Annotated in this window: 51 protein-coding genes, 2 tRNA genes and 1 pseudogene (1 of these 54 cut by a window edge); 23 read left to right on the forward strand and 31 right to left on the reverse strand. The window is 59.9% G+C overall.

What is annotated here, in order from left to right; all coding sequences use genetic code 11:
* Positions 1-955, forward strand: the final stretch of a protein-coding gene (locus tag ACO6TG_RS10675) for a peptidase domain-containing ABC transporter (RefSeq protein ID WP_422378159.1). The gene continues 1,232 nt to the left of window position 1, outside the view; only the last 955 of its 2,187 coding nucleotides appear in the window; the start codon falls outside the window, past its left edge; the stop codon is at positions 953-955.
* A gap of 51 nt (positions 956-1,006) precedes the next feature.
* Positions 1,007-2,347 (forward strand): HlyD family type I secretion periplasmic adaptor subunit, encoded by a 1,341-nt coding sequence (locus tag ACO6TG_RS10680; protein ID WP_422378160.1) that lies wholly within the window; start codon positions 1,007-1,009, stop codon positions 2,345-2,347.
* A gap of 77 nt (positions 2,348-2,424) precedes the next feature.
* Here the strand turns inward: ACO6TG_RS10680 and ACO6TG_RS10685 are convergent, their stop codons facing one another.
* The 4 genes from ACO6TG_RS10685 to ACO6TG_RS10700 all read right to left on the reverse strand — a co-directional run bounded on the left by ACO6TG_RS10685 (position 2,425) and on the right by ACO6TG_RS10700 (position 6,749).
* Complete coding sequence (locus ACO6TG_RS10685; protein ID WP_422378161.1) at positions 2,425-3,456, reverse strand: quaternary amine ABC transporter ATP-binding protein; 1,032 nt, start codon at positions 3,454-3,456, stop codon at positions 2,425-2,427.
* Positions 3,449-4,336: an ABC transporter permease gene (locus tag ACO6TG_RS10690; RefSeq protein ID WP_422378162.1), complete on the reverse strand. Its 888-nt coding sequence runs from the start codon at positions 4,334-4,336 to the stop codon at positions 3,449-3,451. The genes ACO6TG_RS10685 and ACO6TG_RS10690 overlap by 8 nt, the downstream gene beginning before the upstream one ends.
* A 76-nt stretch (positions 4,337-4,412) precedes the next feature.
* Positions 4,413-5,405, reverse strand: a complete 993-nt coding sequence (locus ACO6TG_RS10695) for an ABC transporter substrate-binding protein (protein ID WP_422378163.1) — start codon at positions 5,403-5,405, stop codon at positions 4,413-4,415.
* A 489-nt stretch (positions 5,406-5,894) separates the two neighbouring features.
* Positions 5,895-6,749, reverse strand: a complete 855-nt coding sequence (locus tag ACO6TG_RS10700; protein ID WP_422378164.1) for a LysR family transcriptional regulator — start codon at positions 6,747-6,749, stop codon at positions 5,895-5,897.
* Positions 6,750-6,839: 90 nt separating this feature from the next.
* On the opposite strand from ACO6TG_RS10700, the gene ACO6TG_RS10705 reads away from it, so the two are divergent.
* The 5 genes from ACO6TG_RS10705 to ACO6TG_RS10725 all read left to right on the forward strand — a co-directional run bounded on the left by ACO6TG_RS10705 (position 6,840) and on the right by ACO6TG_RS10725 (position 10,392).
* Positions 6,840-7,253: a VOC family protein gene (locus ACO6TG_RS10705; RefSeq protein ID WP_422378165.1), complete on the forward strand. Its 414-nt coding sequence runs from the start codon at positions 6,840-6,842 to the stop codon at positions 7,251-7,253.
* A complete protein-coding gene (locus ACO6TG_RS10710; protein WP_422378166.1) occupies positions 7,250-8,197 on the forward strand; it encodes a 2-hydroxyacid dehydrogenase in 948 nt (315 codons plus the stop codon). The genes ACO6TG_RS10705 and ACO6TG_RS10710 overlap by 4 nt, the downstream gene beginning before the upstream one ends.
* An 84-nt stretch (positions 8,198-8,281) precedes the next feature.
* Positions 8,282-9,100, forward strand: coding sequence for a sugar phosphate isomerase/epimerase family protein (locus ACO6TG_RS10715; protein WP_422378167.1), 819 nt, complete (start codon positions 8,282-8,284; stop codon positions 9,098-9,100).
* 98 nt (positions 9,101-9,198) lie between these two features.
* Positions 9,199-9,945, forward strand: a complete 747-nt coding sequence (locus tag ACO6TG_RS10720) for a cytochrome c biogenesis CcdA family protein (protein WP_422378168.1) — start codon at positions 9,199-9,201, stop codon at positions 9,943-9,945.
* Positions 9,946-9,981: 36 nt separating this feature from the next.
* Complete coding sequence (locus tag ACO6TG_RS10725) at positions 9,982-10,392, forward strand: thioredoxin family protein (protein WP_422378169.1); 411 nt, start codon at positions 9,982-9,984, stop codon at positions 10,390-10,392.
* Between the two features lie 61 nt (positions 10,393-10,453).
* Here the strand turns inward: ACO6TG_RS10725 and gndA are convergent, their stop codons facing one another.
* A complete protein-coding gene (gndA, locus tag ACO6TG_RS10730) occupies positions 10,454-11,878 on the reverse strand; it encodes an NADP-dependent phosphogluconate dehydrogenase (protein ID WP_422378170.1) in 1,425 nt (474 codons plus the stop codon).
* Between the two features lie 104 nt (positions 11,879-11,982).
* Positions 11,983-12,822 (reverse strand): LysR family transcriptional regulator, encoded by an 840-nt coding sequence (locus tag ACO6TG_RS10735; protein WP_422378171.1) that lies wholly within the window; start codon positions 12,820-12,822, stop codon positions 11,983-11,985.
* 102 nt (positions 12,823-12,924) lie between these two features.
* On the opposite strand from ACO6TG_RS10735, the gene ACO6TG_RS10740 reads away from it, so the two are divergent.
* The 3 genes from ACO6TG_RS10740 (at position 12,925) to ACO6TG_RS10750 (ending at position 16,814) form a co-directional block, all read left to right on the forward strand.
* Positions 12,925-13,845: an MBL fold metallo-hydrolase gene (locus tag ACO6TG_RS10740; RefSeq protein WP_422378172.1), complete on the forward strand. Its 921-nt coding sequence runs from the start codon at positions 12,925-12,927 to the stop codon at positions 13,843-13,845.
* Positions 13,846-14,037: 192 nt separating this feature from the next.
* On the forward strand, positions 14,038-15,018 hold the full coding sequence (locus ACO6TG_RS10745) for an ABC transporter substrate-binding protein (protein ID WP_422378173.1): 981 nt from the start codon (positions 14,038-14,040) through the stop codon (positions 15,016-15,018).
* 95 nt (positions 15,019-15,113) lie between these two features.
* Entirely contained in the window at positions 15,114-16,814 is a 1,701-nt protein-coding gene (locus tag ACO6TG_RS10750) for an ABC transporter permease (protein ID WP_422378174.1), read from the forward strand.
* 161 nt (positions 16,815-16,975) lie between these two features.
* Here ACO6TG_RS10750 and ACO6TG_RS10755 read toward each other — a convergent pair whose 3' ends face one another.
* Together ACO6TG_RS10755 and ACO6TG_RS10760 are read right to left on the reverse strand one after the other, a co-directional pair.
* On the reverse strand, positions 16,976-18,022 hold the full coding sequence (locus ACO6TG_RS10755; protein ID WP_422378175.1) for an ABC transporter ATP-binding protein: 1,047 nt from the start codon (positions 18,020-18,022) through the stop codon (positions 16,976-16,978).
* 63 nt (positions 18,023-18,085) lie between these two features.
* Positions 18,086-18,997 (reverse strand): phosphotransferase, encoded by a 912-nt coding sequence (locus ACO6TG_RS10760; protein WP_422378176.1) that lies wholly within the window; start codon positions 18,995-18,997, stop codon positions 18,086-18,088.
* Positions 18,998-19,248: 251 nt separating this feature from the next.
* On the opposite strand from ACO6TG_RS10760, the gene ACO6TG_RS10765 reads away from it, so the two are divergent.
* The 3 genes from ACO6TG_RS10765 to ACO6TG_RS10775 all read left to right on the forward strand — a co-directional run bounded on the left by ACO6TG_RS10765 (position 19,249) and on the right by ACO6TG_RS10775 (position 24,744).
* On the forward strand, positions 19,249-20,823 hold the full coding sequence (locus ACO6TG_RS10765) for a trimethylamine methyltransferase family protein (protein WP_422378177.1): 1,575 nt from the start codon (positions 19,249-19,251) through the stop codon (positions 20,821-20,823).
* Between the two features lie 61 nt (positions 20,824-20,884).
* Positions 20,885-23,320, forward strand: a complete 2,436-nt coding sequence (locus ACO6TG_RS10770) for a GcvT family protein (RefSeq protein ID WP_422378178.1) — start codon at positions 20,885-20,887, stop codon at positions 23,318-23,320.
* Between the two features lie 47 nt (positions 23,321-23,367).
* Complete coding sequence (locus ACO6TG_RS10775; protein WP_422378179.1) at positions 23,368-24,744, forward strand: M24 family metallopeptidase; 1,377 nt, start codon at positions 23,368-23,370, stop codon at positions 24,742-24,744.
* 841 nt (positions 24,745-25,585) lie between these two features.
* Here ACO6TG_RS10775 and ACO6TG_RS10780 read toward each other — a convergent pair.
* The 3 genes from ACO6TG_RS10780 to ACO6TG_RS10790 all read right to left on the reverse strand — a co-directional run bounded on the left by ACO6TG_RS10780 (position 25,586) and on the right by ACO6TG_RS10790 (position 27,596).
* Positions 25,586-25,888, reverse strand: coding sequence for a hypothetical protein (locus ACO6TG_RS10780; protein WP_422378180.1), 303 nt, complete (start codon positions 25,886-25,888; stop codon positions 25,586-25,588).
* Positions 25,889-26,070: 182 nt separating this feature from the next.
* Positions 26,071-26,547 carry an SRPBCC family protein gene (locus ACO6TG_RS10785; protein WP_422378181.1) on the reverse strand — a complete coding sequence of 159 codons (477 nt, stop codon included), beginning with the start codon at positions 26,545-26,547 and terminating at the stop codon, positions 26,071-26,073.
* 23 nt (positions 26,548-26,570) lie between these two features.
* Entirely contained in the window at positions 26,571-27,596 is a 1,026-nt protein-coding gene (locus tag ACO6TG_RS10790) for a haloalkane dehalogenase (protein WP_422378182.1), read from the reverse strand.
* A gap of 153 nt (positions 27,597-27,749) precedes the next feature.
* Between ACO6TG_RS10790 and ACO6TG_RS10795 the strand changes: the two genes are divergently transcribed.
* Positions 27,750-28,631, forward strand: a complete 882-nt coding sequence (locus ACO6TG_RS10795; protein ID WP_422378183.1) for a LysR family transcriptional regulator — start codon at positions 27,750-27,752, stop codon at positions 28,629-28,631.
* Positions 28,632-28,634: 3 nt separating this feature from the next.
* On the opposite strand, the gene ACO6TG_RS10800 is transcribed toward ACO6TG_RS10795, so the two are convergent.
* Complete coding sequence (locus tag ACO6TG_RS10800; RefSeq protein WP_422378184.1) at positions 28,635-29,537, reverse strand: LysR family transcriptional regulator; 903 nt, start codon at positions 29,535-29,537, stop codon at positions 28,635-28,637.
* 164 nt (positions 29,538-29,701) lie between these two features.
* Between ACO6TG_RS10800 and ACO6TG_RS10805 the strand changes: the two genes are divergently transcribed.
* A complete protein-coding gene (locus tag ACO6TG_RS10805; RefSeq protein WP_256386388.1) occupies positions 29,702-29,836 on the forward strand; it encodes a hypothetical protein in 135 nt (44 codons plus the stop codon).
* A gap of 17 nt (positions 29,837-29,853) precedes the next feature.
* On the opposite strand, the gene ACO6TG_RS10810 is transcribed toward ACO6TG_RS10805, so the two are convergent.
* Together ACO6TG_RS10810 and ACO6TG_RS10815 are read right to left on the reverse strand one after the other, a co-directional pair.
* Positions 29,854-30,681, reverse strand: a complete 828-nt coding sequence (locus tag ACO6TG_RS10810; RefSeq protein ID WP_422378185.1) for a phosphate/phosphite/phosphonate ABC transporter substrate-binding protein — start codon at positions 30,679-30,681, stop codon at positions 29,854-29,856.
* The gene (locus ACO6TG_RS10815) at positions 30,678-31,613 is read right to left on the reverse strand and encodes a fatty acid desaturase (protein ID WP_422378186.1); all 936 of its coding nucleotides are present in this window, start codon (positions 31,611-31,613) and stop codon (positions 30,678-30,680) included. The genes ACO6TG_RS10810 and ACO6TG_RS10815 overlap by 4 nt, the downstream gene beginning before the upstream one ends.
* 280 nt (positions 31,614-31,893) lie before the next feature.
* On the opposite strand from ACO6TG_RS10815, the gene ACO6TG_RS10820 reads away from it, so the two are divergent.
* Positions 31,894-33,216, forward strand: coding sequence for an NAD(P)/FAD-dependent oxidoreductase (locus ACO6TG_RS10820; protein ID WP_422378187.1), 1,323 nt, complete (start codon positions 31,894-31,896; stop codon positions 33,214-33,216).
* 87 nt (positions 33,217-33,303) lie between these two features.
* A complete protein-coding gene (locus tag ACO6TG_RS10825) occupies positions 33,304-34,425 on the forward strand; it encodes an ATP-dependent DNA helicase (protein ID WP_422378188.1) in 1,122 nt (373 codons plus the stop codon).
* Here ACO6TG_RS10825 and ACO6TG_RS10830 read toward each other — a convergent pair.
* Positions 34,409-35,059 carry a TetR/AcrR family transcriptional regulator gene (locus tag ACO6TG_RS10830; protein ID WP_422378189.1) on the reverse strand — a complete coding sequence of 217 codons (651 nt, stop codon included), beginning with the start codon at positions 35,057-35,059 and terminating at the stop codon, positions 34,409-34,411. The genes ACO6TG_RS10825 and ACO6TG_RS10830 overlap by 17 nt on opposite strands.
* Before the next feature lie 403 nt (positions 35,060-35,462).
* Here ACO6TG_RS10830 and ACO6TG_RS10835 point away from each other — a divergent pair.
* Positions 35,463-37,903 (forward strand): annotated as a pseudogene (locus tag ACO6TG_RS10835) (Tex family protein).
* A 188-nt stretch (positions 37,904-38,091) separates the two neighbouring features.
* On the opposite strand, the gene ACO6TG_RS10840 reads toward ACO6TG_RS10835, so the two are convergent.
* Entirely contained in the window at positions 38,092-38,637 is a 546-nt protein-coding gene (locus ACO6TG_RS10840; protein WP_422378190.1) for a CGNR zinc finger domain-containing protein, read from the reverse strand.
* Between the two features lie 84 nt (positions 38,638-38,721).
* Between ACO6TG_RS10840 and ACO6TG_RS10845 the strand changes: the two genes are divergently transcribed.
* Positions 38,722-39,930, forward strand: coding sequence for an MFS transporter (locus ACO6TG_RS10845; protein WP_422378191.1), 1,209 nt, complete (start codon positions 38,722-38,724; stop codon positions 39,928-39,930).
* Between the two features lie 49 nt (positions 39,931-39,979).
* On the opposite strand, the gene ACO6TG_RS10850 is transcribed toward ACO6TG_RS10845, so the two are convergent.
* Complete coding sequence (locus ACO6TG_RS10850) at positions 39,980-40,759, reverse strand: hypothetical protein (protein ID WP_422378192.1); 780 nt, start codon at positions 40,757-40,759, stop codon at positions 39,980-39,982.
* Between the two features lie 152 nt (positions 40,760-40,911).
* On the opposite strand from ACO6TG_RS10850, the gene ACO6TG_RS10855 reads away from it, so the two are divergent.
* Both ACO6TG_RS10855 and ACO6TG_RS10860 read left to right on the forward strand, forming a co-directional pair.
* Complete coding sequence (locus ACO6TG_RS10855; protein ID WP_422378193.1) at positions 40,912-41,598, forward strand: DUF2270 domain-containing protein; 687 nt, start codon at positions 40,912-40,914, stop codon at positions 41,596-41,598.
* A gap of 219 nt (positions 41,599-41,817) precedes the next feature.
* Complete coding sequence (locus ACO6TG_RS10860; protein ID WP_422378194.1) at positions 41,818-42,243, forward strand: GNAT family N-acetyltransferase; 426 nt, start codon at positions 41,818-41,820, stop codon at positions 42,241-42,243.
* 46 nt (positions 42,244-42,289) lie between these two features.
* On the opposite strand, the gene ACO6TG_RS10865 is transcribed toward ACO6TG_RS10860, so the two are convergent.
* A complete protein-coding gene (locus tag ACO6TG_RS10865; protein WP_422378195.1) occupies positions 42,290-43,531 on the reverse strand; it encodes an NAD(P)/FAD-dependent oxidoreductase in 1,242 nt (413 codons plus the stop codon).
* 185 nt (positions 43,532-43,716) lie between these two features.
* On the opposite strand from ACO6TG_RS10865, the gene ACO6TG_RS10870 reads away from it, so the two are divergent.
* Together ACO6TG_RS10870 and ACO6TG_RS10875 are read left to right on the forward strand one after the other, a co-directional pair.
* A complete protein-coding gene (locus ACO6TG_RS10870; protein ID WP_422378196.1) occupies positions 43,717-44,364 on the forward strand; it encodes a GntR family transcriptional regulator in 648 nt (215 codons plus the stop codon).
* A gap of 15 nt (positions 44,365-44,379) precedes the next feature.
* A complete protein-coding gene (locus ACO6TG_RS10875) occupies positions 44,380-44,832 on the forward strand; it encodes a GNAT family N-acetyltransferase (RefSeq protein ID WP_422378197.1) in 453 nt (150 codons plus the stop codon).
* Between the two features lie 30 nt (positions 44,833-44,862).
* On the opposite strand, the gene ACO6TG_RS10880 is transcribed toward ACO6TG_RS10875, so the two are convergent.
* From ACO6TG_RS10880 to ACO6TG_RS10940, 13 genes are all read right to left on the reverse strand, one after another.
* Complete coding sequence (locus tag ACO6TG_RS10880; protein ID WP_422378198.1) at positions 44,863-45,531, reverse strand: aquaporin; 669 nt, start codon at positions 45,529-45,531, stop codon at positions 44,863-44,865.
* Between the two features lie 4 nt (positions 45,532-45,535).
* Positions 45,536-46,033 (reverse strand): arsenate reductase ArsC, encoded by a 498-nt coding sequence (locus tag ACO6TG_RS10885; RefSeq protein ID WP_422378199.1) that lies wholly within the window; start codon positions 46,031-46,033, stop codon positions 45,536-45,538.
* Positions 46,034-46,064: 31 nt separating this feature from the next.
* Positions 46,065-46,418, reverse strand: coding sequence for an ArsR/SmtB family transcription factor (locus ACO6TG_RS10890; RefSeq protein ID WP_422378200.1), 354 nt, complete (start codon positions 46,416-46,418; stop codon positions 46,065-46,067).
* Positions 46,419-46,473: 55 nt separating this feature from the next.
* Positions 46,474-47,814 (reverse strand): MFS transporter, encoded by a 1,341-nt coding sequence (locus tag ACO6TG_RS10895; protein ID WP_422378201.1) that lies wholly within the window; start codon positions 47,812-47,814, stop codon positions 46,474-46,476.
* 73 nt (positions 47,815-47,887) lie between these two features.
* Positions 47,888-48,718: a dipeptide ABC transporter ATP-binding protein gene (locus tag ACO6TG_RS10900; protein WP_094072413.1), complete on the reverse strand. Its 831-nt coding sequence runs from the start codon at positions 48,716-48,718 to the stop codon at positions 47,888-47,890.
* Positions 48,719-49,555 (reverse strand): ABC transporter ATP-binding protein, encoded by an 837-nt coding sequence (locus tag ACO6TG_RS10905; RefSeq protein ID WP_422378202.1) that lies wholly within the window; start codon positions 49,553-49,555, stop codon positions 48,719-48,721.
* A gap of 3 nt (positions 49,556-49,558) precedes the next feature.
* The gene (locus tag ACO6TG_RS10910; RefSeq protein WP_422378203.1) at positions 49,559-50,488 is read right to left on the reverse strand and encodes an ABC transporter permease subunit; all 930 of its coding nucleotides are present in this window, start codon (positions 50,486-50,488) and stop codon (positions 49,559-49,561) included.
* Between the two features lie 16 nt (positions 50,489-50,504).
* Positions 50,505-51,512, reverse strand: coding sequence for an ABC transporter permease subunit (locus ACO6TG_RS10915; protein WP_422378204.1), 1,008 nt, complete (start codon positions 51,510-51,512; stop codon positions 50,505-50,507).
* A 118-nt stretch (positions 51,513-51,630) separates the two neighbouring features.
* Complete coding sequence (locus ACO6TG_RS10920; RefSeq protein ID WP_422378205.1) at positions 51,631-53,235, reverse strand: ABC transporter substrate-binding protein; 1,605 nt, start codon at positions 53,233-53,235, stop codon at positions 51,631-51,633.
* A 297-nt stretch (positions 53,236-53,532) separates the two neighbouring features.
* Entirely contained in the window at positions 53,533-55,026 is a 1,494-nt protein-coding gene (gene glpK / locus ACO6TG_RS10925) for a glycerol kinase GlpK (RefSeq protein ID WP_422378206.1), read from the reverse strand.
* 75 nt (positions 55,027-55,101) lie between these two features.
* Positions 55,102-56,622, reverse strand: a complete 1,521-nt coding sequence (gene glpD / locus ACO6TG_RS10930; RefSeq protein WP_422378207.1) for a glycerol-3-phosphate dehydrogenase — start codon at positions 56,620-56,622, stop codon at positions 55,102-55,104.
* Between the two features lie 233 nt (positions 56,623-56,855).
* A tRNA-Gln gene (locus tag ACO6TG_RS10935) sits at positions 56,856-56,930 on the reverse strand.
* A gap of 70 nt (positions 56,931-57,000) precedes the next feature.
* Positions 57,001-57,090: transfer RNA gene (locus tag ACO6TG_RS10940), tRNA-Ser, on the reverse strand.
* Between the last annotated feature and the right edge of the window lie 229 nt (positions 57,091-57,319).

The raw sequence follows: 57,319 nt of genomic DNA on the forward strand, positions 1-57,319 counted from the left end.
GATGTGCGGCATCGGCGTTCTGGGCTTCGGCGCGATCCTCGTCATGAACCAGGACCTCACCCAGGGCGCCCTGATCGCGGTCATGGCCCTGTCGTGGCGCGCTCTCAGCCCGATGCATCAGGCCTTTTTGAGCCTGTCGCAGCTGGGCCAGGCCCAGCAGACCATCGAACGCATCAATGGCCTTCTGAAAATCGACATGGAACGCCAGCCGGGCAAACTTCCGAGCCTGCACCGCCAGTTCCAGGGCACCGTCCGGTTCTCCAACGTTGTCCTGCGCTATCCGGCGCGCCAGGAACCGGCCTTGCGCAATTTTTCTTTGCAACTGGACAAGGGGTCGGTCACGGCCATCACCGGCCCGAGCGGCTGCGGTAAGACCTCGCTGGTGCGCGCCGCACTTGGTCTCTACCGGCCTCAGATGGGGGCGGTTCTGGTCGACGATCTGGACATTCGCCAGCTGGATCCCGGCGAATGGCGCAATGCCATCGGTTACGCCCCGGAGCATTACGACTTCTTCTACGGGACCATCGCTCAGAACTTCCGCATGGCAAACCCTCAGGCAGACAATGATCAGGTGCGTTCGGCCTTTGAGGAATTCGGACTCAACGCCTATGCCGAGCTGTTGCCCCAGGGGGTTGAAACCCGCCTGACCGGACAGCTGATTGCAATGCTTCCGGACAATGTCAAACAGCGTCTGCTTCTGGCCCGCGCCTTTATGCGACCTGCACCGATCTACATTCTGGACGATCCGGCCGGCAACCTCGATTTCGAAGGCGACAAGCTTCTGATGAAGAAGATCGAACAGGTGCGCGGCAAGTCGACGGTCATGCTCACGACCTACAGGCCGAGCCACATGCGCATGGCTGACAACCTCGTCTACATGCAGAACGGCATGGTGGCGATGGCCGGTCCGCCCAAGGACATTCTGGACGACGTTCTGAAACAGCAATCCCGATAACAGTCCGTACGGAACCCGGACACAGCAAAGACAACCGCCGAGGACACTCCAATGGCAGCAAAAGACGATCCCGACACACTCCGCAAAGCCGTATACGGCCGCGTCGGCCTCCCGTTGGAGCTGGAAGACGGCGTTCCGCCGGCTTTCTACTCGCGGCTTCTCATGGGGCTCGCGATCGCGACGGTCTTGCTTCTGGTGTGGGCGGCCATCGGCCAGATCCGCGAAGTCGCCAGCACGATCGGTGAGATCACCCCGGCCGGGCAGATCCTGACCGTCGAGCATCTGGAAGGCGGCATCGTCAACGAAATCATTGTCGAGGAAGGCCAGCTGGTAAATGCCGGCGATCCGATTGCAAGACTTGAGAAACAGGACACCACTACCGAACTCGCCCAGATCCAGAGCCGCCTAAGCTACCTTGAGCTGGAAGAACGCCGTCTTCTGGCTCAGGAATACAGCGACGCCAACACCGTGGGTCTGCGCCTGGACCCAGCGGTCGACGGGCTGAGCACGCAGCAGCGCGCCGCGCTGACCGCAAACAGAAAAGCCGTCGCGGATGAACAAGACGCTTACACGGCCCGCGTGGCGCAGCGGCGCGCCGAAGTGGTCAGCCTCGAAGCCCAGATCGAGCTTCAGAAGTCCCAGGTTGCCCTGGAAAAGGAGAAATTCGAGATCCAGGAAGGTCTCCTGAAAGACGGCTACACTTCTCGCCGCCGCTATCTTGAGGCCAAGGGTGAGTATCAGCGCTCGCAGGTAGCGCTTGAGCAGCTGATCGGCAATCTGGCGCAAGCGCGCGAAACGCTTACCGAAGCCCAGGCCAGCCTGGCACAGGCGGGTGCTGAAGTGAACCGCGAAGTTGCCGATGAGCGCGCAAGGATCGCCCAGGAACGCGCAGAACTGACCCAGGAAGTTGCGAAGCTGAAAGACCGCCAGGAGCGTCTTTTCGTCAAGGCCCCGGTCGACGGTTTCGTCAAGTCTCTCGGTCAGACCGGACGCGGCGCCGTCGTCAATCCGGGCGACATGATTGCGGAAATCGTGCCGCTGTCTGAAAACCTGGTTGCCGATGTGAAGGTCAATCCGAAAGACATCGGCCATATCAATGTCGGCGACAAGGCCGATATCACCGTCACCAGCTATGATCCCAATATCTATGGCACCTTGTCGGCGGAAGTGGAAACGATCTCCGCCTCCAGCTTCCAGGACGAATATGGCGAGTATTACTTCAAGGCGACCCTCGCCTTCCCCGGACAGATCATCGGCAAGGGCTCGAACGAACGTCCGATCCGTCCCGGCATGCAGGTGAACGCCCAAATCGTCACCGGTTCGAAATCCATTCTGGTCTACCTGCTGAACCCGGTCACCAGAGCGGCGCGGACGGTCTTCTCCGAGCGCTAGGGACCGGATCAGTTTCAAAACACAGAAAGCCCCGGAGATCTCTCCGGGGCTTTCCTTGTTCTAACAGGCCTTGAGGGTCAGTGCGTTGCCGGCGTCACCATGGCGTGGATGGTGTCATGCACGTTCAGGACACCGATCGGGCGGCCCTCGCCATTGACCACATTGGCCTCGCCATGACCGGAATCGGCAAAGGTGCGGGCTGCCTCTTCCAGCATGATGCCGCTGGCAATGGTCGGCGCACCTTCCACCGTGCGGGACTTGTCCATCACGGTATCGACCAGGATCACCCGGCCGCGATTCACTTCCTTGACGAAGTCGGCGATATAAGCATCCGCCGGGTTCAAGACGATTTCCTGCCCGGTTCCCTGCTGGATGATCGCGCCATCCCGCAGAATGGTGATGTTGTCACCGAGCCGCAGCGCCTCGTCCAGGTCGTGGGTGATGAAGACGATGGTCTTGTGCAGCTCTTCCTGCAAATCCAGGAGCACGGTCTGCATGTCCATGCGGATCAACGGATCGAGCGCCGAGAAGGCCTCGTCCATCAGAAGGATATCGGCATCGTTCGTCAGAGCGCGCGCCAGGCCAACACGCTGCTGCATGCCACCGGACAGCTGGTTCGGGTAGTGGTTTTCAAATCCTTCCAGCCCGACCCGGGCGATCCAGCGCGACGCCCGCTCTTCTGCTTCACCGATCGGCACGCCCTGGATTTCCAGGCCGTAGATGGTGTTCTTCATCACGGTCCGGTGCGGCAACAGGGCGAATTTCTGGAACACCATCGCCGTCTTGTGCCGGCGAAACTCGCGGAGTTCCGTCTGGGACATCTTGCAGACGTCCTCGTTGCCGTAGAGCACCTCACCGGCCGTCGGGTCGATCAGGCGGTTGATGTGCCGGATCAACGTCGACTTTCCGGAGCCCGACAAGCCCATCACCACCTGGAGCTTGCCACCGGGCATCGAGATGTTGATGTTGTTCAGGCCGAGCACATGGTTGAATTTTTCGTTCAACTCGGCCTTGGAGATGCCGTCCTTGACCTTCTGGACCATATCCGCGCCGTTGGGGCCGAAGATCTTGTAGAGGTTCTTGATTTCAATACCGGTCGCCTCAGCCATGGATGACCTCCGAGTGTTTCTGCAGGCGCTTGCCGTAGGCCTGGGTCGCGCGGTCAAAGATGATGGCAATACCGACGATCGCCAGACCGTTCATCACACCCATCGTCAGATACTGGTTGGCAATGGCGTTCAGCACCGGCTGCCCGAGGCCTTTCACGCCGATCAGAGCTGCAACAACGACCATGGCAAGTGCCATCATGATGGTCTGGTTGACCCCCGCCATGATGGTCGGCAGGGCCAACGGCAACTGAACATTTTTCAGTTTTTGCCAGGAATTGGAGCCGAATGCGTCGGCTGCCTCCAGGACGTCCTGGTCGACCAGGCGAATGCCCAGATTGGTCAGGCGGATCATCGGCGGAATGGCGTAGATCACAACCGCGATCAGGCCCGGCACCTTGCCGATGCCGAAAATCATGACAACGGGGATGAGGTAGACGAAGCTCGGCATCGTCTGCATCAGGTCGAGCACCGGATTGACAATGCTCTGAACACGATCGGAGCGCGCCATCAGGATACCGAGCGGAATGCCGAGGACAATGGCAAGCATCGTACATACCGTGACCATGGCGATCGTGCGCATGGTGTCTTCCCACATGCCCAGATAACCGATCACGCAAAGCGCAATGAGAGAGCCGATCGTGATTTTGGTGTTGCGGCTCATCAGAAACACAATACCGACCAGCACGGCCAGAATGATTGGCCACGGCGAGTTGATCAGCAGTTGTTCCAGAAAAATCAGGAAGTTCTTGATCGGATCAAAGGCCGCTTCAATGGCCTCACCATAGGCGCCGGTAAATTCCTTGAATGCCCCGTCGAATGTTTGACGCATTGCGCGCAGGTCGCCCCGACTCATCTGGGGGAATTCTTGTAGCCACTCCATCACGCTTGTCCCGCTGGTTTGCCCCTAAAAATAAGAGCCCGCACCTTGGCGCGGGCTCCTTGTTCGATTTGCCGTTTTAGAGAGCGGCCTTGACCTTCTCGGCAACTTCCGGGCTGACCCACTTGGTCCACACGTCTTCGAAGTTTTCCAGGAAGTAGTAGGCGCCATCTTCGTTGGTGGCCTGGTTGTCGCTCATCCAGGCGAGAACCTTACCGGCGGTGCGGTTGTCCCAGGTACGGCCCTTGACGTAATCCATGGTCGGACCCGCCTTGTTGGCGAAGTCGTCGGTCACAACGGTGAAGACCTCGGACTTGACCCAGGAATTCGGCTTCGGATCCGGGCAGTCCTCAATCACGGTGCAGCTGTCCCACTGCTCCTTGTTGTGCGGCGTCTCGAAGTCGAGCAGCGTCATGTCGTATTTGCCGAGGATCGCGGTCGGTGCCCAATAATAGCCGAGCCAGCCGTCGCCGCGCTCGTTTGCCTTGGCAAGGGACCCGTCGAGACCGGCAGCAGAACCCGGATCGACCAGTTCAAAACCGCCCTTGTCGAAACCGAAAGCGCGGAACAGGTTGCCGGTGGTGATGCGGCAGTTCCAGCCGGTCGGGCAGGTAAAGAACGCGCCTTTGCTGGAATCTTCAGCACCCGGGAACAGTTCCGGTTTTGCCAGGGCATCCTTGACCGTGTAGATGTCATGTTCTTCGGCGATGGCAGTCGGGACCCAGAAGCCTTCCACGCCGCCTTCATTGAGGATCTCGCCACCGATGATCAGGGAGCCTTCCGCGACAGCCTTGTCGAGCGGCTCGCGCACGGCGTTGATCCAGAGCTCCGGCGCCATGTCCGGCTCGCCCTTTTCATTCATGGAGGTGAAGGTCGGCATGGTGTCGCCGGTCACCAGCTCAACGTTACAGCCGTAGCCGTTCTCCAGGATGATCTTGTCGATGTGAGCGATCGCGCCGGCTGATGCCCAGTTCATTTCCGCAACCGTGACCGTTCCGCAGTCTTCCGCCATGGCCGACGAGGCCATGCCGATAAGGGCGGTCGCAGCCACCGAGACAAACAACTTCTTCATGAGGGTACTCCTGTGCAGTCTGTTTGTTTGATTTTGAATTGGGCGCAACGCGAAAAGGCCTTCACCAAGGCATTCCCCTCCCAACGCGTCCAATGGAAAAGTATAACACGCAAAGAACGCAGTATAGCCGTGAAGGCTGTTAGATTAACTTTATTTAATTTAGCCTTCATCGAACGCATATACGTTGTTCTTGCTCCATCACCCCTCAGTTGACCCTTTCTCTGCCGGAAAAGGTCATGGCCGGTATTTGTTCCAGCCCAGGTGCTTCACGGTCGATACCATTGCATTATGCAGCCCCCAGCACAACAGTATAGACGCAAATCTCATGGCGATCATGTCGCAAATTTCAGCAACGCGTCTGCAAACGACATTTTCATGCCTGTATTCGTCATGATCGCTAATTTTCTTACCTTCCAAGTGATTCTTTTTGGCAGTTTTCCGCCCTCATCACCCCGCACAACACACGCAAAGGGAAGGGTTTCCGCAACATCATGCCACCTGTGTTTGCAGCGCTTTCAAGACCAGGCTGGTGAGCGCGGATGCCCCGGACGCGTGCGGTCGCAGGAACACCATGTCACGGTGACTGTTTACAACTTTGCTTGAGAGAGACAGATCAGGGAACTGGTCGGCGAGCCGGCTCCAGACCGGTATGTAGGCCTGTCCCATGCCTTGCGAGACCATGAGGGCAATGGTTTCCAGCGCATCGAGTTCGCACAGGATTCGGCCCTGGTTTACCTCCCGCCCATGCACTTCCCAGGTCTTCCGGCCACCCCAGGAGGCGCGGTCATAGACGATCCAGGGCAGGGCCGCTGCATCGGAGTTGAACGCAGGAGGAGGCTGGGCATGAAGGACCGGCTGACTGGCAATAATCGTGCTTTTCAAGGATTTGGGTAGTTCGAACGGTGCGGCAACCGTGATGATCGCATCAAGTGCGCCGTCCAGAAGTTCCTGATAGAGCCCGGCGGACGTTCCAGGACGAAACGTGAGTTCAGCCTTTGGGGCTTCTTCCTGAAACAACCGGTTCACCACCGGGGCATAGTCCAGAAGGCAGGTGGAAACAGCACCAAGGCGGAAGGGACCGGACAGGCCGGACGGATCGATGTGCCGGCTCAGGTCGTGGGCGTCGCCAACCAGTTTTCGTGCGGCCGGCAACAGCCGCAGACACGCTTCCGTCGGCAGCGCAGCATGCGCACTGCGGTTCAAAAGCCCGACGCCAAGCTGCGCTTCGAGCACCCTGATGCGTTGACTGACCCCGGCTGCCGTCAGTCCCTGCTGTCTGGCCGCAGCTGCAATCGATCCGGTTTCGGCGACCACCAGCAGGCTTTCAAGAAAGCGCGTATCCAAAACTTTTTCCTATGCTGAATGACAGAAAAACATCTTAAATGTTTTGAATAGGCTCTGCTAGTACAGGGGCGAACCGAATTGGAGACGCTCATGCAACCCTGTTTTCACCTTGCCTATCATGTCGCCGACCTTGACGAGGCCCGTGCCTTTTACGGCGGCCTTCTGGGTTGCCCGGAAGGCCGCAGTACCGAAACCTGGGTCGACTTCAACTTCTTCGGTCACCAGATTTCGCTTCATCTCGGCAAACCCTTCGACACCACCAATACCAGCAAGGTGGGCGATCACATGGTGCCGATGCCGCATCTGGGTGTTGTCTTGGCGATGGACAGCTGGAAGGCACTTGCGCAAAAGCTGACGGAGGCTAATCTCGCCTTCATCATCGCCCCGACCATTCGTTTCGAGGGTCAGCCGGGTGAACAAAGCACCATGTTCTTTAAGGATCCGAGCGGCAACCCGATTGAAATCAAGGGCTTTGCCGACGAAGCCGGAGTGTTCGCTACATGACGCCGATTATCCCCTTTGTCTCCGAAGCCAGTCAGGACGAACGCCGGGAATGGCGCGATGCTCTGCCGAAGGCGCTGGCGGACATCGCTGTGGTGAAACCGTTCGATACCTTGAGCGACGAAGAGCGCATGGCCGCGCGCGTGGCCATCGTCGCCAACCCGGATCCGGCCCAGGTTGCCGACTTGCCAAACCTGGTCTGGGTACAGAGCCTCTGGGCCGGCGTGGAACGGCTGATCACCGAATTACCGGCAGACGGCCCCCTGATCGTGCGGCTGACCGACCCGCAAATGGCCGACACCATGTCGGAAGCCGTTCTTGCCTGGACCCTTTACCTCCATCGGGACATGCCGCGCTACATGGCCCAGCAACGCAAAGGGATCTGGAAAGGCCACACACTCCTGCTGCCCGAGGAGCGCACGGTCAGTGTCCTGGGTGTCGGCAAACTCGGCAGCGCCGCGGCACGGCGCCTCAAGTCCAATGGCTTCAGGGTTCTGGGATGGAGCCGCAGCCCCAAAACAATCGACGGCATCGACTGTTTCCATGGCGCCGAAGGATTGGCAACGGTGCTTGCCCAAACGGACATTGCCGTCTTGCTGATGCCACTGACCGCAGAAACTCAAGGCCTGATCGGCCCATTGCAACTGGCACAGTTGAAGCCCGGCGCCGCTCTGATCAATTTCGCCCGCGGACCCATCATCGACGAAACGGCCTTGCTGAAGGCCCTCAACGAAGGCCCCGTTGGACACGCCGTCCTTGATGTCTTTAACGAAGAGCCGCTGCCAGCCGCACACCCCTTCTGGACCCACGAGAAGGTAACCGTGTTGCCGCATATTTCGGCACCGACCATCACCGGCACGGCTTCGAAAATCGTAGCTGACAACATCTCACGCTATTTTTCGGACGGTACGATCCCGCCAAGCGTCGATCGGGAGCATGGATACTGAGATTTCACTCCTTGCCGTCGCAATCCTGTCAAGGAACACGGTCTATCAGGCAGGCAGATTTCTGTTTTTGTCCAAAGGTGTTTTATGACCGACCTTCCGATCCTCGGCGCCGCGCTCACAGTCACATCGCTTGAAACCCATCGCAAGCTCATGCTCGACAAGCCGCGCGATCTGGAACTGCAGGATTTCTGCAATGCCGAAACGCTCAACGGTGATTGGAAACCGCAAGTCGAGCAGGCACTGAAGCTCCTGGACGGCCATGAGGGCCGGGTTGGCATCCACGGTCCTTTCATGGGCTTCTCGATCGCGGCTCACGATACTGAAATCCGTGACATCGTACGCAAACGCCTGATCCAGGGCCTGGAGGTCTGCGAAGCGCTCGGCGGCACCCATATGGTCGTGCATAGTCCCTATTCCACCTGGGACCATTACAATCTCGACAATTCCGACCAGGGTCGCGCGGCCAAGATCGAGCTTTGCCATCTGACCATGAAAGACGCGGTCAAGCGGGCCGAAGACACCGGCATCGAACTCGTTCTCGAGAACATCGAAGACAGGGATCCGGACGCACGCCAGCTTCTGGCGCAAAGCTTTGGCTCGGACGCTGTCAAGATCTCCATCGACACCGGCCACGCCCACTATGCCCACGGCGTCACCGGCGCCCCACCCGTCGACTACTTCGTCAAGGCGGCCGGCGATGAACTTGCGCATGTCCACCTGCAGGATGCCGATGGTTACGCCGATCGGCACTGGACACTCGGCGAAGGTACCATCAACTGGCACGCGGTATTCCGTGCGCTCGGCAAACTGACCAGCAATCCGCGGCTGATTGTCGAGCTGCGAGACCATGCCGGCCTGCCGGCCTCAATCGCCAATATGACAGCCCTGGGACTGGCACAGTGAGACACCCAACGGACTTGTGATCGAACGTTAGCGGACAGGCTTCGGCCGGCGACCTATCTAGTCGCCTGATTGGTCCGGCATGACGCGGGACCTGTCGGATGACATTGAGCAAAGGGTCTCTCGATCACATGCTTGAACTGCCGCTTGCCTATCTCGCCGGGCTGCTGACGCTGATCAACCCCTGTGTCTTGCCGGTCTTGCCAATCGTGCTTGCCTCCGCGCTGAACCAGGACCGGCGTGCTCCCGTGGCCCTCGCAGCCGGCATGAGTGTCTCTTTTGTTGCCGTCGGCATGCTTGTGGCAACCGTGGGATACGCCATTGGCCTGACGGCTGAACTCATGTCCAGGATAGGGGCGGTTTTGATGATGGTGTTCGGCACAGTTCTGCTTGTGCCTGCGCTTTCCCAGCGATTTGAACTCGCCTTTGCCGGATTTTCCGGCTCGGCCGGCCAGAAGATGACGGACACCGATACAGGCAGCCTGAAAGGGCAGTTCCTCGGCGGAGTTCTTCTGGGCGCTGTCTGGTCGCCCTGTATCGGCCCCACCCTCGGCGGAGCAATAGCGCTTGCCTCGCAGGGCCAAAACCTCGCCTGGGCGGCCCTCATCATGGTGTTCTTCGCCCTGGGTGTTTCGACGCTGATCGTCGGTCTCGGATTTGGTGCCCGGGAAACCCTGCGCAACCGCACCGACAAGCTGCGCGGCATAGCCGAACGCTCCAAGCCGATCATGGGCGCTGTCTTCCTGTGTGTCGGCCTGCTGCTCTTTTTCAACATCAACCACGTGATCGACGAATGGGCCATGCAGATCATGCCCATCTGGCTGCAGGACCTTTCGGTCCGCTTCTGACCTTCCAACTTGAAAGGAACTCCGATGAACAGACGCATGTTTCTTGGTTTGGCCACCGGCACTGTGCTCAGCACCGGGCTGTTTTCGAAGGGCGCATTGGCAAGCGGTATGGTCGATTACAAGCCGGGCCTCATCGAGGAACACCTGGCCGCGGGCAAGACCGTCTTTGTCGATTATGCGGCCAGCTGGTGCAGCACCTGTGCCCGCCAGGAACGGGTAATCAGTGCCCTGCGCGCCGCCAATCCGGCCTATGACGAGGCCATGGTCTTTGTGCGGGTCGATTGGGATGCCTATGGCGGCCACGAGGTCTCGACCTCCCGCCGGATCCCGCGCCGCTCCACGCTCCTCGTCCTGAAAGGCGACCAGGAGCTCGGACGGATCGTTGCCGGCACCGCCGAAGGCCAGATCAAGGCCCTGATGGACACCGGTCTACAGGCCGGCAGCTGATCAACATCGCAGCAGCAAGCAAAAAGCCCCGCAATCGCGGGGCTTTTCTTTGTCTTCTGGCTTAACCCATTGCCCAGGGGCCATGGTAACCGCCACCGTCCTTGTCCGTGCGTTCGAACCCGTGCGCGCCGAAAAAGTCCCGCTGGCCCTGCAGCATGTTGGCCGTGGAGCGGCCGGTGCGCATGATGTCGAAATAGGACAAAGCCGCGGAAAGCGCCGGCACCGGCAGCCCATGCAGGGCGGCCTGGGCAACCACCTGACGCAACATCGCCTCGGTCTGCTTGAGTTTTTCCGAGAAGAACGGCGCCAGCATCAGGTTGCGCTCCGCATCATTGGCAAGGGCGGCGGACATGTCGTTCAGCATGGCGGAACGAATGATGCAGCCATTGCGCCAGATCCGTGCGATCTCGGGCAGAGGCATGGCCCAGCCATATTGCCGGGCCGCTTCCAGGATCAGCCCGAAGCCTTGCGCGTAGCAGATGATCTTGCCTGCGACGAGGGCCGCTTCCAATGCATCGATAGTGACAACCTCGCGGTCCATGCCGGAAGGTGCAGCACCGAAGGCAGCTTCACCCGCCTTGCGCTCTTCCAGGCGAGCCGACATGTTGCGGGTGGCAACCGCCGCTTCAATGGCACTTGCAGGTGTGCCGAGCATCAGGGCTTCGATCGCTGTCCAGCGACCGGTGCCCTTCTGCCCCGCCTTGTCCAGAATGATATCCAGCATCGGCTTGCCGGTTTCCGGGTCTGCTGTCTTGGCGACCTTGCCGGAGATCTCGATCAAGTAGGACTGCAGGATACCGCCGTTCCACTTTTCAAAGACATCACCAATCTCATCGGCCGACATGTCGAAACCGTCACGCATCACGCCGTAGACTTCGGCAATCATCTGCATGTCGGCATATTCGATGCCATTGTGAACGGTCTTGACCAGGTGGCCCGCCCCGGCTTCGCCAAGGTAGGCAGCGCAGGGTTCGGTTTCGTGTTTGGCGGAAATCGCTTCCAGGATATGCCCGACCTGATCCCAGGCATCCCTGGCGCCACCGCCCATGATCGACGGGCCGAAACGCGCACCTTCCTCGCCACCGGAGACACCGATGCCCATGAAGCGCGGCCCCTTGTCAGCAGCCTCTTCGGCGCGCCGATTGGTATCGTGGTAGTTGGCGTTGCCCGCATCAATGATCAGATCTCCAGCATCGAGCAACGGCCGCAAGGCCTCAATCTGGGCATCCACGGCTTCACCGGCAGGAACCATCAGAATGACCGCGCGCGGGGATTTGATAGAGGCAACAAAATCCTCCAGGCTCTTGGCCGGGACCAGCCGGGACGCCAGTTCGCCGGCTTTATCCATGAACTGACCGGTCTTTTCGGTCGTGCGGTTATAGACCGCGATCTGAAAGCCGTTTTCGGCGATATTGAGCGCCAGATTGCCGCCCATCGTGCCCAACCCGATCAATCCGATCTCTGCGACCGCACCTTGAGAGCTCATGAATAACGCCTTTCCTAAATCGATTTACACCTGGTTGGGCGGTGATAGCCGACCTGCGTCCCCCCGGCAATGCTTGCATACGAGCGAACACAATTTTCGATCTATCAGCCAAGACTGCGGGCAAGATGATCGACCAGCAGGCGCACGCGCGTCGGCAGCAGTCTCCGCTCCGGCAACACGACATACAGCGGCAGATCCGGGAGGGCCGGTCTCGCATCCAGTTCGGCAAGCCTGCCGCTGGTCAGGAGCTCCTTGCAAAACGGACGCGGCAAGACCGCGGCCACATCAGACACAAGGACCAGCTCCCGCGCCAGTTGCAAATTGCGTGTTTTGAATGCCTGCGCGGCTGTCTTGGGCAAGGCATTGCCCAGTGAACCGGCGGGATCAAGCACCTTGCCCTCAGCGATCAGCGTTTCGAATGGCGCTACGGCAAAAAAATCAGGACGCGCGACGACAGTCATCGGGCTCGCTGCAATCTTGCGGACGATGACATTTTCCGAAGTCACCCGATTGCCTCTCAGCGCAAAATCGAAACGCTCGGCGGTCAGGTCGACGGGACGGTCACTGATGTGCACGTCTATGCTGACTTTCGGATAGGAAACCCGGAACGCACTGATCGCGTTGGCCAACAGGTCGAGCGGCAAATCCACCGGCACAGAAAGCCTGACGTCGCCTTCCGGCGTTTGTGCGGACTTCAGCAATTCCGCAGCTTCTTCCAGTTGGCGTGTCGCCGGGCCAACCCGGGACAGATAGGTTTCCCCCTCGGGGGTCAACTGAACCTGCCGCGTTGTTCGCCGGAACAAGGCGACCCCGAGCTCATCTTCCAGTGCCCTGACCCGGGCCGTGACGGTGGATTTGGGCAACCCGAGCCCGCGCGCCGCCGAAGCGAAGCTGCCGCGGTTCGCAACTTCCAGGAAAGTCTCAAGGTGGGAGAGTGTTGTCATCGTCCGATTTTTTCAGTCAAACAGTTCAAGATTATCTGACTACCTCGAACATTGAGAAAGATCTACCTCATGCGCTGCATCAACCGTCCATGAGGTATCGAAATGAACCGGCGTAACTTTCTGAAAACTGGCAGCGCCCTGTCACTTGCCGCACCTGTAAGTCTGGCCGGCGCCGCCCCGGCGGAAGCCGCCGGGTCCGACACCCCTCCGCGCCTTGACATAACCTGGCTGGGCGGTGCGACGCTCCTGATCAGGTTTGGTGGGCTGACGCTGTTGACCGACCCGGCGTTCGGAGAGGGCAAGAACGCTTTCCAGATGGCAAACCCAAACGAGATGTTCGATCTTGCGAAGGGACCGAACACCATTTTTCACGAGCGCCGGACCTCCTTTCAAGGGATCGATCTGGGAGAAGTCGATCACCTTCTTCTTTCGCATCTGCACGAAGACCATTTTGACCAGACAGCCGAGGCAGCGCTTCCAAAAGAAATGCCCACCCTCGTCCCGGCTCACGACCTGGACGCTATGCGGGAGAAGGGTTTCTCTGATCTGACTCGAGCTGATTGGCACAAGACACATGTTCTGGAAACAGAATCGGCTTCCATTTCGATCACAGCAGTTCCTGCAGATCATTCCGAAGATCCGGACATTTCTGCTCTTCTCGGTCCGGGAAACGGGTACTGGCTTCGGTTTCAGCAGGGCGGTTGGTCGAAAACGGTCTACTGGACCGGAGACACCTTTCCGACCGACACCGTGCTGGAGGCGATCAAACCGCTCGGCAGCCCGGACATCCTGATCCCCCATATGGGTGGTGTCGGATCGACCGGCTCACTTGGACAAATCAGCATGGGGGCGGAACATCTCAAAAAGTTCCTTGCTTTTACGCAGCCGCAAAAGATCTTGCCAATTCACCACTCCACATATGCGCTCTATCTTGAGCCGGCTTCGGTTCTATCGAAAGCTCTGGAAGGAGTGACGCAGGGCCTCGATCTTGTGTCCGAAGGAACGCGGGTCAGCTACCTCTAGGTGTTCCCACCATCGACAGACGGGCGCAGCCTTGACCGGTTGCGCTCGCATCGCAAACCACAGCATCAGAACACATTTAACCGGCTAATTTATTATAACCATTGATGATTTAGGAATATTACTGTCATATTAAAGTGCTAGGCGATGCCTTATCCGCACCCAATCACGCGGTTTGCGCAAGGGATCTGTCACATGAAAAATCTTCTGATTGCAGCCGGCCTTCTGGCAGCGGCAACCACATCCGCTTATGCCGAAGATATTACCGGCAAACTGGTACTCTACACCTCTCAGCCGAATGCAGACGCCCAGGCGACTGTCGACGCCTTCACTGCCAAGCACCCGGGCGTCGAAGTTGAGTGGGTGCGCGACGGCACCACCAAGATGATGGCCAAGCTGCGCGCCGAATTCGAAGCAGGCGCGCCGAAGCCGGATGTGCTTTTGATTGCCGACATGGTCACCATGGAAGGCCTGAAACAGGAAGGCCGTCTGATGGCCCACGAGGGCGCGGATGTCTCCGCCTATGATCCGGCCATCATGGACGACGACAAGACCTACTTCTCCACCAAGCTGATCACCTCGGGCATCGTCTACAACACCAATGCCCCGATCAAGCCGACCTCCTACAAGGACCTGCTGAAAGCGGAAGCGAAGGACAAGCTGGCCATGCCGTCGCCGCTGACCTCCGGCGCTGCGACCATTCACATGGCAGCTCTGACCTCGAACCCGGACCTTGGCTGGGCCTATTATGAAGGCCTGGCCGACCAGGGCGCCAACCCGAAGGGCGGCAATGGCGGCACCTACAAGGCCATCGCCGGTGGTGAGAAACTCTACGGCTTTGTCGTCGACTTCCTGCCGATCCGCGAGAAGCTGAAAGGCGCACCGGTTGAGTTCGTCTTCCCGGAAGAAGGCGTCTCCGCCGTCACCGAACCGGTTGCAATCCTCTCCACCGCCCAGAACCCGGATGCGGCAAAGGCCTTTGTCGACTTCGTGATATCTGAAGACGGTCAGAAACTGGCTGCGTCCCAAGGCTATCTGCCGGCCCACCCGGCCGTTGCGGCTCCGGAGGGCTTTCCGGCGCGCGACCAGATCAAGCTGATGGACTTCGACCCCGCCAAGGCCCTGGAACAGGACCAGGCCAACAAGATCAAGTTCACTGAAATCTTCGGCGGCTAAGCGGCTTCCGCAGAAAGATTGTGGCAGCGCGGCCAAGCTGCGCTGCCTCTCCGCTTATGTAACTGCCCGGAATGACGCGGTAGCTGAAAGCGCCCATGTCACTTAGATTCACCTCCGAAAAATCAACCCTGCTGCTCCTGGTCCTGGGAGCCACGTTGATTTGCGGTCTGCCGCTGCTGCTTCTGTTCAAGACTGGCCTGACGGACGAGGGCAGGTTGGCGTTCGGTCCGCTTCTGGAAGCCCTTGAGAGCCGCTCCGTTCAACGGGCGCTCTGGCATTCGGTCGAAAGCAGCTTCTGGTCCGCGCTGGCGGCCACCTGTCTCGGCACTCTGCTCGCCCTTCTTGTCGGCCTCACAGACATTCGGGCAAAGGGTCTGCTCGTTTTCCTGATCCTGTTGCCAATGATGATCCCGCCGCATGTCACGGCAATTGCCTGGATCCAGGCCCTTGGCCCGGCCAGTCCGGTGCTCCGCTGGATCGGCATTGCACCGGAACTCGGCTCAACGCACCCACTCTATTCCCGAGAAGGCCTCGTCCTGTTGCTGACCCTTCAGCACAGCCCGCTGGTCTTCCTGCTCGTCCGGGCCGCGCTGCGATCATTCCCGCGCGAATTGTCCGATGCAGCCCGCGTCTCCGGAGCAGGCGCCTTCCTGATGCTGCGCCGGGTCACACTGCCGTTGCTGGGGCCCTCCCTGCTGGCGGGGTTCGCGCTCGCCTTCGTTGCCGCGCTCGGGAATTTCGGCATCAATGCCCTGATCGGCATTCCTGCCCGCTACACCACCCTGCCCGTGCTTGTCTGGCGCCGTCTTGCCAGTTTCGGGCCGGATGTCTTGCCGAATGTCGCCGTGATCTCGGTCATTCTGGCCTGCGTCGCCCTTGTTGCAATCCTTTTGCAGAGCCTGTTGCAGCGGCGCATGCGCTCCAGTCTGATCGGACTGCCTCAGGACCCTTTGGCAATCTCGCTCGGCCGCAAGCGCCCCTATATCGAAGCCCTGCTCTGGAGTTTCGTCGGCGGCGTCCTGTTGCTGCCAGCTGCGTCTCTCCTGGCAACGTCCCTGGTGAAGACCTATGGCCTGCCGCTGTCGCTGGAGACGCTGACGCTCGACAACTTCACGGAAGTGCTCTGGCGCCAATCGGTCACCTTGCGAGCCTTCGCCAATTCCACACTCATTGCCGGGCTCGCGGCCGCCGTCATTGCCTTGATCAGCCTGTTGCTCGGCTATTTCCTGGCGCACAAAAGCCGCGGCCTCCGACGGTGGGCGGGGCTCGCCCTGACCCAGTCGGAAATCGCTTTTGCAGTGCCAGGCCTCGTCATGTCCATCGCCTTCATCCTGGCTTTCATCCGGCCTCTGCCGATCCTGAATTTCTCGCTTTACGGCACGCTCTGGATCATCGGCATTGCCTATGTGTCGGTGTTCCTGGCCGTGGGACTGAAACCGGTCGCAGCGGCCTTCCTGCAGATGGATGGGGCTCTTGAAGACGCTGCCCGCGTATCGGGCGCCGGTTTTTTCCGCCGCATGCGGCGCATTTTTGCCCCGTTGACCGCCCCGTCCGCGGCCTCGGGCGCAATCCTCGTCTTCCTGACCGCTTACAACGAAGTCACGGTCTCCGCCCTGCTCTGGTCGACGGGCAACGAGACCATCGGCACCACGATTTTCAACTATGAGGACGGCGGTTACACGACCCTGGCGGCTGCCATGTCCGCTGTTGTGGTCGTCGCCACCATCTTCATCATGGTCGCCATGAACGCCTTGTCGAAGAGAGTGCCCGCCGGCACCATCCCCTGGAAGGATTGACGGCAGCAATTGATGACCTTGAGACATTTCTTTTGTCATCCCGCACACAGCTTGGCGGAGATGCGGGACCGAGGACTCCCAGGCAAATGTTACTGGCAAAAAATTAGGTATGAGTGTTACTGGGTCTCCGCCTTCGCGGAGATGACAATCTGGGTACACCACTAATCCGCCAGAACCCAACCCCGCAGCACATCCAGGCGAAGCACATCGCCGGCTGCAGCTCTGCGGTTCAGGAGCATCATCATTGGCTGATCGACACCCGGCACACGAACAAAGGCCTCCCAATAGCCGCCACGATAGATGGTTCGCTCGACGGTCCCTTCGAAGCCCCGGGCGCCGGTGGCCAGAACAAGATGTTCGGGACGCAACAGGAGTGTCGCTGCCCCCGGCGCACAATCGTCCGGACAATCGACCTCGATGGTCACCTCACCGAACCTGACCAGCGCTTCGCCGTCCTCGACCCGTTCCACGGTCACGGGCACGAGCGTGCTGCGGCCGATGAAACCGGCAACCTGTTGTGTTGCCGGACGACGGTACAACGTGTCGGGGTCGGCGACTTGCAGGATCTTGCCATCCCACATCACCGCGACCTGGTCTGCCAGAGCCATAGCTTCCCGCTGGTCATGCGTGATGAAAAGCGTGGTGGCACCGCTCGCCTTGTGAAAGGCGGAAAGCTCCTCTTCCATGGCGGCGCGCAAATGGGGATCCAGATTGGCGAGCGGTTCGTCCATGAGCACCGTGCCGGCTCCTTGCGCCAGACAGCGTGCCAGAGCGACGCGCTGACGCTGGCCACCGGAAAGCTCTGCCGGTCTGCGATGCAGATACGGCGTCAGGGCAACGCTCTCCAGGCACTCCGCGACCCGCGCCGAAACGACCGACCGTCGTTTTCCCGCTGTCTCCAGGGGAAAGGCTACATTGCCGGCAACGCTCATGTGCGGCCACAATGCATAGGATTGGAACACCACGCCGACCTGGCGATCTTCAGGCGCCAGATGAAAACCGTCCCGGGCAACCGGCACACCGTCCAGTTCAATTTCACCGGTATCGATTGGCTCCAGGCCCGCGATCGCTCTCAAGAGTGTGGACTTGCCACAACCCGACGGTCCGAGCACAACAAAGAATGTGCCGTCCTCGATCGACAGGCTGACATCATGGAGGGCCTTGTGTGACCCGAAGGCTTTAGTAACAGAGGCAAGCTGTATGGACATGCCTCCCGTTATCCTCCTCCTGTGACAGGCTGATTACATTGTCATAATTATCGATACTTGTATTTATTTTAGCCGCAACAGCAGATCGACTTCCTCTTCGAGCGCGCGACCATAGGCGCGTGCAGCCGGTGCGTTGGTCTGCATCAGCGTCTCGTGGCGAAACAGACAATAGGCTGCGAAACACCAGTGATAACCGGTCCGCTCAGCCTTGAACCGCTCCACAATCTTCTGATCCGGGTAGCTTTCAAGAAAGAGCTCTTCGGCATGAGCCACCAGCGGGTGCAGGCCGTAAAGCGTTGCCAGGCCGGGAGAGACAAAACAGGCGATGTCCTCCACCGGATCTCCCAGGCCCGCGAACTGCCAGTCAATGAGCCGGGCTCCAACACCGGTCGCCTGAATGGTTCCAAGGCAAAGGCTGCGATGCACCAGCGACTGGTGAACCTGCCCCCTGCTTACCAGAACATCTTGTGGACGCAGGCGCTTGAGATTGGCGGCCTTGCGGCTGTCCGGAATGAGGGCGAGCATCTCGTCCCCTTTGGCCAGGACTTCATGAAAGCCCGCCGGAAAAACCTGATGCCCCTGGATCGGCTCTTCAAGGGCGGCGAACCGGCCGATCAGTTCGGCGACCTCGGCGACGTCGATTTCATTGTTTTCAGGGCTTGGATAGCCATAGACCAGGACCGGAGTGCCGACCGGGCTGGTGGCGAAGAGTTCCAGTTCCGGTGACAGATCGTGCCGCGCCAGAACAGCGAGTGCATCGGCCTCCTGTGCCGGCAGGGTCGGGAAAAGCGGATTGTTTTCGCTTTCGGGAAAAAACTCCTTGATGACATAGCTGCGGCCCGGCACGTCGAGACGCCAGAACCGGCAGGTATAGGCGACCGGCAATGGCCGCAAATGCGCAGCGCCCCAGTCCCTGACCGGCAGACGGCCCCGCAGAAAACCAAGTAGATCTGTATCCGACAGCTGAGCGTTCACGCCAATCCTCTTTGCCTATCACCTCTGTCCTGATCGCCTTCACAGCGCATTGCGTCAAGCCAAACTTGCACATCGGGCAGACTGAAACCCTGCTCTTGGCCGCAATGTCGGAGACGGAGCACTGATGGTCGTTCTGAGACTGCCCGGAAAATTACTCCGCTCCGCTACAGTCAATGACACTGACAGGAATGAGGTCCTGCAAATTTCAGCAGCCGGGCCCCGACATTTCAAACCAGCGAACGGACAGGCAGATGGCGGATATCGACACGGCAATGGTCAGCGAGGCGCAACCGGCCCGGCGCGGCCGTCGGCGCCGCGGTGGGGAAAAAGCCACGCCGGACCTCTTCCCGCAAAAACCGTTCAGACAGCCGCGGCATATCTTCAAGCCTGTCGAAGCGATTTCCGCAGACGAGCTGGAATCGATCCACGACGCCTCCATGCGCGTTCTGGAAGAGATCGGCATCGACTTCCTGCACGAGGAAGCAAAGGCAATGCTGAAGGCCGCCGGCGCAGACGTGACACCGGGTCAGGACCGCGTCCGCATGGACCGCGCCCTGGTTGAAGAGCTGATCGCCAAGGCCCCGGCCGAGTTCACGCTGCACGCCCGCAACAAGAGCCACAATCTTCAGATCGGCGGCGATGCCATCGTCTTTTCCTGTGTTGCCAGCGCGCCCAATGTTGTGGACCGCGACGGCGGACGACGCCCGGGCAATCAGGAGGATTTCCGGAAGCTTCTGAAGCTGGCCCAGTTCTTCAACATCATTCACACCCCGATCGGCTATCCGGTCGAGCCGGTCGACATTCACGCCTCCGTCCGGCACCTCGATTGTATTGCCGATGCGGTCCGGCTGACCGACAAGGCCCTTCATCTCTATTCGCTCGGCAAGGAGCGCAATCAGGACGGCATCGAGCTGGCCAGGATCGCGCTTGGCCTGACACCGTCGGAGCTGGTGGATACACCGTGCATCGTGACCGTGATCAATACCTCGTCGCCTCTGCGTCTCGACACGCCGATGCTGCAGGGCCTGATCGAGATGGCTCGTGCCGGACAGGTGTCCATCGTGACGCCGTTCACGCTCGCAGGTGCCATGGCGCCGGTAACGGTCGCCGGTGCGCTGACGCTTCAAAATGCCGAAGCACTGGCGGGGATTGCCTTTGCCCAGCTGGTGCGTCCGGGCGCGCCGGTCGTCTATGGCGGCTTTACCTCCAATGTCGACATGAAGTCCGGCGCTCCGGCCTTCGGCACACCGGAATACATGAAGGCGGCACTGGTCAGCGGTCAGCTTGCAAGACGCTACCAACTGCCGTTCCGCTCCTCCGGCGTGTGTGCCGCCAACACGGTCGACTATCAGGCGGCCCTTGAATCAACCCTGTCGGAATGGGGCGCGATCAATGGCGGCGCCAACATCATCAAGCATGCGGCCGGTTGGCTGGAAGGCGGCCTCAGCGCCGGATTCGAAAAATTCATCACCGACATCGACCTGCTTCAGAAGATCGCCGAATACCTGACGCCGCTGGACGTCTCCGAAGAGAGCCTGGCCCTCGACGCCATCCGGGATGTCGGCCCGGCCGGCCATTTCTTCGGCACCGAGCACACCCAGGCCCGTTACAAGGACGCCTTTTATCCGCCGATCGTCTCGGACTGGCGCAACTACGAGACCTGGCAGGAGGCCGGCAGCCCGATCGCCTATGACAAGGCAAACAGGCTCTACAAAGAAGCGCTCGCGGCCTATGAGCAACCGCCCCTCGATCCGGCTGTCGACGAGGAAATCACCGCCTTTGTCGAAAAACGCAAGGCCGAGGGCGGCGCGCCGACCGACTTTTAAACTTCAAATCTCACATCTTGAGGCCTGACCGCGATGAACAGGCCACTCCGGAGCGGAATTCATGAAGACCCACACCCAGGTTGTTGTCATTGGCGGCGGCGTTGTCGGCTGCAGCGTGCTCTACCACCTGACCAAGCTCGGCTGGAAGGACGTTACGCTGGTGGAGCGCGATGAACTCACCTCCGGATCCTCCTGGCATGCCGCCGGCGGCTTCCACACACTCAACGGTGATCCGAATGTCGCCCAGCTGCAGAGCTATACGGTTGATCTCTACAAGGAACTGGAGGAAATCTCCGGTCAGTCCTGCAGCCTGCATCTGACCGGCGGTGTCATGCTCGCCGACACGCCGGAACGCATGGACTTCCTGCGTCTCGCCCAGGCCAAGGGCCGCTATCTCGGCATGGAACTGGAACTGATCTCGGTGGCCGAGGCCAAGACCATGTTCCCGATGCTGGACGAGAAGCATTTCATCGGCGCGCTCTGGGATCCGATCGAAGGCCACCTCGATCCGTCCGGAACCACCCATGCCTATGCAAAGGCCGCCCGTGTCGGCGGTGCTACCGTCTACCGGCACACCAAGGTGGAGGAACTGGTTCAGACACCGGACGGCACCTGGGACGTCATCACCAACAAGGGCACGATCCGGGCAGAGCACGTGGTCAATGCCGGCGGTCTGTGGGCCCGTGAATGCGGCCGTATGGTCGGCATCGAGTTACCGGTTCTCGCGATGGAGCACATGTATCTCCTCACCGACGAGATGCCGGAAGTCGTTGCCCATAATGAGGCAACCGGCAAGGAACTGATCGGGGTTCTGGATTTTGGCGGCGAGATCTACACCCGCCAGGAAGGCAAGGGCATGCTGCTCGGCACCTATGAGCAGAACTGCCGCCCCTGGAGCCCGCGCGAGACACCCTGGGATTTCGGTCACGAATTGCTCGCCCCGGATCTGGACCGCATCGCGCCGGAACTGGAAGTCGGCTTCGAGCATTTCCCGGCGCTGCAAAATGCCGGCATCAAGCAGATCATCAACGGTCCCTTCACCTTCTCCCCGGATGGCAACCCGCTTGTCGGTCCGGTACGCGGCCTCAGGAACTACTGGGTCGCCTGCGGCGTCATGGCCGGCTTCAGCCAGGGCGGCGGCGTCGGCCTGACGCTCGCCAACTGGATGGTCAACGGCGACCCCGGCTATGACATCTGGGGTATGGATGTCGCCCGCTACGGCGACTGGGCAACGCTCGCCTATACCAACGCCAAGGTGAAGGAAAACTACCGCCGCCGGTTCCGCATCCGGTTTCCGAACGAAGAACTGCCGGCCGGTCGTCCCCACCAGACCACGCCGCTCTATGACCGCATGCTGCAGCAGGGCGCGGTGATGGGGGACAGCTGGGGTCTGGAAACGCCGCTCTGGTTTGCGCCGGAAGGCACCGACGCCAAAGACATCTTCTCGTTCCACCGGTCCAACGATTTCGATCCGATTGGCGCCGAATGCCGGGCCGTCCGCGAAAGCGTCGGCATCACCGAGATCGCCAACTTCGCCAAATACGAAATCAGCGGACCGGGCGCGGAGGACTATCTCTCCAACCTGATGACCAACACCATGCCCAAGGTCGGCCGCATCGTGCTGACCCCGATGCTCAATGAAAACGGCAAGATCATCGGCGACTTCACCATCGCCCGGGCATCGGATGAAACCTTCTACATGTTCGGTTCGTCCCAGGCCGAGGTCTACCACATGCGCTGGTTCGAGCAGCACCTGCCGGAGGACGGCTCGGTCACGCTCCGGGCCATCAATCTCGGCTGGGTCGGCCTCTCCATTGCCGGGCCGAATGCTCGGAAAGTGCTGGAAAAGGTCACCGGCGACGATGTCTCGAAGGACGCTTTCCGTTTCATGGACTTCCGCGAGATGGACGTTGCCAACGCCCCCTGCAAGGTCAACCGGATCAGCTACACCGGCGATCTCGGCTACGAGATCTGGATGACACCGGAATACGAACGGCAGATCTATGAAGCGCTGATGGCGGCCGGCGCGGAGTTCGACATCCGGAATTTCGGCATGCGGGCTTTGCTGGCGCTGCGACTGGAAAAAAACTTTGGAACCTGGTTCCGCGAGTTCCGGCCGATCTACGGTCCGTATGAAGCCGACCTCGGCCGGTTCGTGAAGCTGGGCAAGAACCGCTTCATCGGCCGCGAGGCTGCGCAAAAGGAATTCGACGAGGGGCCGAAACGGATGCGGGTCAGTTTCATGGTCGATGCGGGCGATGCCGATGTCATGGGCGACGAGCCGATCTGGCATGGCGGCAAGGTGATCGGCTGGATCACGTCCGGTGGCTATGCCCATTTTGTCGGCCGGTCGCTCGCCCAGGGCTATGTCCCGACCGAGCTCGCCCGGGACTTCGGCGACGGCGCCTTCGAGATCGAAATTCTCGGGGAACGCCGCAAGGCAACCATCAACCCGGACCCGCTGTTCGACCCGAAGGCCGAACGCATGCGCATGTAGATCCCACCCGGTTCGGGTGGTGCCACAAAGGAGGAGTGTGGGCCTGCATGAATACAGAACATTTCGGCCGCCATCGGCGCAAGATCATGCCTGCACATCTGCCGGCACACCCGGGCGATGCGGCAGGCTACGAGGCGCTGGCCGCCTATGCCACGGAAAAGGCCACGGTGCTGAACCGGCATGTGCTCGGCTATGGCGACCTTGCGGAGAATGAATGGGCGGCTCTCGGGCTGGCCGCACCGGATCTGGACACCGTGCGCCGCTACCGGCTGGAGCGTATCCGCGGACAGCTTGAGCGTTTCGACCTGTCCGCCGCGATCCTCTGCGATCCGCTCAACGTGCGCTACGCAACCGACGCCACCAACATGCAGGTCTGGTCGACGCACAACGCCGTGCGCTACACATTCGTTGCGCTGGAAGGACCGGTCGTCGCTTTCGACTTTCACAATTGCGAACACCTGTCGGCGCACAATTATCTGGTCGACGAAATCCGCCACGGCGTGCCCTGGTTCTACTTTGAATCCGGCCCGCGCTCTGAGGAACTCGCCCAAAGATGGGCAGACGAACTCGCCGATCTGGTGAAGCTCCATGGCGGCGGCAATCACCGGATTGCTCTGGACAAGGCCCGGCGCGAAGGCGTGGCAGCACTCGAGGGCCATGGCATCACCATCCATGACGGCGAAGAAGTGATGGAACTTGCCCGGGCGATCAAATGCCCGGACGAGATCAGGGCCATGCGCCGCTCGATCGCGGCCTGCGAAGCGGCCATGAAGGAAATGGAAGCGGCCCTTCGGCCGGGCATGACCGAATGGGATCTGTGGTCCATGCTACACGCCGGCAACATCCGCCGCGGCGGCGAATGGATCGAAACCCATCTGCTGGCCTCCGGACCGCGCACCAATCCCTGGTTCCAGGAGGCCTCCGCCCGGGTCATCAACGAAGGAGAGCTGGTCGCCTTCGACACGGACCTCGTCGGGCCCTATGGCATGTGCTGCGACATTTCCCGCACCTGGCTGTGTGGCGACGGCCTGCCCACCAACGAACAGCGGTCGCTCTACCAGATGGCGGTCGACCAGATCGAGGCCAATATCGGGATGCTTGCGCCAGGCAGCAGTTTTCGGGAACTGTCCCACGAGGCAACCAGCCTGCCGGACAACTATCTCGCCAACCGCTATTCCGTGCTGTTCCATGGGGTCGGCCTTTGCGATGAATACCCGGCCGTGCCCTACCCGGCCGACTGGGCCGCAGGCGGCTATGACGGTTTTCTGGAGCCGGGTATGGTGGTCTGTGTGGAAAGCTATGTCGGCCGCCATGGCGGCCAGGAAGGCGTCAAGCTGGAAGAGCAGCTGCTGATCACCGAAACCGGTTACGAGCGCTTGAGCACCTATCCCTGGGATGCAAGGTTGATGGGACGGGCGATTTAGCGACCTTTGCCCTTTGCGCCGAAATGTCGTTGCATCGTGAGACCGGCTTTACCTTGTCATCCCGGTTTGCCGCAACGCGGCAAGACCGGGATCCAGTAGACACAGATTCAAGCGGGTTCCCTCATTCAGGGCCCCACAGTGTATTGGGTCCCGGCTCGCGCTTCGCTTGGCCGGGATGACAACGGAGAGTTTTGAAACCGCCTGCGTCACCCGAAGAATTTTCATCCCGAAGCTTCACACCTGAGCGCCTTTGCAGGGTTCAGTTGGATGCAAGGCTGAGGGGCCGGAATGCAGTAAGGGGCGAACCGCCACCAAATCCCGGTTCGTCATGCCATGGCTCGACCATGGCATCCATGCCGCTACAGCGCGAAACTGGCCTTACCTTGTCATCCCGGTTTGCCGCAACGCGGCAAGACCGGTATCCAGTAGACACAGAACCAGGCGGGTTCCCTCATTCAGGGAGCCGGGAGTACTGGGTCCCGGATCTCCGCTTCGCTTCGTCCGGGATGACAAACAGCAGGCGCCGAGCGTCGGGACGCACGAATACCGCTCGCCACACTTTCTTCATCATCCCATGGCTTGACCATGGGACCCATGCCATGGGCTCTCTGCGGACAGAGCTGCGCTTGAAGCGACGGAACGGCATGGATTGCAGGGCCCTGCCCTGCAATGACGAAAATGGATAGGCCGTGCGGGAGTCTTGCAATGTCCTCCCCGCGAAAGCGGGGACCAAGGACACTCCAATGTCTGCCGCAATGCGCTCATCTGCTTGCTCGGAGGCCTGGGCCCCGGATCTGCGCTGCGCTTGTCCGGGGTGACAACCGAGAGCTGTCGGGACAGCCTACTTCAGACGAAGGATCTTGGCGCCAAGGCTGCGTACATAGTCGCTTTGCGTGACAACGACCACGTTGGTTTCGTTGACTTCGGTCTGTTTCAGCTCCAGCGGGGTTTTACCGCCCGGATTGACGACCACCTTGCGGGTCGGCGGCAGACCACGGAACACCAGCACACCAGCTTCCTTGGTGACGATGGCCCCATAGGGCTCGTCATGCAGGATGCGCGTGGTATCGCCTGCAAGAGCAACACCGCTTGCCATCAGGCTGAGGCCGGTTGCAGCCAGCAGGGTTTTGCAGATGGTTTTCATGACGCGTCTCGCTGTTAACGGTTCATTTACCATGAATCGTAACCGCTCGTTAACTTTTGCGCCAGTCACCAGCTGCGAACCATCCCCGGAAAGGAGAAATATGGTTAACGCGCCGTCCTAAGGAGGGCACACGACAAGACCCCGGATCGGCGTCCGGGGCCTTGCAAGTCTCAGAAGCGGTGTTATGCCGCCATCTTCGGATGGGTCTCGACACCGTTCTCGACAAAATCCGCATTGGCGGCAAGCAGACCGGCCAGATTTTTGCGGAACTGGGATTTCATCAGCGGGATCATCAGCCGGCCGAGCAGGCCAAACTTGGGTGTGAAACTGAACCGCATCGTGACACGGCTTTCAATCGCCGAAAGAGCCTCAAAGTCGAGTGTCACACTTGCTTGCTTGAGCGGGACATTCGCTTCGAAGATGTCGACCACGATATGCTCTTCGGGCTGATAGCCGATGATCCGCTCTTTCAGATACGTCTTGCCGTCGACATGCTTGCACACCCGCTCGGCACCGAGGCCGGTTGCCGTGCTCCTGGGCAGCAACGGTGATTGGTTGATCACCGGATTGAACCGGTAGATTTCGTCAAACCGGTCCCAGCTCCGCCAGAGCTCGGCGAGCGGTGCCTTGACCGTCTGCGTCACAACAAGTTCGGCCATGATGTTTTCCTCCTCAGTGAACGTCAAAGACGGCGCAACCAGTCGGCAATTCCCTGGCCGATGACATGCGGATGATCTTCCTGCAGAAAATGCGTGCCCGCCCCGACGAAGCGAACTTCCAGGTTCGGCACATTCGCCGAGAGGTAGTCGACGACGGGTTTTGGAGCGATCGCCCCCGGCTCGCCATAGAACATCAGTTTCGGGATCTGGCTGGAGAGCAGCCAGGCCCCGTTTTCCGTCACTTCCTGAACTACATCGGCAGGTTTGCCGGCAATCGGCACTTCACGCGGCCAGGCCAGAACCGGCTTCCGGCTGGCCGGCGTCGGAAACGGCTTGCGATAGGCGTCCATCTCAGCCTCGGTCATCTCACGCATGACACCGAGATTGGGCAGCACTTCCTCGACAAAGAAGTTCTTTTGCAGCACCAGCTCTGCGCCTTCGTCGGTGTGCATCAAACGAAAGAAATCCGCGATCGGTTCCGGCATCGCTTCGTAGGAAGATGCCGGCATGGCGGGCGGCACGATGGCTTCCATGAAGACAAGACCGGCGATCCGCTCCGGATTGCGCCGCGCGTAGCGCATGCCAAGCGCCGAGCCCCAGTCATGCACCACCAGGATCGCGTTCTTTAAATCCAACTGATCCAGAAAAGCATCAAGATAGGCCCCGTGGTCGGCAAAGGTGTAGTCAATGTCCGGCTTGCCGCTGTCGCCCATGCCGATCAGATCCGGCGCGATGGCCCGGTGGCCTTCCGGCAGATGCGGAATGATGTTGCGCCAGAGATAGGACGACGTCGGGTTGCCATGCAGGTAGACGACAGGCTGCCCATCGCCTTCGTCGACATAGCTGATCGTCGACCCGTTCACCGAAACGTGCTTCTTGGTGAAAGGGAAGTCCGGTGAAATCGGAACGCCGTAGGGCGCATTCGCTGCGGCGTCAGGCGTCTGGGCCCGAGCGGCTGGCGAGGGCGCGAGCGTTGCCGCGGCGGCGCCTGCGAGGACGCCTTTCAGCAATCCACGCCGGTTCGTTTCAAGGTCAGATCTTTTGGTCATCATCAATCCATCACACAATCAATTGGAGCCGGCGGACCTCCGCCTTTCCACAAGGTGGTGGATTGATTTTCACTAAGGAATACGCTCATTCTGGCCGGAGTGGATAAAAAACAATCCACCCATCCAAATCTTTGAGCTGCAACGGTATCTGCCATGAAACAGACCCTCGACTGGGATCACCTGCGCATTTTTCTGATCGCCATGCGCACGGGCAGCTTCCGCAAGGCGGCGGAAAAACTCGGAGTCAATCACGGCACCGTTCATCGGGCGATTTCCGCGCTTGAAAAGGATCTCGGCACACGCGTCTTCGACCGGACAACAGGTGGATTGCAGCTGACAGCATCGGGAGAAAGCCTGATCGAGCCTGCCGAGGACATGGAATTGCAGGTCAGCAGCATCGCCCGCAAGCTGTCCGGTCTGGATCTCAAACCCTCCGGCGTCATCCGCCTGAGCCTGCCGCCCGCGCTTTCCCATGGCCTCCTGGCCGACATGTTGTGTGGATTTACAGAAGCCTATCCGGAGATCTCGGTTCACACGATCGCCACCAACCGGATCTCGAACCTGAGCCGCCACGAAGCGGATGTTTCCCTTCGTGTTGCCCGTGAGGTCGACGAAGACGTTTATGGCCGCAAGCTGGTGACCTTCGTGCAGGCCGTCTACGCCGCGCCCGCCTATCTGGAACGACACCCGGAGCTCGCTCGCTCACGCGGGGAAGGTGCACACTGGATCGCCTGGAGCGAATTTCAGGACTGGGTGGCCACGAGCCCGTTTCCGAAGGCCGCCGTGCGCCATGTCCTGCCGGAAGTCTCCATGCAGATCGAAGCAGCCGCGCAGGGCCTGGGTCTCATCAAGGTTCCGGCCTTTGCCGGTGATGCCGACCCCCGCATTGTCCGCGTGCCGGGCGTTCCGGTCCAGAGCGGCTATGACATCTGGATCCTTTATCACGGCGACCTCCGGCGCGTCGCCAAGGTCAGGGCCTTTGCCGATTTCACGAAGGATTATTTCTCTCAGAACCAGGACCTGTTCACGCGCTGACCGTCAGACGGTCATGCCATAGCCAAGTTCCTTGAAACATTCCTCGACATGCTGCGCAAAGGCATGGGTTGCCTTGCCGGCCTTGGCGCGCTCGCGCATGACAATGTGATAGTCACCGATCTCCGGAAGCCCGTGACGCTCGTCCAGCACCTGCAGCGGAGATTCAATCACGCTCGCCGGAAAGGGCGCGACCGCAAGATCGGCCAGAAGGGCCGCTTCCTGTCCGGCGCTGTGAAAACTCGTATAGGAAATCCGGTAGGGCTTCTGGGCATCGTCGAGCGCGATCCGCGCAGCCCTGCGCCAGGGGCAGCCCGGAGTTGAGACCGCAAGGGGCAAGGGATCGCGCTCATAGGCGATGCCCCCTTCAAGACCGACCCAGACCAGCGGCTCGGTGAAAACGATCTCCCCGCCCTTGGCGAGACCGGTATCCGGCCGGGCCGTGAAGAGGGCCAGGTCCAGTTCCCCCTTCCGGATCTTCTCATCCAGCACCGGACTGCCATCCAGATGCACATCGACATTCACACCGGGATGAGAGCGTGCAAACCGCGACAGGATATTGGGCAGAAACCGCGTCCCGAAATCGGACGGCGCACCGAATCTCACCTCGCCTTCAACGGCCGGCGACAGGAACAGGCCGACCGCTTCTTCATTCAGCATCAGGATCCGGCGGGCATATCCCAGCAGCGCTTCGCCTTCCGGAGTTAGGCGCACCGTGCGACCCTCCCTTGCAAAGACTGCAAGTCCCAGGATGGTTTCCAGTTTCTTGATTTGCATGGAGACGGCAGACGGCGTCCGCCCGACAAGCTCGGAAGCCTTTGTAAAACTTGACGTTTCCGCGATCACAACAAAGGTGCGATAGAGTTCGAGATCGATCAGCGGAATGCCTGTTCCCGGCAATTTTTGCATCTGAAGGGGTCTCCGGCGCTCAGTTCAAAAAAATTGAACAAATAGATGAATACTATTCGATTGATTGAAAGGCAAGAAACGCACATATAAGGGGCAAGCGGCCTGAAATTAAAGCAGTGGACCGCAGTTTTACTCACAATCGAACAATCAGGATTGGGAACGCCATGACCTATCTTGCACAAGCACTCGGCACCAACCTCATGGGTGTTGTCTCCGGCCATTCCGCTGCAGAACTGGCCCGCATGAACCAGGCGCTGCGCCTGCGTGAAACCGCAACAGTCCGGAAAACCGGTCGCTGAACCGGATCAGCTGGCCGTCAGGCCAGCTCCGGATATCCCAGCGCGGCCGCCTGGCTCTCCATGTCCAGGATACCGGAATAGTCGCTGACATTGAGTTTTGAAAAGCCGCGAATGCCAAGGCGCTCGCGGCTTTTTACCGTTTCAGGCCCTGTCAGAACCTGTTCGACCGTGTCCGCAATCAAATCCGCTTCAGCATCGGAGAAGCGAAGCGATGTAATGAACGGCAGGCCGGGCACCCCTGCCGTCTGCCCGATTGCGCGCAAGGAAGCTGTCAGTTCGGGAAGTTCCTGGCGGGCGAGTGACCAGCAGACCGCATCGATACAGGCAACATCTGCCTCACCGGCTGCGACGGCTCTCATCGACCCGAGATGGCTGCCGCTTTGCACGAGATCGGAAAAGAACACGCGACCGGAAGTCAGTTGCGCCACCGCATGCCGAAAGGCATTCATGCCCGACTGGCTGTCCGATCCGTTAAAGACCGCTCGTCGCCCGCGCAACTGCTCCAGGCTCTGAAACCGGCTGTCGCTACGAACCACAAGATGGCTGCAATACTGCGGGCCGTCACAGCCCTCGGCATCATAAACCGGTGCGCCAAGCACCCGCACCCTGCCGTCCAGCGCGTGGGTCAATGGATAGCCGCAGGTCTGGGTCAGCAGCAGATCCGGATGCCGCCAGACCGCTTCAAGATCATCGGTCACCGGCCAGGCCCGCAGCTCGCCTCGGGCGAGCCCCAGAACGCCGGAAAGCGCACCTTGCAGCGCGCTTTCAAGATCCGCCGTGGCATCCCGCACTTCCGGCCAGTCATACATCGGCAGCCGGACTTGCAAAAAGGGACTATCCGTCAAGACGCCACCCTTTCCGGCGCGACGCCCACCTGAGCCGGCGTGTGCCTGAGCGGGTGGGCCACCGGTTCTTTCACTTTGAAGAAATACCGCTTCGCGAGAGCGAAATAGCTTGCGAAGACATAACCTTCATTGCGTTTCTGCCAGTCGTCCCGATTGCTGCGATAGATCCCCGGCAGCTTGTACCAGGCCGTTCTCGGATTGGCATGGTGAACGACATGTAGGTTGTTGTTCAGGAACAGAAGTGAAAACAGCGGGCAGAACTCCACGATGATCGATCGGGCTTCCGCATTTTCGTGGGCCCGGTGTTCGGCAAAGGTGCGCAGCATCAACAGGCTCATGGCCGGATAGGCGACGGTCAGAAGATAAAACCAGAGCGGTATGCCGCCGACAAGTGTCACGAAGAGGATCACCGGCACCGCGCCGGCAATGTGGTGTAGCCAGGCCCGCATGACCACTCGGTCACCGGCCAGCATCATCCGGATTTCCGCTCCCAGAAAACCGACCATGGATACCGCCGGACCGATCAACAGACGCCCGAGCAACGAATTGTTGAGTGTCAGCACGAATTTGATCGGCCTCGGCAGGCTTTGCCAGTCGCGCCATGCCAGATAGAAGCTTTCCGGATCATCATAAGGGTCGGTCAAACGGTCATTGTTGTGATGACGCAGGTGCAGCGACTTGAACCGGCGATAGGGAATCCAGAGACCAAGTGAACAATAGACAAGCGCTTCGTTGACCGCCGGATTGCGGGTCGGGTGCCCATGCAGCACTTCATGTTGCAGGGAGGATTGCAGCGTCACCGCCATCGCAGCCAAGGGACAAACCACCCAGGGGCCAAGTTCGCCGTATAATCCAATCAACAGCATCCAGGTTACCGACGTGGCCAGGATAAGCGCCAGTGTCGGCCATTCGCAGAAGTTTGCGCGCGGCACGAAAGTCTCCAAATTGTTGAAATAGCGGTAAAAACCGAGAACGACTCCACTATGCGGAACAGAAACTCAGGCTTCAATTTGAGACTTGGGAACAAATTCTGCACAGGTTATCATATTCACCATATTGGTGATAAAATTAAATATATGAAGAAAAATATCTTCATTTTCGTAGTTTTTCTAACCTCCATGGCCGGATCTTGACACCGATTGGCGGTTTTAACGGTAGACAAAGACAGGCGCGTCTTTTGTTCTTGGACCAAAAGTCAAAAGGAATCCTGCAATGGCTGCACAAAACGCCTCCCCTGCCCGCTATGACGCCATCATCATCGGTGCCGGTATCATTGGCTGCGCTGTTGCCCTGTCCCTTTCCCGCAAGGGCTACAAGACCCTGAATGTCGATGCCCTTCCGGCAGCCGGCTATGGATCGACCTCTTCCTCTGCCGCCGTCATCCGGACCTATTATTCCACGCTCGACGGCACCGCGATGGCCCTGGAAGGCTATCATGACTGGAAGGTCTGGCAGCAGACAATCGGCGCTGAGACCGAGGAAGGCCTTGCACGCTTTGTTGAAACCGGCACGCTGGTCATGAAGACGGCCGCAGACAATTATCAAAAACACGTGCTGGAACATGCCGACCGGCTTGGCATTCCCTATGAACATTGGGGCGCGGCGAAAATTCAGGATGAGCTGCCCGGCTATGACCTCACCTGCTATGCACCCGCCAAGACCATGGAGGACGACGACTTCGGCACGCCAACCGGCGGCGCGCTTGACGGCGGGGTCTATTTTCCCTGGAGCGGTTATGTGGACGACCCGCAGATCGCCGCACGAAACCTCAAGGACGCCGCCGTTCGCCTGGGCGCGGAGTTCCGTTTCAACACCAGGGTCACGGCCATTCCCGTCCAGGACAACCGGGTAACCGGTGTCTCGTGCGAAGACGGAACGCATGTTCCGGGCGGTATCGTGATCAATGTCGCCGGACCGCATTCCGGCAAGGTGAACGCGCTGCTTGAAGGCGATCCCGGCATCAGGATCGGCCATCGCCCGCTACGGCAGGAAGTGGTGCAGATCAAGCCACCGGATCGCCTCGGTTATTCCCGGGAGGGGCTGATTGTCTCCGACAACGACATTGCGGTCTATGTCAAACCCGGTAGCGGTGGTCAGCTGATGATCGGCAGCCAGAACCCGGCCTGCGACGTCCATATCGAAGAAAACCCGGACGACTTTGCGCGCGACCTCACCGATCGGGCGCTGGCCTATGCCTATCGCTATTCGCAGCGCCTGCCCGAGCTGGGCGTTTCGCAGCATCCGGTCGGCATTGCCGATCTTTATGATGCCACCGACGACTGGCTGCCGGTTTATGACCGCACCGATGTCGACGGCTATTACCTGGCCATCGGCACCAGCGGCAACCAATTCAAGAACGCGCCGGTCGCAGGCCGCCTGATGGCCGATCTCATCTCCTACTGCGAAGACGGCGGCGACCAGGACAACGCGCCATTGCAGTTCCGTCTCAGCCATGTCGACCATGCTCTCAACACGGCGACCTTCTCCAGGAAACGGGAACTGACGAAAGAAAGTTCGTTCTCGGTGCTTGGGTGATCCGACCGCCGGGAACCCAAAATCCACCGTGGTCGAATCGCATATTTCAGGGTAAGCAACCGGGTCTGATCCCGAAGGAGCTTCTCCGTGGCCTGGTCCCCGCAACAAGATGACGCCCTGCAGCAAACCGCCGACTGGCTGAAGCGCGGCGACCGTCAGGTGTTCCGCCTGTTCGGCTATGCGGGCACCGGCAAGACCACGCTTGCTCGTCATCTCGCCGAAGGCATCGACGGTGACGTGTGCTTTGGTGCTTTTACCGGCAAGGCAGCCCATGTTCTGCGCCAGAAGGGCTGCGAGGATGCCGGGACGATCCATTCGCTGATCTACCGTCCGCGCTCCGCCAAGGAAGAAGAAGAGCTCGATGACGATGAGGAGGACAGCGGGCCGCAATTCGCCATCAAGCGCGACAGCGCAGCGGCCACTGCGAGCCTGATCGTCATCGACGAATGCTCGATGGTTGACGAAGAGCTCGGCAAGGATCTTCTGTCGTTCGGCACGCCGGTGCTTGTGCTGGGCGACCCTGCGCAGCTGCCACCGGTCAAAGGCGGCGGGTATTTCACCGAAGCCGAACCGGATGTGATGCTGACCGAGGTTCACCGCCAGGCTCAGGACAATCCGATCGTACGCATGTCCATGACCATCCGGGACGGCGGCCAGCTCGATTATGGTGTCTTCGGCGAGAGCAAGGTCATTCACCGGCGCGAGATCGACAAGGACCAGATCCTGGACGCTGACCAGGTGTTGGTCGGAACCAACAAGACCCGCCGGCTCTATAACGGGCGCATCCGGGAACTGAAGGAATTCGACACGCCGATGCCGGCTGTCGGTGACAAGCTCGTCTGCCTGCGCAATGACAAGACCAAGGGTTTGCTCAATGGCGGCCTCTGGACGGTCAAGCGGCTACGTCCGCCGCGCGGCAACACGCTTCGTTTCGATGTTGTGTCGGAGGACGAACTCTCGCGGACGGCCGTGAAGGTAAAGGTGCTGCCGGCCATGTTCGAAGACGGTGCCGAGGCCATACCCTATGCCATCCGGCGCAAGGCCGACGAATTCGACTACGGTTACGCGCTCACCGTGCACAAGGCCCAGGGCTCACAATGGGACAGCGTCGTCCTGTTCGACGAAAGCTGGGCATTTCGCGAACACAAGAGCCGCTGGCTCTATACGGCCGTCACCCGGGCGGCCGAGCGGATCACTGTCGTAAGATAGGCGAATTCAAGGCGCTGTCGGAAAACCCGGCCAGCTCGTCGCGCACCGGCAGCGACTGCAGACCGGTCTCCACAAAGGTCTTCAGCTCAGGCTCGCTGATGCCACTGCGGCCCAGAAGAGCGATTGCCGAGAACTGCCCATCGAGGAAAGTCGCCGCGCGATCGATATCCGCGTCATCGCGAAGTTCTCCGGCGTCTGCGGCTTTCAGCAAGCGGTCCCGGATCGCATTGAAGCGAGACTCGCGCAATCCTGTAACCACCTCCTGGTGTCGTTCCGGTCCGTAGGTGCAATCCACCAGCGCATTGACCAGGAAACAACCCGCCGGCGTGTTCTGGTCGAGCGTCAGGTCGGCAATGGCGCCGAGAAAATCGCGGAAGTCGCTGACAACATCCTTGCGCGCCAGGTTCAACCTTGAGAAGACTGGTCCACCATAGGTTTCGAAATAATGGAGCAGCGCCTTTTCAAACAGAGCTTCCTTGTCGCCAAAGGCCGCATAGAGGCCTGGTTTGGCCATTCCGGAAGCTTCGGCCAGATCACTCATGGAGGTGCCCGAATAGCCGTTCTGCCAGAAGGCCACCATCACGGAATGAAGCGCGTCCTTGGTACTCACTTTTCTCGGTCGGCCACGGGCCATCGGTCTGTCCTCCCTATAACAAACCGTCCGCCCAAGTCCTGCGGGTGCCCACTTACCCGGCGCCTGAGCTACGCCGCTAACGCGGCTCGGATCTGCATGATGCGAAATCAAACACGGTATTTTGTCAAAAGAATAGCGAGTTCTCTTGAACGCAGAATACGCAATTTATTGCAGCCCGTACACAAAAACGGCAATTTCAACTCATAAGTGCATACCAAATTGCATGCGGTTGTGCAATTCAGGCGATCCGGTTTCAGGTCGGGTTTGAGAACGGAAGAAAACCTAATAAAACTGAGCGTTTTCCGAAATGATGGTGGAAGGAGGCCACTGGTCTCTTTTCCGCCCGATTGAGGCGGCTTATCTTCGCGGCTCGGATTTTTCAGAAGCGAAAGCACCTTCGTAAATGGCAAGTGTTCCCACCCCTGACACCCCTCTTCCTGTCACCAAGGCACCTGCCGGCGCCGAAACAGCGCTGCGCATCGCACACCGGATTGCGGACGAAATCGGCTGCGAGGCTGGCCAGGTCAACGCCACCGTTCAGATGCTCGATGAAGGCTCGACCGTGCCCTTCATCGCCCGTTACCGCAAGGAAGCCACCGGAGGCCTGGATGACAGCCAGTTGCGCAAGCTGGAAGAGCGCCTGATCTACCTGCGGGAGCTTGAGGACAGACGCGTTGCCATCACCAGGTCAATCGAAGAGCAGGGCAAGCTAACCGACGATCTGACAAGAAGCATTCAGGCCGCAGAGACCAAGTCCCAGCTGGAAGACATCTACCTTCCCTACAAGAAAAAACGCCGCACGAAAGCCCAGATCGCCCGCGAGGCCGGCCTGGAACCACTGGCAGACCTTTTGCTCACCGATCCGTCAAGGGATCCGGAAACCGAGGCCACAACCTTCATTGATGACGGCAAGGGCATTGCCGACACCAAGGCGGCACTCGACGGGGCCCGCCAGATCCTGATGGAACGTTTTGCCGAGAACGCCGAGCTGGTCGGCAGGCTGCGCCGTCATGTCGAGGAGCGCGGCGTCGTGCAGTCGAAACTGATTGACGGCATGGCCGACAAGGGCGCCAAATTCGCCGACTACTTCGACTATTCGGAAAAATGGTCGAAGATCCCCAGCCACCGGGCGCTTGCCCTGTTTCGTGGACGCAACGAAGGCATTCTGTCCGTCGACCTGACGGTCGACGCCGATGACGTTTCACCGGTGCTCCCCGCCGTCAGGATGGTCGCCGACACCTACGCGATTGCCGATCGCGGCCGGCCGGCCGACAAGTGGCTGATGGAGGCCGCCCGCTTTGCCTGGAAGGTGAAACTTGCGCTTCATCTGGAACTCGACCTGATGGGGGTGTTGCGCGACAAGGCCGAAGAGGAAGCCATTCAGGTCTTCGCCCGCAACCTCAAGGACCTACTGCTCGCCGCTCCGGCCGGCGCCAGGGCGACGCTTGGCCTTGACCCGGGCATTCGCACGGGCGTCAAGGTGGCCGTGGTCGACGAAACCGGCAAGCTTGTCGACACGGCAACCATCTATCCGTTCCAGCCGCGCAACGATTTGACCGGTTCCAGGGCAACGCTCATGGCACTGATCGCCAAGCACAAGGTCGGCCTGATCGCCATCGGCAACGGCACCGCCAGCCGCGAGACCGATAAACTGGCCGGCGATGTGCTCTCAGACATTCCGTCCGCCCAGCGCCCGGTCAAGGTCATCGTCAACGAGGCCGGTGCCTCGGTCTATTCCGCGTCCGAACTGGCGGCAAAGGAAATGCCGGATATCGATGTCTCCCTGCGCGGCGCGGCGTCGATTGCCCGGCGTCTGCAGGATCCGCTGGCCGAGCTGGTCAAGATCGAACCGAAATCCATCGGCGTCGGCCAGTATCAGCACGACGTCAACCAGAGCAAGCTCGCCCGCGCGCTGGATGCCGTTGTCGAAGACGCGGTGAACGCCGTCGGTGTTGATCTCAACACCGCCTCCCCGGCCCTGCTGTCGCGCATTTCCGGTCTTTCCGACAGTCTTGCCAAGGCGGTCGTCGAACACCGGGACTCTATCGGCAGGTTTGAAAAACGTTCGCAGCTGAAGGATGTGCCGCGTCTCGGCGCCAAGGCCTTTGAACTCTGCGCAGGTTTCCTGCGCATCACCGACGGCAAGGAACCGCTGGACGCCTCCTCGGTGCACCCGGAGGCCTACCCTCTGCCAAGCGCATCGTGAAGGCCTGCGGCCGGGACCTGCGCCAGATCATGGGCGACGCTTCACTTCTGAGCGGCCTCGACCCGGCCGAGTTCACCGACGACACGTTCGGCCTGCCGACGGTGAAGGATATCCTGTCGGAACTGGAAAAGCCCGGCCGTGACCCGCGCCCGGAGTTCAAGACGGCGGCGCTCCAGGACGGTGTTGAAGAGATCAAGGACCTGAAGCCCGGCATGAAGCTGGAAGGCACGGTCACCAACGTCACCAATTTCGGCGCCTTCGTCGATGTCGGCGTGCACCAGGACGGGCTGGTGCATGTCTCGCAGCTCGCAGACTGTTTCGTCGACGACCCGCACAAGGTCGTCAAGGCCGGAGACATCGTCAAGGTGACCATCCTGGAAGTGGATGTGCCGCGCAAGCGCATTTCCATGACCATGAAGTCCCAGGCCGACTACCAGGGTCAGCGCGAACGGGGCCAGCAGGATCGCGGTGGCCGCGGACCGGGTGGTCCGGGAAGCAAGGGCCAGGGCGGACGTGGTCCCGGCGGCTCGGGACCGCGTGGTGGCAAGGGAGGGGCGCCAAAAGGATCCGGTGGTGATGGCGGCAACAATGCCATGGCGGCAGCCCTGGCCGCGGCCATGAACAAGAAGCGGAAGTAACCTAGGTAAAAACGTCCGCATCCACAGCGGGAAGCTCACCGCGTTCTCGCAAATCTTTCAGATAGGCGTTGGCTGTGATCACCATGAAAACGGCCTCCGCCAACAGTCCGAGTCGGTTTGAGAGCAGAAGAAGAACAAGACTGAATGAATTGATTTCCCCGGACGGTGTGGGATGGACTCGCCGTCCTCTATCCGGCTGGTTTTCCCCGCTCTCTCAAACGGTGTTGAGCCACGTTGAACCTGGTATTGCAGCGTTTGGAGCAGAATTTCTGGCGCCCCGCCTTGGTATGATCCTGAAAGATTTCCTCACAAGGCGCGGACTGGCAGACCCGAATGCGGTCCGGCACATGTTTCAAAAGAGCCAGAAAGCCGAGCATACTCCAGACTTCCAGGCGCCGAACCACAGGGATGTTCCGGTCGATCTGCAGAACTGGCGCGCCGTCTTCCGATAGGGACATTGTCCAGTTCACCTCCGGTATCCCCGCAAGTTGCGCCTGCTGCGATCCCGGGAGGCGCTCACCTTCTGCTGCCGCCCTGAACGCTGCCCGCAATTGGTCCCGGTGTGTGACGAGAGCCGATCCGATCTCTTCCGTAACCTCACCTTCCTCAAGATACCCGCCGAGGAACCGCGCCGTCTTCTCGTGATCCACCAGCAGGTCCACCGGATCGCGCATCGGATCGTAGGAGTTCACAAAGGCAATCGCAAAGGCCGCCGCTTCACTCAACCCATCCATTGTAAGTAATATTTTCATTTTAACAGATTACCAACCACGCTCAATCATGTTAGTAAGCGTCATTATACAAAAAGGCGCTTACAAATGAACCCCTACGATCAGTCCCTATTCCGCATGACAGTCGCCATGGCAGCATCCGGCCTCGGCATCACGCTGATGAAGATCGCCCTGCCCGCATTGACCGCCTCTCACGGCGGATCCCCGGCGAGGGTTGGCCTGGTTGCCGGCACAATCGCCGCGGCGTGGCCGCTCTTCGGCCTGACGGCCGGTTGGGTCCTGGACAGGTTCGGCAGGATCGCCGGTTTCTGGTCAGGTCTGTTTGCAGCGGGCTTTGCTGCCGCGGCCTTGCTGAGCCTGGCTGGACAGGACGCCAGCCCGGTCCTGCTCCTGTGCAGCCTTGGCCTCCTGGTCGGCATCGGCGAAGTGCTGACGGAGACTGCGGGGCAGACCATCTTGCCGGATCTGGTTGACCGAGACCGCTTCCATGACGGCAACAGTCTGCTGCAAGGGGTGAAAACTGTTTTCGCCACACTCCTCGCACCGCTGCTGATTGCACTTCTCCTGGGCGTCAGTCCCTTCTCGGTGTTCCTCGTGGCTTTTGTTGCAGTCGCGGTCAGCTTCCTGACCTTGCCGAAACCGCAGCGCATGACGCGTTCCGCACAAAAAGGTTTTGCCGGTTTTCTGGAAGGTGCCCATCTCTTGTGGGCGAGCCCGGATCAGCGACGGCTGACACTTCTACTCGCGCTGATGTCCGTTTCCTGGGGGGCCTGGATGACCTTGATCGTACCCTATGCGCTGTCCGAGAGTTTCCTGAACATCGGCACTGCCGGCATTGGTTATGTCATGACGGCCATGGGCTGCGGCTCACTCCTGGGCGCTGCCTGCTATCGCTGGCTGCGGAGCCGTCTGGGTGATGGCAGAACCCGCCTCCTGGACCCGGTCGCAACTCTCATATTCGTGCTGGTGCCGGCCGCCGGTCTCGGGCTCTGGCCTGTCCTGGCCACTGCCTTCTTTGCGGGAATAGGTGGCGTGACCTGGGCCATATCCATTGCCACCTATCAGCAATCGACCATCCCGGCGGGCTCACTTGGGCGCGTGGTCGCCGCCTATCGCTGGATCGGATGGAGCGGATTTTTCATTGGGGCCAGCCTTAGCGGATTTATCGCCAATGTCATCGGGTTGCAATTGGCGTTTCTGGTATTTGCTGCGCCGGCAATGGCTGCGCTGCTGGTCTGCGTGTTTTCAAAACGGGGGTCCCGGCAAGTCGCAGAAGCCAATCAGGTGCGTTTTTAAATCAACCACGTGTCTGGCTCGAACCGGCTCAATCTGGGGCAAATCACCTTCACGAGAACACTTCAACGTCCTTTGAAATCAATTCCCCCTGGTCGCGCAAGTCTCTCAGATAGGCTTCGCAAACAACCACCGAAAGCACCGCCAACGCCAACATATCAATGCAGCGCACACCCAGGTGAATAAGCGACCCCGGCAGATCGATACCTCCCTCGGAAGACACAGGTACGGGATTGATCGCGAACCCTTCCGCAAGGAACTGAACGGCCGCGGCAATCAAATTCAACGCAACCACACCGACCAAAAGACGTGGAAATTGATACCGGAACTGACGCCGCCCCCGGCGCAAGGCTTCACTTATGCCAGCCTGTGTTCCCACAAGCTTTGAGGGAAGCGCTGTACCAAATCCCAGCAACAAGAGGAGATAACTCGTCACCATGATGGGCAGAAGCAGCACAAGCATGCCTTCCAGGGAAGTCAACAGAGATGACATTCCGTAGATCACGCCGAAAACGGCGGCAAAACTGATCAGATAGAACGGCATGAAGATCAGCAACAGGTAACGGGCCGTAAATTGCCAAACGCTTTTCTTGGTTTCGGCTGAAGTTCGCTCAATCCCGAGCAGGAAAAGGCAAAACACATAAATCAAACCTGCTTCGGCAAAGGCTTCGCCAATTGTCAGACCGGTTTCAAGTGAAAACCCGGTGTCTTCGGCCTCCAGGGACTGGAGAACACCAATCACGAAAACGACGCAGAGATAAGCCAGCGTCATGCCACGGCAGGCGACAATTGCTGCGGCTGCACGCGAAATCGTACTTTTCGTTTCTGTCATTTAGCCTGTCTCATTCCCGTCAGGTCTGGCGGTATCGGACACTTTCAAGAGGAATGCAAACGCCACAGGCAACAGGTAGTTTCCTAAAGGCTCGACCACGCGCGGCTTTGCTTTTAAGCTTTTCCAAAATCAGCTGATGCGAGGCTAAGGGCATGACGGAGGAACGCCCCGACAAGGACTGGCCGAAACAGGACATTGAATCCGGCACACTGGGTGCGCTTGCGCATTTATACCGCGCAGAAGTGTTCCGCAGCACCCATTGGCGCACCCGCCTAGACAACACCACCAACTGGGCCGTGGTCACCACCGGCATTGCCCTGTCTGCCACCTTTTCCAATAAGGACGCCTCGCCGCTTCCGATGGTGCTAGTCGGATTGCTCGTGACCGTCTTCCTGATTTTCGAGGCGCGGCGGTACCGCTACTACAACATGTTCCGGGCCCGGGCCCGTCTCATGGAGTCGGATCTTTACGCTCCGATCCTCCACGGACGGAAAGTGCCGTGGTCCGGCGCGTGGAGCAAAATGCTCGCCGATGACTACGAAATGCCGCACTACCATATCAGCCTGGTCCGGGCCGCCGGACGGCGGCTCCGCTCCAACTATTCCTGGATTCTCGCCATCCAGGCTGTTGCCTATTACGGCAAGATTGCCATCCACCCCGAACCGCTGATCAGTCTCACCCAGGCGTTCGAACGCGCGTCCATCGGCCCAATTCCCGGTGCGCTTGTCATGCTTGCCGGTCTGGTCTTTCACCTGAGCTGGGTGATCTTTGCCTTTGTCACGCTGCGCCTCGACCAGACCTATCGCGAACAGCGCAAGTCCCCCATGCAGGGGATTTGAGACAACGACTGCCGAAAAACAAGGGAACGCGGCTTGGCGAGAGCCGCCGAGCCGTGGTAAAGCCGCGCCCATTCAACTCGGAGATTTTATGTCCTGACTTCTCGGGTGCCCGTCGGCGCCCCTCGCAAAGCCGCTTCCTGCACCCGGGATGCCTTTGCCGTACTGGAAGAACAACACCCGATCATGCCTCATGATCGGAACAGGACGATAATATCCAAAATGATCAGACCCTATGTCAGCGAAGACACTGACCGGATCCTTCACGTCTGGCGCATAGCCAGCGAATTCGCCCATCCATTTTTGAGCGATGCGTTTCACGATATGGCCGCCAGCGCCATCCGGGACACCTATCTGCCGCAGGCGGAAACCTATGTCATCGAAGTCGACGGAACCCCTGTCGGCTTCATCTCGCTTTTGGACAATCACATCGGCGGACTGTTTCTGGACCCGCAGTTCCACGGACGTGGTCTTGGCCGTGCCCTGGTAGACCACGCGGTCAGGCAGAAAGGTCCCCTCACGGTGGAAGTCTTCCGGGAAAACCGGATCGGACGCCGGTTCTACGACGCCTACGGCTTTGTTGAAACCGATGCCTATTTCCACGACCTGTCCCAGCAGATCAGCGTGAAGATGGCAATGAAGCCCTGAGCCAGAAGCGGCGGCCTTCCGGCCGCCGCTTCACTCCTTGCGAACGTTAGAACCGGTCGGCCCGGAACGGCGCCGGATCGACAAGAGGCTTCTCGCCGCCGATCATTGCGGCAATCATCTCGCCTGTAACAGCAGATTCCGTCAGGCCGTGATGCGCGTGACCGAAGGCGTAGTAGACCCGGCCATGTCCGCTCGCCGGTGAGATCACCGGCAGGCTGTCGGGAATGGAGGGCCGGAAGCCCATCCAGCGCTCACCGCCCTCCGTTTTCAGCTTCGGAAAGAACAGCCTCGCCTTGGCGATCATGGCGTCAACCCGGCGCCAGTTCGGCGGCAACTTCAAACCGCCGAACTCGACAGCCCCGCCAACGCGCAGGCCGATCGAAAGAGGTGTCAGGACAAATCCGTGTCCTGGCAGCATGATCATGCGCTTCACCGAAATGCCGGGCTCCGCCACGGTGATGTTGTAGCCCCGCTCGGTGTCGAGCGGGATCCGGTCGCCAAGCTGTGCGGCCAGATGTTTGGACCAGGCGCCGCAGGCGATCACCAGATGCTCTGCCTTGAACCGCTTGCCGTCCTTCAGCGAGACGGCGCACCCGGTCTCCGACGGTTCAAGCTGCATCACCTCGCCGATGTAAATCGTCACGCCTTGCCCCCGAAGCCAATCGGCAATCGACAGGCAGAGCTGTTTCGGTTCGTCCATCTGGACCCAGCCCGGCACGAAGGCACCGCCGATGACCCGGTCCGACAGATCCGGTTCCAGGTCGCGTAGCCGTCCCGGCCCGGCTTCCTCGATCTCGATGCCGTAGTCCCGCTGTTCGGCCCAGCCCCGGCGGGCCTTTTCAAGCGACGCCCTGGTGTCGAAGAGTTCAAGGCAGCCGTCTCGGCGCACCTGGTTATGGGTTCCCGAAACACGCCAGAGATTTTCCCAGGCAGGCAGCGCGGCACCGTTCAATGCCGCCAATGCCTCTGTGCTGCGGGCGACCTTTTCAGGCCTGGAGGCCGCCAGGAACCGCACCATCCAGGGCAGGATCTGTAGCGCATAGGCCGGACGGACAGTCAGTGGACCAAGCGGGTCTGCCAGCCATTTCAGCGCCTGTTTCCAAAGCCCGGGCGAAGCCAGCGGCGCGACGTCCGTCCAGGCGATTGCTGCCGCATTGCCCTGACTGGTTCCGGCTGCCACTCCTTCCCGGTCCAGAATTGTTACCTCGTACCCGCGCTGAATGAGGCTGGCTGCTGTTGCCAGGCCGACAATTCCGGCACCGATGACATGTACCCGTCCCTTGCTCATATGCCCCTCTGGTCCTGATTCCCGCTGTCGGAACTTCCGAAGAGTTTCAGAGCGCTGACGGCGCTGCAAGGCCATGTTTTGTCACGCCAGCACACGAGACGCATGAAAGGCCAAAAGACTCGTCCGCCAGGTGCATAACTGATATATCAGCCACACATCCAAATGAGACACGAGCGGCTTTTCAGATGTCCAGCAACCTCAGCCAATCCGCACAGGCCTATCTGCGACTTGAGGAAGAAATCGTCACACTGCGCCTGAAACCGGGGGAACCGGTGACAGAAGCCGGACTGACCAAGCATCTGGGTCTCGGACGAACACCGATCCGCGAAGCCATCCAGCGGCTGAGCTGGGAAGGCCTCCTTGTGATCCGTCCACGCCTCGGCATCATCGTTGCCGACATGAACCCCTCGGATTTTCTGAAAGTCCTGGAAGCTCGCCACGGCCTTGAACGGCTCGTGGCCGGACTCGCCGCACGCCTTGCCGGCAAGGAGGAGCGCCGCACCCTGGAAGCCTGTGCAGAGGATCTGCGTGAGGCAGCCGCCCGTTCCGATGTCGAAGACTACCTGCGCCACGACAAGGCCTTTGACGACGTCGTTGCGGAAGCCGCTTGCAATCCATTCGCCACCAAGGCACTGGCGCCGTTGCAAACGCAAAGCCGGCGCTTCTGGTACCGTCATTTCGGCGAAGAGGACCTTAACCCGGCAGCCTGGAGCCACCTGGAGGTGATGCGCGCTGTTGCCGCCGGCGACGAACGGGCCGCCCGCGAACATGCCGATAATCTGATGCTCTATCTCAGGCGGCAGGCGACAACTCTGGTCAGCGGACCGCAATAAGACAGGGAGCTGAAAATGTCTGTGGAGGTAACTTTGGTTCCTGCCGAGGATGAAGACAGCGTGGCCGCAGACATCGAGCGTCACCTGCTGGCCGCGCTCGCACGCTCAAACACCCAGAGCCGCAACGAGCCGTTTGTGCTGTCGGTGACATTGCCGGACGGAGACATGGTAGCGGGTCTGACGGCAGTCACTTCCTATGGCTGGCTGTTGATCAAGACGCTCTGGGTGAAAGACAGCCTCCGGGGCAAAGGGTTTGGCAGGCAGCTGGTCACAGCAGCTGAAACAAGGGGATTGGAATTCGGCTGTTCCAACGCCTGGCTCGACACGTCAAATCCGGCGGCGCATGCGTTTTACCTGAAGCTGGGCTACAGCGATTTCGGCGTCCTGGAAAACGACGCCGATACCTTTCCGCCCGAGCATCGTCGCTGGTTCATGAAAAAGAGGCTCCGCTCGGAGCCTCTTCCTTGAACAATTCCAGGCAACCCTGCAGTCCGGAGCTTACTTCTTTTCAGATGTGAGCAACCAGGAAAACAGGGCCAGCGCCAGGGCTGCTCCCGCCAGTTCCGCCACGATAAACCCGGGCAGATCCACGGGACGGATCCCGGCAAACGTGTCGGTGAAGGCACGCGAGATCGCAACAGCCGGGTTGGCAAAGGAGGTCGACGCCGTGAACCAGTAGGCGGCCGTGATGTAAAGGCCGACCAGCCATGGCACAGCCGCTTCCCGGAACCGGATGCCGGCCAGGATACTGGCCAGAAGCCCGAAAGTGGCCACCACTTCCGCCACCCATTGCCCCGCGCCGGTGCGCACCGTTGTCGAGGCCTGCCAGACCGGCAGCTCGAACATCACATGGGCGATCAGGGAACCGCAGATGCCACCCAGGATCTGCGAGGCGATATAGGCGCCGGCGACCGCCAGGCCCAGTTCCCGCTTGAGCCAGAACACGAAGGTGACGGCAGGATTGAAATGGGCACCGGAAATCGGCCCCAGAATGGTGATCAGCACCACCAGGATCGCGCCGGTCGGAATGGTGTTGCCGAGAAGAGAAACGGCGACATCATCGGAAAGGCGGTCGGCCATGATGCCCGATCCAACGACGGTGCCGACCAGCATGGCGGTTCCCAGCGCCTCGGCGGTGAGACGTCGGGAGAGACTGAAGTCTGACATTTGATTAATCCTGGGTATCAGCCGTTGCACCAATGGCGTTAAGCCGCGCTTTGCCGTCTTCGGCGGTGAAAACACTGTCGCCAAGGGCCAGCATGGCGTTGATGCGGCGTTCGAGACGTTTGTAGGCAAGATCAAAAGCTGCGCCCCGGGTGTCGTCATCTCCCTCGACGCCTGCCGGATCCGGGATGCCCCAATGGACAACGAGCGGATGACCGGGCCAGACCGGACAGGATTCCCCGGCAGCGCTGTCGCAGACCGTGATGATCAGGTCCATCTTGGGCGCCTCGTGGCCAGCAAACTCGTCCCAGCTTTTTGAGCGAAACCCGTCTGAGGAAAGGCCGTGCCGCTCCAGGCAGCTGAGCGCATCCGGGTTCACCGATCCGCGCGGTGTGGAACCGGCTGAAAAGGATTGGAATTTCCCCTGCCCGAGATGCCGAAACAGCGCCTCGCCTAAAACCGAACGCGCGGAATTGGCCGTGCAGACGATGAGTACATTACGCATTTGAATTTGAGCCCCACCTATGAACGTGCACTCAGCACGTTTCTTCCGTGTCACAGACTGTGCCAGCAGCCATGCTGGCGATCGGAGCGCAGAGCTCCGGATTTCCGCCGCAGCAATCCTGCAGCAGGTAGGTCACCAGCACCTGCATCGTTTCCAGACTGGCGCTGTAACAAATCGAGCGTCCATCCCGTTCAGCGTGCACGAGGCCGGAGCGGGACAGAGCGCCCAGGTGGGTCGACAGGGTATTTGGACGCACGTCGAGCGCTTCTGAAATGGCACCGGCGGACATGCCTTCTTTTCCGGCTTTCACCAGCAGGCGAAAAACGTCGAGGCGGGTTTCCTGACCGAGCGCTGCCAAAGCGTTCAAGGCATCTTCTTTTTCCATAATTCGAGAATACTCGAAATAACGAATAATGCAACCCTGAGCCTGAGACTTTTCGCTAGACGTCGCGAAAGGCAATCAGCGCATAGACGAATACCAGCCCGGCAAGCACCGCGGTCAGGCCGAACACAAGCGCATAACCGCCAAGGGCAAAGGCCGCACTGGAAACGGCAAGCCCGACGGTGCCGCCGATTGTCTGCGACGTCATGGCGATCCCTCCACCCTGACCGTGCTTGTGTTCCGGCAGAGCCTCCGAAATGGCCGCCCGGGTCGGTGTGAACAGGAACGGAAATGCGAGACCGGCCACCAGCAGACCAGGGGCAAACAGATAGACATCATTGAAGGCTTCTGTCGCCACAAGCCACAAAAAGGACAGCGCCAGAATGCCAAGCCCGATCAGCACCTGCTGCCGTTTTGGGATCTTGTCCGCATATCTTCCACAAACGACGGCCGCTCCGGGCTGAAGTAGCGGCGCCAGCATCACCACAACACCCGCCAGGAACGGGCTGAGGCCGAGCTCTGTCTGCGCGTAGAGCGCAACAAACACAAACAGCGGCATCTTGGCGTATTGCGCCGTGAAAATGGTCAGGTTGCTGCCGGTGAAGACCGGGCTTGCAAACAGATCGACTTCGATCAGCGGCGCCTCCAGAGACCGCTCCACGCGCCAGAACACGCTCAGGAACACCATGCCTGCGGCGAAACTCGCCAGGATCAGCGGATCGAGCCAACCCTGGCTGTCCGCCTCCATCAGGGCGTAGACAAGACAGAACATGCCTGTTGCAATCAGCCACAACCCGAGCAAGTCGATCCTGCGGCCGGCCGGGCGCTTCACATCCCGCCATGTCAGCGTCACGACGACGGCGACGGCAATCGCCACAATCGGATTGATCCAGAAGATCCAGCGCCAGGACAGGAAATCCGTGAACAGACCGCCAACCAGGGGTCCAAGGGCCAGAAAGGTGGTTCCGACGGCACCGCTGGTCGCAATGGCGGCGCCCCTCACCTCCTTCTTGAAGGTCATGGTGATCATGGCCAGGAAGATCGGGAAAATGATCGCCGCCCCGAGCCCCTGAACCGCCCGCGCCCCGATCAGAAAGGCGCCGGACGGTGCAAACCCGCAGGCAATCGAGCAGATCGAAAACAACGCCAGACCAACAAGAAAGACACGCAGGATCCCGAACAGATCCGCAATCTTACCGCCCACAGCCACGAAACAGGCGAAGCTCAGAAGATAGGCATTCACCACCCAGTGGGCTTCATTGTTGGAGAGGCCGAATTCCTTCTGGATGGTCGGCAGCGCGATCCCGACGACGGTTTCATCCAGCAGCACCAGGCCGAGCACGCAGCTGACAGCCCCCAGAAGCCACCATTTCCGGTTCGTTTCGCTGATCAAAGACATGAAAAGGCTCCCGGCTTTCACCGGGAGCCTACACCACTTGGCAGAACCGGACAGCTCCGGTCAGCGTCTAATTTCAGGCAGCCTTGGCGGCCAGACGTTTTTTGATGCTTTCCACATCTGCGCGCGGTGTCGCGGCAAACAGTGTCTTGGTGTAGTCGTGCTGCGGATTGTCGAAGACTTCGTCCCGCGTGCCGTATTCCACCACCTCACCGAAATACATCACCATCACCTTGTCGGCGATGTAGCGCACCACCGACAGGTCGTGGGAAATGAACACGTAAGTGAGGTTCATTTCTTCCTGAAGATCGGCCAAAAGGTTGAGGATCTGCGCCTGGACGGAGAGATCGAGCGCAGAGACCGGCTCGTCGAGCACCAGAAGCTTCGGCTTCATGATGATTGCGCGGGCAATGGCGACACGCTGGCGCTGACCGCCCGAGAACATGTGCGGGTAACGGCCGTAATGCTCCGGCTGCAGGCCCACCTTCTCCAGCATCTGAAGGGCCAGGTCTTTCCGTTCGGCCGCCGGCATATCCGTGTTGAGCAGCAGCGGCTCCTCCAGAACATGACCGATCTTCTGGCGCGGATTGAGCGAGCCATAGGGGTTCTGGAAGACGATCTGCACCTTCTGGCGCATTTCCTTCGAGATACCCGTCTTGGAAATGTCGATCGGCAAGCCGTCTATCTCGATGGAGCCGGAGGATTGCGCATCGATCATGGTCAGCATGCGCGCCAGCGTGGACTTGCCACAGCCACTTTCACCGACCACGGCCAGCGTGGTGCCGCGTTCGACATCCAGATTGACAGCCTTCACAGCTGTCAGCGTGGACGCCTTCTTGAACATGCCGCCCTTGATGTCATAGGTCCGGTAAAGGTCGCGGACCTTGAGGATCACATCTTCTGACATTTAGAAACCTCCCGCTTCGGCAAAGTCGCTGACGGTCGGCAACCGGTCGCCGGTGGCATTTTCCGGCAAGGCCGACAGCAGCGCCTTGGTATACGGGTTCTGCGGGCTTTCGAAGAGCGAGAGCACATCCGCCTCTTCCATCTTGCGGCCCTTGTACTGAACGATCACGCGATCCGCGGTCTCCGCCACGACACCCATGTCATGGGTGATCATGATAAGCCCCATACCGCTTTCCTGCTGCAGCTGGACCAGGAGGTCCAGGATCTGCTTCTGGATCGTCACGTCGAGCGCGGTGGTCGGCTCGTCGGCAATCAGGAGCTTCGGCGAACAGGCAATCGCCATGGCGATCATGACACGCTGGCACTGGCCACCGGACATCTGATGCGGGAACGCATTCACGCGTCCGGCCGGATCGGGAATGCCGACCGAGGTCATCAGCTCGATCACCTTGTCCTTGATCTGCCTGCCTTTCAGGTCCGTGTGTGCCTTCAGTGTTTCGCCCAGCTGGAAGCCGACGGTGAAACACGGGTTGAGGCTGGCGATCGGCTCCTGGAAGATCATCGAAATGTCCTTGCCGATCACCGTGCGGCGGGCCTTGGCCGACAGGGTGCGCAGGTCGAGGCCTTCGAACTCCATCTTGTCGGCCGTGATCGTCGCTGTGTCCGGCAGAAGACCCATAGTCGCCAGCATGGCAACGGACTTGCCCGAACCGGACTCGCCCACGATCGCCAGCACTTCACCGGCATCAACCGTGTAGTCCACACCGTCCAGCGCCCGGAACGGCCCCTTGGCGGTGTCGAACTCGACCCGGAGATTTCTGATTTCAAGAAGAGACATGGCTTAGCTCCTCTTCAGCTTCGGATCGAGCGCATCGCGCAGGCCGTCCCCGACCAGGTTGATGGCCAGAACGGTGATCAGGATGGCAAGACCGGGGAACGTCACGACCCACCAGGCGCGCAGGATGAACTCCCGCGCTTCGGCAAGCATCGTGCCCCATTCCGGAGTGGGCGGCTGTGCGCCCATGCCAAGAAAGCCAAGAGCTGCCGCATCCAGGATCGCGTTGGAGAAGGACAGCGTTGCCTGAACGATCAGGGGGGCCAGACAGTTCGGCAGGATGGTCTTGAACATCAGCCGCATGTGACCGGCCCCGGCCACCTTGGCCGCAACCACATAATCCCGGCTGCGTTCCGTCAGCACCGCCGCGCGGGTCAGGCGGACGAAATGCGGCTGCAGCACGATGGCAATCGCGATCATGGCATTGATCAGGCCCGGACCGAGAATGGCCACCAGCACCAGGGCCAGCAGCAGCGACGGGAAGGCCAGGATGATATCCATCACCCGCATGATGAAGGTATCGACCGCACCGCGCATGTAGCCGGCGACAAGGCCCATGACGATGCCGCCGACCAGGGCGATGGACACCACCACAACACCGATGAACAGCGAGAAACGCGCGCCGAAGATCAGACGGGACAGAATATCGCGGCCAACGGCGTCGGTCCCCAGAAGGAACGCGGCCTTGCCGCCATCCTGCCAGACCGGCGGCACCAGGAAACTGTCGCGATACTGGAAGTCCGGGTTATGCGGCGCGATCAGCGGTGCGAACACCGCCATCAGCACCAGCAGGACAAAGATAACAAGGCCGAGCACGGCGCCCTTGTTCTGCGAGAAGTAATACCAGAACTCGATCAGCCGCGCCTTGGTGGCGTTGCGGCTTTCTTCTTCGAGCTTCGAGGTATCGGCCTTGGTGGCCGGGGAGGTGTTTGTCATGTTCTAGACCCTCGGCTCAGTTGTGGCGGATACGCGGATTGATCAGGCCGTAAAGCACGTCCACGATCAGGTTGACCAGCATGATGATGCCGGCAATCAGCAGCAGCCCGCCCTGGACCACGAAATAGTCGCGGCGGGAAATGCTGTCGACGAGCCACTTGCCGATACCAGGCCAGGAAAAAATCGTTTCCGTCAGGATGGCACCGGCCAACAGAACACCGACCTGCAGGCCGATCGTCGTGATCACCGGGATCAGTGCGTTGCGCAAGGCATGTAACCCGATCACCGAACGCGGCGACAGCCCCTTGGCGCGCGCCGTTCTCACGTAGTCCTCGCCGAGCACTTCCAGCATTGCGGAGCGGGTCTGGCGCGCGATCACGGCAAGCGGGATGGTCGCCAGAACGATGGACGGCAGGATCAGGTGGCGGACCGCCGACAGGAACGCGCCCTTTTCTCCCGAAAGCAGACTGTCGATCAGCATGAAGCCGGTCACGGACGGGAAGAAGTAGAGCAGCGAGATACGGCCGGAAACCGGCGTCCACTGGAGGATGCCGGAAAAGAGAATGATCAGCAGCAGGCCCCACCAGAAGATCGGCATGGAATAGCCGACAAGCGCGGTGCCCATGATTGCCTGGTCGGCAACCGAACCGCGCTTCACAGCGGCGAAGATGCCGGCCGGAATGCCGATGCAGACCGCCAGGATAATCGCGCAAAGAGCCAGTTCCGCGGTCGCCGGGAACAGCGTCAGAAACTCGTCGAGAACAGGCTTCTTCGAGGCAAAGGAAGTGCCGAGATCGCCTTGAAAGACACCGAGAACATAGTCGATATACTGTTGCCACAAGGGCTTGTCGAAGCCCATCTGCGCCATCAGTTCGGCCTTGCGCTCATCGGAGATGCCACGTTCGCCTGCAAGCAGGTCGAGCGGGTCGCCGGGCAGCAATCGGATGAAAGAGAAGGCGACGAGGGTGACGCCGATGAATGTCGGTATCAACAGGCCGAGCCGGCCTAGAAGAAAGCGGAGCATGTCAGGTTCCAGATACGAAGAACCAGCGGATACCGTCACTCAAAGCAAGAGCATCCGCCGGTCATAAAGTTTGAAGGCGCCAGCATCTCTGCCAGCGCCTCCTTCAAGTTAGGCGGATTTACTCCGCAATGTCCACGCCGTCAAACCAATGACCGCCCAGCGGGTCCATGACGTAGCCGGTGACTTTGGAAGACATCGGCATGAAGACGACGGAGTGAGCGATGGTTGCCCATGGCGCCTCTTCCTTGAAGACGACCTGCGCCTCTTCGTAGAGCTTGGTGCGCTCAGCCTTGTCGGTCACGGACTTCGCCTTCGCGATCAACGCCTGGAAGTCGTCGTTACACCACTGGGCACGGTTGGAACCGCCAACGCCGTCACAGCCGAGAAGAACGGCCAGGAAGTTGTCCGGGTCGCCGTTGTCGCCGGTCCAGCCGAGCAGCACGGCACCGTCACGATCAACATCCTTGGAACGGGAGAGATACTCACCCCATTCGTAGGAAACGATTTCGACGTTTACGCCAACGTTTGCGAAGTCAGCCTGAATGACTTCCGCCATCCGGCGGGCATTCGGGTTGTACGGACGCTGCACCGGCATGGCCCAGATTTTCATGGACAGGTCGGAGACACCGGCGGCAGCCAGCATTTCCTTGGCCAGTTCCGGATTGTAGTCGTCGTCTTCGATCGCGTCGTTATAGGACCACATGGTCGGCGGGATCGGGTTCTTGGCAGCCTGACCGGAGCCCTGGAAAACCGCGTCGAGGATCGCCTGCTTGTTGATCGCGTGGTTCAGCGCCTTGCGGACTTCCTTCTTGTCGAAAGGAGCCACCTTGGTGTTGTAGGCGAGGTAACCGACGTTCAGACCCTGCTGCTCCATGAGCGTCAGGTTGCTGTCAGCCTTGATGTCGGCGATATCGGCCGGAGCCGGATACGGCATCACATGGCACTCGCCGGCTTTCAGCTTCTGCAGACGAACGGCAGCGTCCGGGGTGATCGCAAAGATCAGGTTGTCGATGGCTTCCTTGCCATTCCAGTAATCTTCATGAGCGCCATAACGGATCACGGCGTCTTTCTGGTAGCCGACGAACTTGAACGGACCGGTGCCGACCGGCTGCTGGTTCAGCTGTTCCTTGGTGCCGGCAGCTTCGAGCTGGGCAGCATATTCAGCGGACACGACGGAAGCGAAGTCCATTGCCAGGTTGGCGATCATCGGCGCTTCCGGACGGTTCAGCACAAACTTGACCGTGTGGTCGTCAACCTTGACGATTTCCTTGATCAGGTCCGGCATGGACATGCCGTTGAAATATTCCCACGCGGTGCCCGGGGTATATTCGTGCCACGGATGATCTTTCTTCAGCTGGCGCTCGAAGGAAAAGATGACGTCGTCGGCATTGAAGTCACGGGTCGGCGTGAAGAAGCTGGTCGTGTGATACTTCACACCCTTGCGCAGGTTGAAGGTGTATTCCAGGCCGTCTTCGGAAACTTCCCAGCTTTCCGCCAGGCCCGGAAGCACTTCCGTGGTGCCGCGCTTGAACTCGACAAGCCGGTTGTAGAGCGGCTTGGAGGACGCATCGAACGTGGTACCTGCAGTGTAAAGTGCGGTGTCGAAGCCTTCCGGCGAACCTTCGGAACAATAAACCAGAGTTTTTGCGGAAGCACCGGTTGCTGCGATCACAGCAAGGCTGGCGCCAAGAAGGGATGCCTTCAAGGTTTTTTGGAAATTCATCAAACTGTTCTCCCCTTGATGAAGAGCCAGGGCTTTGCATCGTTGGAAGGTGCAAAGGAGTTGAGCCCGAGCCAGGGCAAACTAAGGCGTTTTTTCGGCAGAAAATCAACTGCCAACATATTTCTAATTTGACGTGGTTATTGAAATATTTTTGCTAGGTAAGGCATGCTGCCGTAAATTTTTGACGCATGACCATTAACTTTGTGGAAACAAATACCGCAAGGGAAGAATATTTTTCCTCCACACTAACCACCTGAAAACAAAAGGCTCTCGCAAATGCGAGAGCCCTTGTCAAATTCAACCCTGCGTCGAACGCGTACGTTTGACAGCGTCCCGCCACCCGGACAGTCGTTTGACCCGTTCTGGCTCTTCCAGACGCGGTTCGAACCGTTTTTCCAGTTTCCATTCATTGGAAAAGCTGTCAGGTCCGGGCCAGATGCCAGCCTTGTGACCGGCAAGCCAGGCAGCGCCAAGAGCTGTCGTCTCCGGCACGGTCGGCCGGTCGACAGGTGCACCCAGAATGTCGGCCAGAAACTGCATCGTCCAGTTAGATGCGGTCATGCCGCCATCAACGCGCAGCACCGGTTGTTCGGCCTCGGGCCAGTCTGCCTGCATGGCCTCGATCAGATCACTGGTCTGGTACCCAACACTTTGCAGAACCGCCCGTGCAATTTCTTTCGGCCCGGTGTTCCGGGTCAGCCCGAACATCGCACCGCGGGCATCCGCATCCCAGTACGGTGCCCCGAGGCCAACAAAGGCCGGCACGAGATAGACATCCTGATTCGGATCGGCCTGTTCGGCGAGCGCTTGCGAGTCGCCGGCCGATTCGATCAGGCCGAGACCGTCACGCAGCCACTGCACGGCCGCACCGGCGACAAAGATCGACCCTTCCAGTGCGTAGGTCGTCTCGCCATTGAGCCGGTAGGCAATAGTCGTGAGCATCCGGTTGTTCGATTTCACCGGCTTGGTACCGGTGTTCATGATCGCGAAACAGCCCGTGCCGTAAGTAGACTTCACCATGCCTGGTTTGAAACAGGCCTGACCAACCGTCGCCGCCTGCTGATCACCTGCCACGCCTAGAATCGGGATCGCCCGGCCAAACAGTTCCGGATCGGTGCTGCCGAAATCATCGGCGCTGTCCTTAACCTCCGGCAGCAGGCTCATCGGAATGTTCAGATGACGGCAGAGATCACCGTCCCAGGCATTGTCGTGGATGTTGTAGATGAGCGTCCGCGACGCATTGGTGGCGTCGGTGGCATGCACCTTGCCTCCGGTCAACTGCCAGATCAGCCAGGTATCGACGGTGCCGAAGGCAAGCTCACCGCGTTCCGCGCGCGCACGCACCCCTTCGACATTGTCGAGCAGCCAGGCGATCTTGGTGCCGGAGAAATACGGGTCGAGCAACAGCCCCGTTTTTGCGGTGAACGTCTCTTCGAGGCCGTCGGCGCGCAGTTTGGCGCAGAAGTCCGCTGTGCGCCGGTCCTGCCAGACAATGGCGTTATAAACCGGCTCTCCCGTCGACCGGTCCCAGATCAGCGTGGTCTCGCGCTGATTGGTAATACCGATTGCTGCAACGTCAGCGCCCTCTTGGGGCGCCTTGCCCATGGCTTCTCGGCAGACCCGCAGCGTGCTGGTCCAGATGTCTGCAGGTTCATGCTCCACCCAGCCCGACTTCGGGAAGTGCTGCGGAAATTCCTGCTGCCCCACGCTGATTGGATGGAATTCACTGTCGAACACGATGGCTCGGCTCGACGTCGTGCCCTGGTCAATCGCCAAAACACATCCGGCCATGGCGCTCCTCCCGTTTGCTCTTGTTCTGGAAACTGCCGGCAGCGCCGGCAGATCATGTGACACTTGTTTTGAAAACTATGCCGCAGCGCCGGTCTGCTTCGCAAGATAGCCGGACATAAAGGCCTCAAGATCCGCTGCTTCTTCCCGGCTCAGCCGCAGGCCGAGCTTGGTTCGCCGCCACAACGCGTCTGGTGCCGTGCGTGCCCATTCGCGGTCCATCAGCCATTTCACTTCGGCTTCATAAAGATTGTAGCCGAAACAGCGGCCAAGATCCTCAAGTCGCTGCGTGCCGGACAGAATGAGCCGCGCGTCGGTTCCATAAAGCCGCGTCAGTCGCTTGGCGAAGGACCTGTCCAGGAACGGATAGTCTTTCTGCAAGCCGGCAACCTCCTCGTCAAACCCAGTGGCGCTGAAATCCCCGCCGGGGAGCGGTGCACCCGCCGTCCAGACACCCCGCTTGAAGGGCAGCAACGGTTCCAGCTTCGCCAGAACCTGCTCGGCCAGTTTTCGATAGGTCGTGATCTTTCCCCCAAAGACGGACAGAACCGCCGGCTTGTCTTCGCCGCCATCCAGCTCCAGCACGTAATCGCGGGTCGCCGCCTTGGCATCCTTTGCCCCGTCATCATAAAGCGGGCGGACACCGGAATAGGTATGGACCACATCATCCGGCGCGATCGCTTTCTCCAGGTATTCGCTCGCCGCCTTGCAAAGATAGGCAATCTCGTCTTCCGAGATTTCGACCTTGCCGAGATCGTCCGTGAAATCGACATCCGTCGTGCCGATCAGCGTGAAGTCGTCTTCGTAAGGAATTGCGAAAACGATCCGCCCATCGCCGTTCTGGAAAATGAAACACCGGTCGTGGTCGAACTGGCGCGGCACGATAATGTGGCTGCCCTTGACCAGACGGATCTTGGAGGTGTTGTTCGAGCCGACAACTCCGCTCAGCATATCGGCGACCCATGGCCCGGCCGCGTTGACGATCACCTTGGCGGTCACCGTGCTGTCTTTGCCAGTTGCCAGGTCCCTCAGTGTGGCCGTCCAGACATCACCATCCCGCCGCGCACTGATGCACTTGGTGCGTGTGCGGATCTCCGCCCCACGATCCGCAGCGTCGCGCGCGTTCAAAACGACAAGCCGTGCATCGTCGACCCAGCAGTCGGAATACTCAAATCCCTTGGTGAACAGCTGCTTGAGCCCTTGCGAGAATGGCGCTTGATCGAGACGAACCGTTTTTGTGGCCGGCAGCAACTTACGGCCACCCAGATGGTCATACATGAACAGGCCAAGGCGCAGGAACCAGGCCGGACGCAGTTCCTTGTGATGCGGCAGAATGAACCGCAGGGGCCAGGCAATATGCGGTGCCATGCCCCAGAGCACTTCACGCTCCTTCAGCGCTTTCCTGACAAGGTCGAACTCGTAATATTCCAGGTAGCGCAACCCGCCGTGAATGAGCTTGGTCGACGCGGAGGATGTTGCTCCGGCAAGGTCGCCCATTTCGGCCAGAAGGACGGATGCACCCCGGCCCACTGCATCCCGGGCAATTCCGGTTCCGTTGATTCCACCACCTATGACCAGAAGATCGTAATCGGCCGCCATACCCTGACTCCGGCTTGTGCGCATCTGCGCTTTTGAACTTAAAATGAAAATAAAACGAAACCACCTGAAATTCAATCAACAATCACCGAATGGTCTCACTTTTCCGCCGCACCTGCTTTAATATGGTGTCGACAAACCGAAAACAGCCGCGCGTAATTTCTCTTTGGCGTGCGCAACCCCTTTGCGAGCACCGGGAAACCGTGATCTGAATTTCATCGTTTGAGTTGTGCAAGTGGTTCTCCGCCGAGGGATCGAACCTCGATTTCCTGAGCCAAAATCAGGTGTCCTGCCGATTAGACGAGCGGAGACAACGCCCTCAAGATCAAGACGCCTGACACCAACGGCGGGCCAGACACTTATGCCCCAGGGGATCCAAATTGGCAGAAGCGGCGGGATTCGAACCCGCGGGACCCGTCGGGGCCCTGCGACTTAGCAAGTCGCTGCCTTCAGCCACTCGGCCACGCTTCCTTGTTTTCAAGATGCCTTCGAAACGAAAAAACCCGCCTCGAAGGCGGGTTAGCTGGTTCGACGATAGACTTTGATGTGTCTAGTTCATCTCGCTTTGCAGCCCGCACATATCCTCAACCCGGCTTTGAGCCAGGTCTTGAGAACTTTGCGCGTTGAAAACGACTAAGAACATCGTCTGCTCCAGATTGGATTGGCGGGCGATTTCCCGCACAACGGGAGAACGAATACC

It is taken from the genome of Roseibium sp., assembly GCF_965233565.1.
GTDB lineage: Bacteria > Pseudomonadota > Alphaproteobacteria > Rhizobiales > Stappiaceae > Roseibium.

Bases quoted from the DNA above. Each gene is read 5' to 3' on its own strand.
- ACO6TG_RS10680 (WP_422378160.1), top strand. From the start codon at position 1,007: ATGGCAGCAAAAGACGATCCCGACACACTCCGCAAAGCCGTATACGGC.
- ACO6TG_RS10685 (WP_422378161.1), bottom strand. From the start codon at position 3,456: ATGGCTGAGGCGACCGGTATTGAAATCAAGAACCTCTACAAGATCTTC.
- ACO6TG_RS10690 (WP_422378162.1), bottom strand. From the start codon at position 4,336: ATGGAGTGGCTACAAGAATTCCCCCAGATGAGTCGGGGCGACCTGCGC.
- ACO6TG_RS10695 (WP_422378163.1), bottom strand. From the start codon at position 5,405: ATGAAGAAGTTGTTTGTCTCGGTGGCTGCGACCGCCCTTATCGGCATG.
- ACO6TG_RS10705 (WP_422378165.1), top strand. From the start codon at position 6,840: ATGCAACCCTGTTTTCACCTTGCCTATCATGTCGCCGACCTTGACGAG.
- ACO6TG_RS10710 (WP_422378166.1), top strand. From the start codon at position 7,250: ATGACGCCGATTATCCCCTTTGTCTCCGAAGCCAGTCAGGACGAACGC.
- ACO6TG_RS10715 (WP_422378167.1), top strand. From the start codon at position 8,282: ATGACCGACCTTCCGATCCTCGGCGCCGCGCTCACAGTCACATCGCTT.
- ACO6TG_RS10720 (WP_422378168.1), top strand. From the start codon at position 9,199: ATGACATTGAGCAAAGGGTCTCTCGATCACATGCTTGAACTGCCGCTT.
- ACO6TG_RS10725 (WP_422378169.1), top strand. From the start codon at position 9,982: ATGTTTCTTGGTTTGGCCACCGGCACTGTGCTCAGCACCGGGCTGTTT.
- gndA (WP_422378170.1), bottom strand. From the start codon at position 11,878: ATGAGCTCTCAAGGTGCGGTCGCAGAGATCGGATTGATCGGGTTGGGC.
- ACO6TG_RS10735 (WP_422378171.1), bottom strand. From the start codon at position 12,822: ATGACAACACTCTCCCACCTTGAGACTTTCCTGGAAGTTGCGAACCGC.
- ACO6TG_RS10740 (WP_422378172.1), top strand. From the start codon at position 12,925: ATGAACCGGCGTAACTTTCTGAAAACTGGCAGCGCCCTGTCACTTGCC.
- ACO6TG_RS10745 (WP_422378173.1), top strand. From the start codon at position 14,038: ATGAAAAATCTTCTGATTGCAGCCGGCCTTCTGGCAGCGGCAACCACA.
- ACO6TG_RS10750 (WP_422378174.1), top strand. From the start codon at position 15,114: ATGTCACTTAGATTCACCTCCGAAAAATCAACCCTGCTGCTCCTGGTC.
- ACO6TG_RS10755 (WP_422378175.1), bottom strand. From the start codon at position 18,022: ATGTCCATACAGCTTGCCTCTGTTACTAAAGCCTTCGGGTCACACAAG.
- ACO6TG_RS10765 (WP_422378177.1), top strand. From the start codon at position 19,249: ATGGCGGATATCGACACGGCAATGGTCAGCGAGGCGCAACCGGCCCGG.
- ACO6TG_RS10770 (WP_422378178.1), top strand. From the start codon at position 20,885: ATGAAGACCCACACCCAGGTTGTTGTCATTGGCGGCGGCGTTGTCGGC.
- ACO6TG_RS10775 (WP_422378179.1), top strand. From the start codon at position 23,368: ATGAATACAGAACATTTCGGCCGCCATCGGCGCAAGATCATGCCTGCA.
- ACO6TG_RS10780 (WP_422378180.1), bottom strand. From the start codon at position 25,888: ATGAAAACCATCTGCAAAACCCTGCTGGCTGCAACCGGCCTCAGCCTG.
- ACO6TG_RS10785 (WP_422378181.1), bottom strand. From the start codon at position 26,547: ATGGCCGAACTTGTTGTGACGCAGACGGTCAAGGCACCGCTCGCCGAG.
- ACO6TG_RS10790 (WP_422378182.1), bottom strand. From the start codon at position 27,596: ATGACCAAAAGATCTGACCTTGAAACGAACCGGCGTGGATTGCTGAAA.
- ACO6TG_RS10795 (WP_422378183.1), top strand. From the start codon at position 27,750: ATGAAACAGACCCTCGACTGGGATCACCTGCGCATTTTTCTGATCGCC.
- ACO6TG_RS10800 (WP_422378184.1), bottom strand. From the start codon at position 29,537: ATGCAAAAATTGCCGGGAACAGGCATTCCGCTGATCGATCTCGAACTC.
- ACO6TG_RS10805 (WP_256386388.1), top strand. From the start codon at position 29,702: ATGACCTATCTTGCACAAGCACTCGGCACCAACCTCATGGGTGTTGTC.
- ACO6TG_RS10820 (WP_422378187.1), top strand. From the start codon at position 31,894: ATGGCTGCACAAAACGCCTCCCCTGCCCGCTATGACGCCATCATCATC.
- ACO6TG_RS10830 (WP_422378189.1), bottom strand. From the start codon at position 35,059: ATGGCCCGTGGCCGACCGAGAAAAGTGAGTACCAAGGACGCGCTTCAT.
- ACO6TG_RS10840 (WP_422378190.1), bottom strand. From the start codon at position 38,637: ATGGATGGGTTGAGTGAAGCGGCGGCCTTTGCGATTGCCTTTGTGAAC.
- ACO6TG_RS10845 (WP_422378191.1), top strand. From the start codon at position 38,722: ATGAACCCCTACGATCAGTCCCTATTCCGCATGACAGTCGCCATGGCA.
- ACO6TG_RS10850 (WP_422378192.1), bottom strand. From the start codon at position 40,759: ATGACAGAAACGAAAAGTACGATTTCGCGTGCAGCCGCAGCAATTGTC.
- ACO6TG_RS10855 (WP_422378193.1), top strand. From the start codon at position 40,912: ATGACGGAGGAACGCCCCGACAAGGACTGGCCGAAACAGGACATTGAA.
- ACO6TG_RS10860 (WP_422378194.1), top strand. From the start codon at position 41,818: ATGATCAGACCCTATGTCAGCGAAGACACTGACCGGATCCTTCACGTC.
- ACO6TG_RS10865 (WP_422378195.1), bottom strand. From the start codon at position 43,531: ATGAGCAAGGGACGGGTACATGTCATCGGTGCCGGAATTGTCGGCCTG.
- ACO6TG_RS10870 (WP_422378196.1), top strand. From the start codon at position 43,717: ATGTCCAGCAACCTCAGCCAATCCGCACAGGCCTATCTGCGACTTGAG.
- ACO6TG_RS10875 (WP_422378197.1), top strand. From the start codon at position 44,380: ATGTCTGTGGAGGTAACTTTGGTTCCTGCCGAGGATGAAGACAGCGTG.
- ACO6TG_RS10880 (WP_422378198.1), bottom strand. From the start codon at position 45,531: ATGTCAGACTTCAGTCTCTCCCGACGTCTCACCGCCGAGGCGCTGGGA.
- ACO6TG_RS10885 (WP_422378199.1), bottom strand. From the start codon at position 46,033: ATGCGTAATGTACTCATCGTCTGCACGGCCAATTCCGCGCGTTCGGTT.
- ACO6TG_RS10890 (WP_422378200.1), bottom strand. From the start codon at position 46,418: ATGGAAAAAGAAGATGCCTTGAACGCTTTGGCAGCGCTCGGTCAGGAA.
- ACO6TG_RS10895 (WP_422378201.1), bottom strand. From the start codon at position 47,814: ATGTCTTTGATCAGCGAAACGAACCGGAAATGGTGGCTTCTGGGGGCT.
- ACO6TG_RS10900 (WP_094072413.1), bottom strand. From the start codon at position 48,718: ATGTCAGAAGATGTGATCCTCAAGGTCCGCGACCTTTACCGGACCTAT.
- ACO6TG_RS10905 (WP_422378202.1), bottom strand. From the start codon at position 49,555: ATGTCTCTTCTTGAAATCAGAAATCTCCGGGTCGAGTTCGACACCGCC.
- ACO6TG_RS10910 (WP_422378203.1), bottom strand. From the start codon at position 50,488: ATGACAAACACCTCCCCGGCCACCAAGGCCGATACCTCGAAGCTCGAA.
- ACO6TG_RS10915 (WP_422378204.1), bottom strand. From the start codon at position 51,512: ATGCTCCGCTTTCTTCTAGGCCGGCTCGGCCTGTTGATACCGACATTC.
- ACO6TG_RS10920 (WP_422378205.1), bottom strand. From the start codon at position 53,235: ATGAATTTCCAAAAAACCTTGAAGGCATCCCTTCTTGGCGCCAGCCTT.
- glpK (WP_422378206.1), bottom strand. From the start codon at position 55,026: ATGGCCGGATGTGTTTTGGCGATTGACCAGGGCACGACGTCGAGCCGA.
- glpD (WP_422378207.1), bottom strand. From the start codon at position 56,622: ATGGCGGCCGATTACGATCTTCTGGTCATAGGTGGTGGAATCAACGGA.